This is a genomic window from Streptomyces sp. NPDC046881 (assembly GCF_040645015.1).
In the GTDB taxonomy this organism is placed as follows: Bacteria; Actinomycetota; Actinomycetes; order Streptomycetales; family Streptomycetaceae; genus Streptomyces.
Genome location: NZ_JBEYXJ010000013.1, coordinates 1 through 56,233 on the forward strand (window position 1 = coordinate 1; position 56,233 = coordinate 56,233).

A 56,233-nucleotide genomic window follows, 5' to 3' on the forward strand; every position below is an offset into this window, starting at 1 on the left:
ACGAGGGCTGGCCGACGGTGGAGAAGCTGCTCGGGGAGGACACCGCGGCCGCCACGCGCGCGTGGCGGGACACCACCGCCCGCACCCTCCAGGAGGAGGCCGTCGCCGCCGTACGCGCCGCCGCCCCGGACGGCTTCCAGGTCCTGCTGCACGCCGACCCCGTCTCCTACCACTGCGGCGCCAACGCGGGCGTCGACCCCGCCCACGTCCTGTCCGTGGCCGACGGCGTGGTCGTGCCCTGCACCGGCGGTACGGACCTGCTGGCGCCCTTCGCCGGATGGGCCCGGCAGGGGACGGTGCTCGCCGCCAACCTCACGGTCGTCTCCGGCATGGGCGGCAGCCCCGGCACGCTCGCCGCGGACGCGGCACGCGCGCGTGCCGACGGCGCGACAGAACTGCGGTTGTATCACGCCGGGTTGGCGTCCGACGGGGACGTCGCGGCGGTCCGGGAGGTGCTCGCCGGGCGCTGAAGCAACAACAGCGCCGTCAACAGCAGCGCCACGCCGTAGAGCGGCAGCAGCAGGCCGGGGCCGGCCAGTTCGACCAGGCTGGCCCCGGCGGCGAGGCCGAGCACGGTCGGGGTGAAGACCAGCGTGTTCGCGGTGGCCGTCACCCGGCCGAGCAGCGGGCCGGGGGTCTCCTGCTGCACCGCGGTGAGCGCGGCGATCAGCACACAGGGCAGGCCGAGGCCGCACGCCACGCCGGTGGCCAGCGCCACCGGGTCCCACGGCACCGCCCGCGCCACCACCGCGACCCCCGTCAGCGCGATCCCGGCCGCCGCGAACCGCCGGGCGCCCAGCCGCCGCAGCGCCGGCCCGGCGAGCAGCCCGGCGGCCACCGAGCCGGCGCCCTGGGCGGCGTACAGCACGCCGGCGTAGGCGGGGGAGTGGCCGAGGCGGTCGGCCACCGCGTACACCGTCGTACCGGCCAGCGCGGTCAGCAGCATGGTCGTACCGCCCGCCCCGACCAGCGGGCGCAGCACGGGGTGGCCCCACAGGTGCCGGACGCCCTCCGCGGTCTGCCGCCGCAGGCTGCCGCCCGGCCGGGCGGGCCGCTCCTCGCGGACCCGCAGCAGGCCGCACAGCCCGGCCGCGAGCAGGAAGGTGACGGCGTCCAGGCAGGCCACGGCCGGACCGCCGCAGAGCGTGTAGAGGCCCGCGCCGGTCAGCGGGGCGACGAGCTTCATGCCCTCCGTCAGGGCCATCCGCAGCCCGTTGACGTCACCGAGGAGGTCCGGGTCGACCACGGCGGTGACCAGCGCCGACTCGGCGGCGTCGGACACGGCACCGGCGGCGCCGTACAGGAACAGCACGGCGAACAGCAGCCCGAGGCGGCCGGGGGAGTCGACGGTGAGGAGGGTGGGGAGCAGGGCGGCGAGACCCAGGTTGAGGGCGATGAGCAGCGGCTTGCGGCGGTACCGGTCGGCGAGTGTGCCCAGGAGGGGGCCGGCCGGGGTGGGCGCCCACATCGCGAGCATGGACAGGGCGGCCAGGCCGTCGGACCCCGTGAGGTCCTTGACCCACACGCCCGACGCCAGCCACAGCGAGGAGGTGCCGAAGCCGGACACGACCAGGGCGGTGAGGTACAGCCCCGCGTTGCGGTCCCGCAGCACGCGGAACACGGTCAGGGAAGTCGTCATGCCCGGTCATCGTGGGCCTGAGGCAGGGGTCCCCGGATCGGGAGGATGCCCAGGTTCTCGGCGCGGCACCGATGAGTTCGCGGGCGCCGGACCGTCACCCCTTCGAACGGGAAGCACGACCGTGAAGGAGTAGGTCATGACCATGGTGGACCTCGGCCCCCAGACCCGGATCGTGGCGCGGCTCGCCGCGTCCGTGACCGACGAGCAGCTGACCGCCCCCACACCGTGCCCGGACCTCGCGGTGCGCCACCTGCTGGGCCATCTGCTGATGCTGTCCGTGGCCTTCCGGGACGCCGCCCGCAAGGACCTCGGCACGACGACCGACACCAGCCCGGCCGCCGTCCTGCCGGACATCGGCCCCGGCTGGCGCGCACGGCTGCCCGAGGCGCTGGAGGAGCTGGCCGAGGCCTGGCGCGACCCGGCCGCCTGGACCGGTGACACCCGCGCCGGCGGGGTGGACCTGCCGGGTGCGGTCGCCGGTGCCGTCGTCGCCGACGAGCTGGTGATCCACGCCTGGGACCTGGCCCGCGCCACCGGCCAGGCCTACACCCCCGACCCGGCCGCCCTCGACTCGGCCTTCGCCTTCCTGCGGGCCGCGGCCGACGACCCCACCCGCGGCGGCGGCATCTTCGGCCCCGCCGTCCCGGTCCCCGCGGACGCGCCGCTGCTGGACCGCGCGGTGGGGCTGAGCGGCCGGGACCCGGCGTGGTCGCCGCGGGCCCCGCACCCGGTGGCCGGAGCCTGAGCCGACCGGCGGCCGCCGGGCGGCGGAAGCGGCGCATCGGGCCTACGGTGACCCTGAGAGGGGGCACGCCGAACGGGTACGGAGGAAGCCGCCATGCAGGAGCACTACGTGTGGGTGACGACGCGCCGCCTGCAGCCGGGCACGCTGGAGGACTTCGAGCGGGCCTGGCGCCCGGAGCCCGCACCGCAGGGCCTGCACCGCGCCTACGCGTACTGGTCCGAGGACGGACAGGAGATCACCGGGGTGTCGTTCTGGGACTCCCGGGAGTCGTGCGACGCCTGGCGGGACTCCGAGTCGGAGGCACAGCGGCGGGAGGCCATGGCCCCGTACGTCGCCGAGGAACGCGAGGGCTTCTACCGCGGCCGCGAACTCACCCTGCCCAGCACCACCCGCGGCTGACCGCGGCTGCCACGGACCGCGGTGCGCACGACACGGACGGCGCGGACGGCGCGGACGGTGGAGGCGGTGGAGACGGTGGAGACATGAGCGGGATCGTCGTCGTGTACGAGCTGGAGCAGCCGGCGGCCGCACGCACCCCCGCGGCCGGGCCGCCCGACGCCGGACGGCTCCCCCGCAGGGTGCACGCGGCGCCCGCCGCCCCGGGCTGGCCCGACGCGGCCGGCCCGCGGACCCTGTGCGGCAAGGACACCTTCGCCATGGCCACAGAGCGCCGGACGCCGTCCGGGAGCCCGGAGGAGCCCTGGTACCCCGGCGAGTACGCCTCCGTGGTGTGCCCGGACTGCGACGCGGTGATGGAGATCTGAACCCCCGCCGTTGCCGGGCGGCCGAGCGGAGCGGCGTACCCTCTGGCCCATGCCGCTCACCGTCACCGTCCTCGGCACCGCCTCGCCCCACCCGGGACCCGACCGGCCCTGCTCCGGGTACCTGCTGTCCGGCGCGGGCGCCGAGGTGTGGGTGGACGCGGGGCCCGGCACGTTCGCCGCGTTGCAGCGGCACACGGATCCGGCGCGACTCGCCGCTATCTGGATCTCCCATCTGCACGCCGACCACAGCGCCGACCTGCTCGCCGCCGCCTACGCCTTCGCCTTCGGCGGGATGACCCCGCCCGCACCGGTCCCGGTGTACGCGCCGCCGGGCTGCGCCCGCCGGCTGGCCGGCTTCCTCGGACGGCCGGACGTCGACTTCCTGAAGAGCGTCTTCGACTTCCGCGACCTGTACGACGGCCATGACGTCCGGCACTGGAACCTCCGCCTGAGCGCCCGCGCCGTCGCCCACGGCACCGAGGCGTACGGGCTGCGCGCGGAGTGCCAGGGCAGTGTGGTCGCGTACTCGGGGGACAGCGGACCCTGCCCCGCCCTGACCGAACTCGCCGCCCTCGCCGACCTGTTCCTGTGCGAGGCCGACATCGACGTCCATCGCGATGGCGAACAGGTCCACCTGACACCGGAGGACGCCGGCCGCATCGCCCGGGAGGCGCGGGTGCGGCAGCTGCTCGTCACCCATGTCGGCCCCACGCTCACCCGCGAGTCGGCCACCGCCCGGGCCGCCGCCGCCTCCGGCCGGCCCACGTTCACCGCCGTCGAGGGCGACATCCACGGCGTCTGAGGGCATTCAACTTCCCTGTAGGGAGCATTGACGAAACGCGGGCCCCCTCCTACCGTCAACGCGCCGTACTTCGTACGTCATATATGAGACGCGATATGTGAGATCCGAGAGGGCCGCATGACCTCTGTGCCCACCCCGATCCCGTCCCGCACCCAGTACGTGCTCGACGCGATCAAACACCGCATCCTCACCGGGCAGCTGACGCCCGGTCAGTCCCTGGTCGAGACGGAACTGGCCGCGCAGTTCGGGGTGTCCAAGACCCCGGTGCGCGAGGCGCTGAAGACGCTCGCCGGGACCGGGCTGGTCGTGATGAGCCAGTACAAGGGCGTCACGGTGCGCATGGCGGACGCGGACATGGCGCGCGAGGTCTACGACGTGCGGCTGCTGCTCGAACCCGAAGCGCTGCGCCGGACCGTCGCCCGGGGCGCCTCCCTCGACGCCGCCCGGGACGCGCTCGCCCGCGCCGGCACCGCCACCGACACCGCCGAACGCTCCCTCGCCAACCGGGAGTTCCACCGCGCCCTCTACCTGCCGTGCGGCAACCCGCTGCTCGGCCGGATGCTGGACGAGGTCCGCGACCAGGCCGCCCTCGTCTCCGCCGTCGCCTGGTCCGCCGACCCCTCCTGGGACCGGGAGGCCGCCGAGCACCGGGAGATCCTGCGGCTCGCGCTGGACGGCGACGCGGACGGCGCCGCGAACGCCCTGCGCGCCCACATCGCGTCCTTCGTGCGCCGTGCGTTCCCCGAGCCCCTCCCCGAGGAAGGTCCCGCCAACCGCCCTCAACTCACCCCGGCCGAGGGCGCGCTGCACACACCGGCGGCGTACCTGGGCCACTGGACGCCTCGCTGACCCTCCTTCCCGATCCGACGAAGGGGCGTTCCTGACGACGGGGAGCACGACGATCGGGGCGACGATGAACCGACGGCCGGACGACGGCGGCCGCACGGTGCCTCACTGCACCGACACGGTGACACGGTCCGGATCCGGGAGTTCGGTCGGAGCGGTGTCGCCGTACCAGGCGAACTCGAGGGCGGAAAGCCTTCCGCCGCTCACCCAGACGAGCAGTTCGCCGACGAGTTCCCCGGCGTCGTCCGTGACCGTGCCGGTGGCCGGAACGAGGCCGTCCGCGACCGGGGCGCCCGGGGTGCCGGACGGCACCTCCAGGTCGGCACTCGGCGACTCGGCCCCCCAGCGGCGCGTCACGCGCACCTCCGCGACCTGGCTTCCGAGCTCCCGGGCGCCGGGGAAGTCCGCCGAGAGGAGTTTGCTCAGGACGCGCTGTTCAGGGGAGACCACCGACGTCACCGCGTGCTGCCCCACACCGCTTCCAGATCCTGGCAGTGGACCGTGATGCTCGCGTCGGTGAGTGCGATCTCGTGGACGCAGCCGCCGTCCTCGTCCGGGAGGATCTCGTCGAGCAGCACCGTGTCGACCCGCATCCAGTCGATCGCGTGGTGGTACTCGATCGAGAAGCGTCGCACCCCCGAGTAGCTGATACGCAGCCCCGACTCGTGCTTGAACCGGTTCGGCGCGAACTCCAGCACCAGCCCTCCGCTCTTGTCGGTCGCCGGATGGACCCCGGCCAGCTCCAGGTCCTTGACGCACCGGTCGGCGCGGGGGATGTCGTAGTGCCCCGGCTCGGAGACGAAGGCCCAGGCGCCCGGCGGGAGTTGGCCGCGCAGCCGAGGAAGCTCGGCCAGATAGGCGGAGGGGTCGAGGAAGAATCCGGAGTCGTGCCAGTAGGCCTCGACGAATCTCATGGTCGTGATCCTCCGGCGGTGACGACCGCCCTCCTTTTCCGTTGGCGGGCCTTGTCCTCAACGCTCACCGGCACCGTCGATGGAAGGCTGTCCAGGACCTTGCCGGGCACCCTGCCGTCGCCCACCGATGAACCCCCGTTCGCTGTCGCGGTATCCGACCATAGGGGCACCGCGTCAAGGGAGTGTCAGGCGGAGGTAATCGGACGGCAATGCTCCGGGCGGGCGTGCGGCACGGGGTGCGTATCGATCGGGTAACAGGGCTCGCCGTGCGGGTGTGATGCGCGTAGACAGTCGGTGACCTGGTACATCACTCTCATCCACCAGATCCGGAGAATCCATGCGGAAGTCCCTCAAGGCGGTCGCGGCCGGTGCCGCCTGTGTCGTCGCCGGTGCGGCGCTGTACGGCGCGGGCGCGGCCACCGCCGGCCAGTCGACGGCCAACTCCACCCACGAGCCGTACAACATCGGGCTCCTGGTGAAGGACATCGACACTTACTACGGCACCGCGGCCGACGGCAACGGCGTCTACCAGGCGTCCCCTGACAGCCCGTACGCCAAGGACCTGGCGCGCATCGACGCCGACGCCAGGCACTACATAGACAAGGCGGCCCGCAAGGCGCGGCACAAGGGCGAGAAGGCGGCCGTCGTCTTCGACATCGACGACACGCTGCTGCTCAGCCTCGACTACGAGAAGCGCTACAACTACACGTACAACTCCACGACGTGGGCGGACTACGTGAACCGTGCCGACCGCCCGGCCGTCTTCGGCAGCCCCGAGCTGGTGCGCTACGCCGAGTCCAAGGGCGTCGAGGTCTTCTACAACTCCGGTCTGAGTGAGGCCCAGCGCACCGCCGCCGTGGAGAACCTGAAGAAGGTCGGCGCCGATGTGAACCTCGACGCCGGCCACATGTTCCTCAAGGACAAGGCCAACCCGCCGGCCTACCTGAAGGACTGCGCCGTCCCCGGCACCTGGAACTGCACGACCGTGCAGTACAAGTCCGGGACACGCAAGCACATCGAGGACGACCTGGGCTACGAGATCATCGCCAACTTCGGCGACCAGTACTCGGACCTGGACGGCGGCTACGCGAACCGCACGTACAAGCTGCCGAACCCGACGTACTTCGTCTCCTGATCGTCCCGACGCCCCTTCGGGGGATCAGCCGTACGTCCTGAGCAGCCGGTCGTACTCGGCCCCCGTCACCGGCAGCACCGTGCCGTGGCGGGGGCTGGCGGGCAGCGCGTAGCCGGTGGACTGCGTCCACGTGCCGGAGGCGAGGTCGGTGGTCTCGAACGGCACGTACCCGCGCAGGCCGTACTCGTCGATGAACAGGTACCACTTCTCCTCGGTGTTCGACTTGAAGACGGTCGGCCCCTCACCCCGCGCGAGGGCACCGCTGCCGACGCAGTCGGCGATGAAGTCGTACGACGTGGCGGTCAGGTCCCGCGACTTCTCCGCGGTGATGAACTTCGAGCAGGGCGAGCTGGAGGACGGGCCCCGCTCGTCCTTGGTGAAGCGGTAGTACGTCCCCTTGTCCTCGACGACCGTCGAGTCGATGACCGAGTAGCCGGGGTCGTCCCAGACCCTGGGCGCGCTGAAGGTGCGGAAGTCCCTGGTCGTCGCGTAGAGCATGCGGTTGTAGGTGGAGCCGGTGTGGTCCGGGTCGTCGGCGGCGTACAGCTTCGACGCCCAGAACACCACGTACGCGTGCAGCCGGCTGTCCCAGTAGGCCTCCGGCGCCCAGGTGTTGCCCGCGTTGTCGGGCGCCACCTTCACCAGCCGCTGGTCGGTCCAGTGGACCAGGTCGGTGGACTCCCACACCATGACCGACTTGCTGCCGTGCCGCTGGACCTGGTCCCAGCTGCCGCTGCTGTTGCGGTACATCCGCAGGTCGGTGGCGATGAGGTAGAACTTGTCGCCCTTGGGGGAGCGGATCACGAACGGGTCGCGCAGGCCCTTCTCCCCGATGGTCGAGGTCAGCACCGGCTGCCCGCCGTTCAGCTCCCGCCAGTGCAGCGGGTCGTTGCCCTGGCTGAGCGCGTAGCGGATCTGCTCGCCGTCGGCCGTGCCCTCGCCGGTGAAGTAGACGAACAGATAGCCCGCGTACTTCGACCGCGCGGTGTCCGCGGAGCCGGGCGGGGCGGCCACCAGGGTGAGGAGCAGGGCGAGGAGCGGGAGCAGCGGTGTTCTGAGACGCATGACCGTCCTGTGTGGGCGTGAGGGTTTCTGTTGGCTGCTGTGCGTTCTGGGAGTGTCACCAGTGGGGCCCACGACGTCAATCGGTGTGCGACCGCCCGGGGCGGCCGAAAGTTTCGGTCGGACCGAGGCTGCGGGCCCGCGCCCGACGGGGCGCGGGGAACTGCGCGAACGGCCCACCACCGGGCCGCACTCGCACGGTTACGAGTCACCGCCCGAGCCGTTCCGCGCATGCGCGGCGAAGTCACCGGTCACCGCGCAGGTGCGCCCCCCGGCCACACCGGTCATGACATACCTGTCGGCGCCCGCGTCGCGCCCCCCGCGCGCATGGTCGTACTGCCCCGCGAACACCCACTCACCCGCCGGCACCGTACGCCCCTGCCTGAGCGTCCACGTGTAGACGACGAACCCGTCCTTCTCCGTGACGCTCTGGCTGAAGTCGCCCTCCGGCAGCGAACGCCAGGCACCCGTCGACGTGACGCCACCGGTCTGGGCGATCCTCAACTCGACGGTGAGGGAGGTCAGTTCCGTGGAGGTCTTCAGGGTCAGGTTGCTCTGCGCCCAGAACTCGTTGCTGTGCGGGTCCACCGAGCCGTCCGACCACAGGGGACCGTCCCGCTCGGCGCGCGCCACCGGCGGCTCGGCCGTGGCGGTGGCCTCCGGGGTGCGGGACGGGGAGGAGCCGGGCGTGCGGGACGGCTGGGCGGCACCGCCCTTGCTGGGCACCGGGTCCGCCGGGGGAACGGGGGCACGGGTCGTCGGCGCGGGTGACGCGGAGGGCGTCGGCGACACCGCCACCGTCTGCCGGGCCGGCGGGTCGTCCTTCACCGCGGACGCCACCGCGTAGCCCCCGACCGCGAGCACACCGGCGACCGCGGCCGTCGCGGTGACCACCCGGAACCAGCCGAACACCGGCGGGCGTGCGGCCCGGTGGTCGGGGCGGGACCCCGCGGCCATGCCGCGCTCCACCCGGGCCAGGATGCGCGCGCGGTCGGGTGCGTGGGCCTCGGCCGCCTCGTGCAGCCGGGCGCGCACCGTACCCACCGAGATCCCGAGCGCCAGCGCGGTGTCCTTCTCCGACAGGTCGAACGCGTGCCGGAGCACCACGCAGGCCCGCTTCCGGAACGGCAGCCGGCGCAGCGCCCCCTGGACGTCCACCACCCCGGCGACGTCCGGGTTCTCGGTCCGCTCCTCGCCGCGCGGCCAGAACAGGGCGATCCGCCGCCGCTGGCGCACCGCGCCGCGGATCCGGGTGCGGGCCAGGTTGGCGACCACGCCCCGGGAGTACGCCACCGGATGGTCGGCGGCGCGCACCCGGTCCCAGCGGTGCCACAGCGCCAGCAGCGCGTCCGCCGCGAGGTCGTCGACGGCGTCCGCCTCACCGGTCAGCAGATGGGCGAGGCGGGCGAGTTCGGCGTAATGCCGTTCGAAGAAGGCATGGAACTCCGCGGAGGCTGCGTCGTCGACGACCGTGCCCACGGGTGACCTCTTCTCGATCGTGCTCGTACGAGGGGTCGGGCGTCGTACGGAGGACCGAACTCGACTGCGTAGCACGGGTCGTCGGGCGGAGGGGGCCGGCCGCGGAGTGCTGAACGGCCCCCTCGGGAAACCTACTTGAGTGCGGCCCGCATCATCGCCCTGGCGACCGGTGCCGCCAGCCCGTTGCCGCTGACCTCGGACCGCGCCGCGTCCGACTGCTCCACCATCACGGCGACGGCGACCTCCTTGCCGTTGCCGTCGGACTTGCCGTAGGAGGTGAACCAGGCGTACGGCGTCTTGCTGTTGTTCTCGCCGTGCTGTGCGGTGCCGGTCTTGCCGCCGACGGTCACCCCGTCGATCAGCGCGTTCGTGCCGGTGCCCTCCTTGACCACCGTCTCCATGGCCGACTGCAGCTGTTCGGCGGTGGTGGAGCTGACGATCTCCGTCGTGTCCGCGCCGTCGTCGTAGTCCTTCAGCACATCACCGCCGCTGTCGGTGATCTGCGAGACCATGTGGGGCGATACCAGCTTGCCGCCGTTGGCGATGGCCGCGGAGACCATGGCCATCTGCAGGGGGGTGGCCGTGACGTCGAACTGGCCGATGCCGGACAGGGCCGTCTGGGCCTTGTCCATGCCGGAGGGGTAGACGCTCGGGTAGGCCCGCACCGGCACGTCCCGCTCGTCGTCGTTGAAGCCGAACTTCTCGGCCATGGCCCGGACCTTGTCCTGCCCCAGCTCGACGGCCATGTGACCGAAGACGTTGTTGCACGAGTACCGCAGGGCGACCCGGATCGAGGCGTTCTTGCACGGCGCCGACTTGCTCTCGTTCGGCAGCTCGCGCACGGTGCCCGGCATGATGTACGGATCGGGGCTGTCGGTGGGCTCGTCCACGTTCTTGTACAGCCCGTCCTCCAGCGCGGCGGCCGCGACGACCAGCTTGAACGTCGAGCCCGGCGGCAGCGGCTGGCGCAGCGCGCGGTTGGTGAGCGGCTTGTCCTCGTCGGCGTTGAGCGTCTTCCAGGCCGTGCCGGCCGTGTTCGCGTCGGTGAGCGAGGAGGGGTCGTACGACGGCGTCGACACCACCGCGAGAATCCTGCCGGTCTTCGGGTCGATCGCGACGGCCGCGCCCTTGTTGCCGCCGAGCGCGCGGTAGGCCGCCTTCTGCACGGCCGGGTCGATCGTCGTGAGCACGTCGCCCGGCTCGGCCCGCTCCCCGGTGACGGTGTCCATCACCGTCCTGAGCCGGTTGTCCGTGCCGTTGAGCAGGTCCTTGTGGACGCCCTCCAGCTGGGTGGGGGCGTAGGCCTGCGAGGCGAAGCCCGTCACCGCCGCGTACAGCTTGCCGTCCTTGTACGTCCGCTTGTACGCGAGGTCGCTTCCCTTCGTCCGCGCCGAGCCGGTGATCGCATCCCCGGCCACGATGATGTTCCCGAGGGGCCGCGAGTAGGTCGCGATCGCGTTCCGCCGGTTGTCGTTGTCGTCCGCGAGGGCCTTGCCGTCGTAGTACTGCAGCCATGTCGCCCTGACCAGCAGGGCGAGCACGAGCAGCAGCGTGAAGACGGACGCCCGCCTGATCGTCTTGTTCATCCCGCTGGAAAGACGATCGGAACCGGGGGGATCGTTCCCGTACGCCCGGATTTCTCATCCGGCGTTCAGGAAGCGCGCAGCACCAGCACGACCTCCTCGATGTCCCGGCCCCGCGCGTTCGCGTACCCCCGGGCCCGGGCCGCCTCGCGGAAGCCGCACTTCTCCAGCACGCGCAGCGAGGCGCCGTTGTCGGCCGCCGCCCGGGCGTACAGCGGCCGTTCCGGGACCTCGGCGAGCAGGGCCCGCAGCGCGGCCGTCGCCACGCCCCGGCCCCAGTACGCACGGTCGATCCAGTACGTCACCTCGCGCTCGCCGGCCACCCCGTAGACGGCCGCGCTGCCGGCCACCTCCCCGTCGGCCAGGACCGTGCGCAGCACGTCGGAGGAGTTCCGCAGACGCTGCCAGTAGGCCGCGAAGGCCGCCCGGTCGTGCGGGTCCTCCGGGCCGAAGGCGGCCATCCGGGCGGCCTCCGGGTCGGTCATCTGCCGGTGGAACACGGCCAGATCGTCGTCCTCCACGGCCCGCAGCGTGATCTTCATGCCGCCGAGCCTACGGTCCCGGACTCAGAGCCTGCGGGTCGCCAGCGTCAGCCGGTCCCGTGCGTCGAACAGCGCGTCCTTGATCATCTGCTCGTGGGCGGGGGTGAGCCGGGCCACCGGCACCGAGCAGCTGATGGCGTCGCGCGCGGGCGTGCGGTACGGGATCGCCACGCCGAAGCAGCGCAGGCCCAGGGTGTTCTCCTCGCGGTCGACCGCGAAGCCCTGGTCCCGGATCTGGTGCAGCTCCTCGATGAGCCGCTCCCGGTCGGTGAGGGTGTTCTCGGTGAGCGCGGGCAGCGTCTCCGGCAGGAGCTTGCGGACCTGCTCGTCGGTGTAGGTGGCGAGGATCGCCTTGCCGAGCGAGGTGGAGTGGGCCGGGAGCCGGCGGCCGACGCGGGTGAAGGGGCGCAGATAGTGCTGGGACTGGCGGGTGGCCAGGTACACCACGTTCGTCCCGTCGAGCCGGGCCAGGTGGATGGTCTCCGTGGTGTCGTCGGAGAGCCGGTCCAGGGTCGGGCGGGCGGCGGCCACCACCTCGTCGCCGTCGATGTACGACGTGCCGACCAGCAGCGCCCGCACCCCGATGCCGTACCGCGTGCCCGTCGCGTCCGTCTCCACCCAGCCCAGCTCCACGAGGGTGCGCAGCAGCATGTAGAGGCTGGACTTGGGGTATCCCACGGCCTCCTGGACGGCCGCGAGGGAGTGCATGCCGGGCTTGCCCGCGAAGAACTCGAGCAGTTCCACGGTCCGTACCGCGGACTTGACCTGCGCCCCGCCGCCTGTGTCGCCTGCCGTCATCGCCTTTGGCCCCTTCGTTCGACGAGGACTGAGTTATATAGTCTCCGAGCAGCATATTCACGATCAGAGACGGTGTTCAGTATATCGAACGCCCGGGAGGGATCCGCGGTGGCAGCAGCACCAGTCTGGAGTGTCGACCCGCGCACCGGGAAGCAGCGTGAACAGGTTGCGGTGGAGGCCACAGCCCAGGAGGTGGACGCCGCGGTCCGCGCGGCCCACGCCGCGCGCGGTGCCCTGGCCGACCGCACGGTCCGCGCCGCCTTCCTGCGCTCCGCCGCCGCGGGCCTGGACGCGGCCCGGGACGGCCTGGTCGGGACCGCCGACGCCGAGACCGCGCTCGGCCCGGCCCGGCTGACCGGCGAACTCGCCCGGACCACGTACCAGTTGCGGGCCTTCGCCGACATCGTCGACGAGGGCGCCTTCCTCGACGTCATCATCGACCACCCCGACGACACGGCCACCCCGCCCATCCCGGACCTGCGCCGTTACAAGGTGCCGCTCGGCGTCGTCGCCGTCTACTCCGCCTCCAACTTCCCCTTCGCCTTCTCCGTGGCCGGCGGCGACACCGCGAGCGCGCTGGCCGCGGGCTGCCCGGTCGTGGTCAAGGCCCACCCCGACCACCCGGGCCTGTCCGAGCTGGTCGCCAAGGTGCTGCGCCGGGCCGCCGCCGAACACGGCATCCCCGAGGGCGTGCTCGGCCTCGTGCACGGCTTCGAGGCGGGCATCGAGCTGATCAGGCACCCGCTGGTCGCCGCGGCCGGCTTCACCGGCTCGGTGCGGGGCGGCCGGGCCCTCTTCGACGCCGCCGCCGCGCGTCCGGTGCCGATCCCGTTCCACGGCGAGCTGGGTTCGCTGAACCCGGTGCTGGTCACCGAGGCCGCCGCGGCCGAGCGGGCCGAGGAGATCGGCGGCGGGCTCGCCGGGTCGATGACCCTCGGCGTGGGCCAGTTCTGCGTCAAGCCCGGCCTGGTGCTGGTGCCGTCCGGCGCGGCGGGCGACCGGCTGGTGAAGTCCCTGACCGACGCCGTCAGCGACACCGACGCCGGGGTGCTGCTCGACCACCGCATGCGGGACAACTTCATCGCCGGCGTGGCCGAGCGGGCGCAGTTGCCGGAGGTGGACGCGCCGGTCACCCCGGGCGCGGGGGGCGAACACTCGGTCAGCGCCGGGTTCCTCACGGTGCCGGCGGAGAAGCTGTGCGCGGAGGGGGCGTACGACCTGCTGCTGGAGGAGTGCTTCGGGCCGGTCACCGTGGTGGCCCGCTACGCGTCCGAGGACGAGGCGACGACCGTGCTGTCGCGGCTGCCGGGCAACCTCACGGCGACCGTCCAGCTGTCCTCCGAGGAGGCCGCGGGGCAGGGGCGGGGACCGGAACTGCTGGCCGAGTTGACGCCGTTGGCCGGGCGGGTGCTGGTCAACGGCTGGCCGACGGGTGTCGCGGTGGCGCCGGCCCAGCATCACGGCGGGCCGTACCCCGCGACCACCTCCACGTCCACCTCGGTGGGGGGTACGGCCGTCGAGCGCTGGCTCCGGCCCGTCGCGTACCAGAACGCGCCCGAGGCCCTGCTGCCGGCCGAGCTGAAGGACGACAACCCCCTCGGGCTTCCCCGGCGGTTCAACGGGGTTCTGCAGCGGTGACGCAGTGGGAGCTTCCCGAACTGCCCTTCCCGCTCGCGCCTCACGGGCCGGACGGCTCCTGGTCCTATGCGGACGGCGTGCTCACCGGGTCGGCCGGGGCCCGGCAGGACCGGTTCGTGCCGCCCACCGGGGAAGACCTCGAACCCGCTGCGGACGCGCCCCGGCTGCTCGGGGCACCCGAGGGGGACTTCCGGCTGGCCGCGCGGGTCACCGTGGGGTTCCGTGCCGCCTTCGACGCCGGGGTGCTGTACGTCCATGCCGGTGAGCGGGCCTGGGCCAAGCTGTGTCTGGAGTACTCCCCGGACGTGCCGACCGTCTGCACGGTGGTCACCCGGGGGCACTCCGACGACGCCAACTCCTTCACGGTGGACGGGGACTCGGTGTGGCTGCGGGTCAGCCGCACCGGGCGGGCCCTCGCCTTCCACGCCTCCCCGGACGGCGAGCGCTGGACCTTCGTCCGGCTCTTCACCCTCGGTGAGGAGACCGGCACGGCGCTCGTCGGGTTCATGACCCAGTCGCCGGTGGGGGAGGGCTGCGCGGTGACGTTCGACCACATCACGTTCGGCACCGGCGCACCGGACGACCTGCGCGACGGCAGCTGAGGAACGACTCCGGGACGAACCGGCCGACCTCGCCCCGCCGCACCGACGCCGGCCCGCTCGGCCGGTACCGCATCCACGGCACGGCCGGCGCGCAGCCGGCCGCCTCCGGCAACGGGAGGACCGGCCGCGGGCGGCGCCCCATCTGATCCATGGGCGGCCGGGTGGTTGCCGGCGGTGGCCCGGCGCGCTGGGTGCGTGCACCCGGTCCGCCGTGCCGGTCGGGCTCGTCGGGAGCGCCTGCCGGGTGCGGTGCAGCCGGTACCTGGTCCATGGCGGCCGGGCGGGTCTGCGGCGGTGCTCCGGCGCGCTGGATGCGTGCACCCGGTCCGCCGCGCCGGTCGGGCTCGTCCGGAGCGCCCGGCGGGTGTGGTTCAGCCGGTGCCTGGTCCGCGGGCGGCCGGGCGGTCTCCGGCGGTGCTCCGGCGCGCTCGGGGCGCGTGTCCGGTTCGTCGTGTCGGGCGGGCTTCTCCCGCGTGCTGAGCTGGGCTGGTTCCGGTGGGCGGAACCGGGTGGCGGGTGGTCGCGTCCTTCGGGGCATGATCAATGACCGTGTCAGGGGCACCAGGGTGATCCGCACCGCCCTGCCCGCCGAGGCGGAGCGGATCGCCGCACTGCACCGCAGGGCCCGCTCGACGTACTACCCCGACGGCCTGCCGGACGACGGCATCGACTGGACCGCCGCCTGGCGCGGCGCCGTCGAGCGGCCCGACGGGCAGGTGCTGTGCGTCGTGGAGGAGGGCGCGATCACCGGCATCGCCTCCTTCCGGCCCCCGGAGGACGGCCCCGCCGGCACGGTCAAGCTGTACCAGTTCCACGTCGACCCCGACCGCTGGCGCCGCGGCATCGGTGCGGCCCTGCACGCGGCCTGCGTCGAGCAGTGGCGAGCCGAGGGCCGGAGCCGGGCCGTCCTCGACGTGCACGTGGACAACCGGCGCGCCCACGCCTTCTACGCCCGCCAGGGCTGGCTCCCGGACCCCGCGAACCCGCCCGCCGACGGCGACCACCACCTCTTCCTGCACTTCTCCGTGCCGCCCCGGGAATGAAACGGCCTGCTTGAACGTTCACGTACCGGTCGGGGAGAGCCCCCGCACCCGTACGACCCGAAGAGAGCCGAAGACATGCGCGTCGAGATCTGGAGCGACATCGCCTGCCCCTGGTGCTACGTGGGCAAGGCCCGCTTCGAGAAGGCGCTGGCTGCCTTCCCGCACCGCGACCAGGTCGAGGTCGTGCACCGCTCCTTCGAGCTGGACCCGGACCGCGCCAAGGGCGACGTCCAGCCGGTCATCACCATGCTGACCAGGAAGTACGGCATGAGCGAGGCGCAGGCCCAGGCCGGCGAGGACAACCTGGGCGCGCAGGCCGGCGCCGAGGGCCTGGACTACCGCACCCGGGGCCGCGACCACGGCAACACCTTCGACATGCACCGCCTGCTGCACTTCGCCAAGGAACACGGCCGGCAGGACGAGCTGATCCAGATCCTCTACCGGGCGAACTTCGCCGAGGAGCGGTCCCTCTTCACCGAGGGCGACGCACGCCTGGTGGAGCTGGCCGCCGAGGCCGGCCTGGACGCCGAGGCCGCCCGCGCGGTGCTCGCCGACCCGGACGCGTACGCCGACGAGGTCCGCGCCGACGAGCGCGAGGCCGCCCGACTCGGCGCCACCGGTGTGCCGTTCTTCGTCCTCGACCGCACCTACGGCGTCTCCGGCGCCCAGCCCGCCGAGGTCTTCACCCAGGCGCTGACCCAGGCCTGGGGCGAGCGCTCTCCGCTGAAGCTGGTCGACCAGGGCGACGCCGCGGCCTGCGGCCCGGATGGGTGCGCGGTGCCGCAGCACGGCTGAAACCGCAGGTCGCGGCGGTCGTATAAGCGACGCTAAGGGGAACCACGTAAAAGTTCGCAATGGACGGGTGGTTCCCCGGGCCGCAGAGTGGACCCATGGAGACCACGGAGACGTTCGAGAGCCTCGTCCGCGCCGAGTTCAGTCCGAAGAGCAGCTACCTCAACACCGCGAGCAACGGCCTGCTGCCCGCCCGCACCGTCGCCGCCCTCCAGGAGGCCGCGCTGCTGCGGGCCGAGGGCCGGCCGCTGACCTCCCTGTACGAGGACGTGGAGGCGAGCCGGGCCGCGTTCGCCCGGCTCGCCGGCGTCCCGGCCGACCGGGTCGCGGCGGGCGCCTCGGTCGCCGCGCACACCGGCGTGATCGCCGCCTCGCTGCCCGCGGGCGCCGAAGTCCTCACCGCCGAGGACGACTTCACCTCCGTGCTCAACCCCTTCCACGTCCGCGGCGACCTCAAGGTCCGCACGGTCCCGCTGGAGCGGATCGCCGAGTCCGTCCGCCCGGGCACCGCGCTGGTCGCGGTCAGTGCCGCCCAGTCCGCCGACGGGCGGATCGCCGACCTGCCCGCCCTACGCGAGGCCGCCCGCGCCCACGGCGCCCGCACCTACGTCGACTTCTCCCAGGCCGCCGGCTGGCTGCCGATGGACGCGGACGCCTACGACTTCACCGCCGCCGTCACCTTCAAGTGGCTGCTCGGCCCGCACGGCGCGGCCTTCCTCACCGTCCCCGAGGACTTCGGCGGACTGACCCCGCTGCTCGCGGGCTGGGTCGCGGCGGAGCGGCCGTGGGACAGCTGCTACGGCCCGGTCGCCGAACTGGCCCACTCCGCCCGGCGGTTCGACCTCACCCACGCCCTGTTCACCTACGCGGGGCTGCGGCGCTCGCTGGAACTGATCGAGGAACTCGGCGTGGACGCCGTGCACGCCCATGACGTCGCCCTCGCCGACCGGTTCCGGGCGGGACTCGCCGACCTCGGCCACGAACCGGTGCCCGCCCCCGGCTCGGCGATCGTCTCCGTCCCCGGACTCGGCTTCCGCCAGCCGGAGTTGAGCGAGGCCGGCATCGAGGTCTCCGACCGCGCCGGCAACCTGCGCGCGGCCTTCCACCTCTACACCACGGCCGCGGACGTGGACCGGCTGCTGGACGCGCTGTCCCGCTGACACGACCGGGCCGGGGCCTCCCGTCCCACACGAGGAGGCCCCGGTCCGGTGGTCGGAGGCCGGCTAGCGCACCGGGGTGAAGTCCCTCGCCCCGATGAACTCCGGCCGGCGCACCGGCGCCGCGAACGGCTCCACCGCCGTGTTCTCCACGCTGTTGAACACGATGAAGACGTTGCTGCGCGGGAACGGCGTGATGTTGTCGCCGGAGCCGTGCATGGCGTTGCAGTCGAACCAGGTCGCCGAACCGGCCTTGCCGGTGAACAGCCGGATGCCGTACTCGCTCGCCAGCGCGGTCAGCGCCTCGTCCGACGGCGTGCCCGCGTCCTGCATCTGGAGGGACTTCTTGTAGTTGTCCTTCGGCGTGGCGCCGGCGCAGCCCAGGAACGTCCTGTGCGAACCCGGCATGATCATCAGGCCGCCGTTGGTGTCGTAGTTCTCGGTCAGCGCGATCGAGACGGACACCGTGCGCATGTGGGGCAGGCCGTCCTCGGCGTGCCAGGTCTCGAAGTCCGAGTGCCAGTAGAAGCCGCTCGCGCCGAAGCCCGGCTTGACGTTGATCCGGGACTGGTGGACGTACACGTCCGAACCGAGGATCTGCCGGGCCCGGCCGACCACACGCGGATCGCGGACGAGCTTCGCGAACACCTCGCTGATCCGGTGCACCTCGAAGACCGAGCGGATCTCCTGGGACTTCGGCTCCACGATGGAGCGCTCGTCGGCCCGGATCGCCGGGTCGGCGACCAGCCGGTCCAGCTCACGCCGGTACACCTCGACCTCGTCCGGGGTGATCAGCTGGTCGACGGCGAGGAAGCCGTCCCGCTCGTACGCCTGGAGGTCGGTGGCCGGGATCGGGCCGGGGGTGTCCGGGGAGCCCCAGACGACCGGGTCCTGGCGGGGGACGGTCACCTCGCCGGTGCCGCGGGTGGGGTACAGATCGGTGACGATGGCAGTGGTCATCGTGTGTCACACCTCCTCGGGCTCGGTGAGCAGCGGGTAGACGCCGTTCTCGTCGTGGTCCTCCCAGCCGGTGACCGGCGGGTTGAACACGCAGAGGCAGTGGAAGTCCTCCTTGACGCGCAGCGTGTGCCGCTCGTGCCCGTCGAGGAGGTACATGGTGCCGGGGGTGATGGTGTACGTCTTCCCGGCCTCGTGGTCGGTGAGTTCGGCCTCGCCCTGGGTGCAGACGACCGCCTCGATGTGGTTGGCGTACCACATCGACGTCTCGGTCCCGGCGTAGAGAATCGTTTCGTGCAGGGAGAAGCCGACCCGCTCCTTGGCGAGGACGATCCGCTTGCTCTCCCAGGTGCCGGACTTCGCTCTGACGTGCCGGTCGGTGCCTTCGATGTCCTTGAAGGATCGGACGATCATGGGGGTGCGTTTCCTCCTTGCTGTCAGGCGGTTTCCCGGACGGCGCGGGCGAGGACGCTCAGGCCCTCGTCCAGCTCGTCGGGGGTGATGGTGAGGGCGGGCAGCAGCTTGACGACCTCGCCCTCGGGGCCGGACGTCTCGATGAGCAGCCCGAGGTCGAAGGCGCGCCGCGCGATCCGCGAGGCCCGCTCCTTGTCGCGGAACTCCAGGCCCCACACGAGCCCGCGCCCGCGGTACTCCTTCACGTCGGCGAGGTTCTCCTCGGTGATCGAGATGAGGGCCTGCTCGACCTGTTCGCCCCGGGCGCGGGTCTGCTTCTCCATGGCGGAGCCGTCGGCCCAGTAGGTCTCCAGGGCCGCGGTGGCGGTGACGAAGGCGGGGTTGTTGCCGCGGAAGGTGCCGTTGTGCTCGCCCGGCTCCCACACGTCCAGCTCGGGCTTGAACAGGCACAGCGACATCGGCAGCCCGTAACCGCTGATCGACTTCGACACGGTGACGATGTCCGGGGTGATCCCGGCCTCCTCGAAGGAGAAGAAGGCGCCGGTGCGGCCGCAGCCCATCTGGATGTCGTCGACGATCAGCAGCATGTCCTGCCGCTCGCACAGCTCCTTCAGCGCGCGCAGCCACTCCAGGCGGGCGACGTTGATGCCGCCCTCGCCCTGCACCGTCTCCACGATCACCGCGGCCGGCCGGTTCAGGCCCGAGCCCTGGTCCTCCAGCAACCGCTCGAACCACAGGAAGTCCGGGACCGTGCCGTCGAAGTAGTTGTCGAACGGCATGGGCGTGCCGTGCACCAGCGGGATGCCGGCACCGGCCCGCTTGAACGCGTTGCCGGTCACCGCCAGCGACCCCAGCGACATGCCGTGGAAGGCGTTGGTGAACGACACGATCGCCTCGCGCCCCTTCACCTTCCGCGCCAGCTTCAGCGCCGACTCCACGGCGTTGGTGCCCGTCGGGCCCGGGAACATGACCTTGTACGGCAGGTCACGCGGGCGCAGCACCAGGTCCTGGAAGGTCCGCAGGAACGACCGCTTCGCCGTGGTCGACATGTCCAGACCGTGCGTGACACCGTCACGCTCCAGGTAGTCGATCAACGCCCGTTTGAGCACGGGGTTGTTGTGACCGTAGTTGAGTGATCCGGCACCGGCGAAGAAGTCGAGGTACGCATGACCGTCCTCGTCGTACATCCGGCTGCCCTGCGCACGGTCGAAGACGGTGGGCCAGCCGCGGCAGTAGCTGCGCACCTCGGACTCGAGGGTCTCGAAGACGCTGAGGTCGGGCTGGGTGATGGTCACGGTGAATCGCTCCTCAGTGGGCGGTGAAGTCGGTCAGCGGGCCGATGCGGTAGAGGACTTCGGGGTCGTGCGGGCCGTCCGGGAACAGGTCGGAGGGGAACAGCACCTCGCGGGTGACCCCGGCGCCGTGCCGCTCGGCGAACGAGGTGAACAGCCGCTCGGAGGCGGTGTTGCCGGGCGTGATGGTGGTCTCCAGCTCGGTGATGCCGCGTTCGGCGGTGAGCCGGGCGGTCAGCCCGTCCAGCAGTCGGGCGGCGATGCCGAGGCCCCGGTGCCCGGGGTCCACGGCCACCTGCCAGACGAGCAGGGTGCGGGGGCGGTCCGGGCGCAGGTATCCGGTGACGAAGCCGACCGGCTCCCCGTCCGCACCGCGCGCCACCGCCGAGGTGCCGGCGAAGTCCCGGCACCACAGCACATAGCTGTAGGAGGAGTTCAGATCGAGGGTTTTCGAGTCCTTGGCGAGACGCCAGAGCGCGGCTCCGTCGGTCGTCGCCGGCCGTTCGATGAGCAGGTCTGCTGGTGCGGCAGTCATGCGGCACGAATTTAGCGAGGCGAATTCGAAAATGCACGGGAGTGGTCGACGGGGTCGTGCGCCGGTTCGGCGGTATGTCCGGAATGCCCCTGGGAAAACCGGTGCAAATCACCCCTGCTGTGGACTGTGTCACAGGCCGGAAACCGTCGGAAATCGGTCGGCAAACTTCCCTGTTTAGCTCTGCAAAAAGCGGGCAGAAGAAGACGGGAAGCTATCGCCCGCAGAATTGGCGGAGATTGTGAAAGTAATTGGAATTCAAGATGAGAAAACGGCCCGCGCGGTGTGCGCGAGCCGTTTTCGGTGCGTTCCGGAGTGATGACGGAACGCCGGTCACCGCCATGCGTTCTCCACGGCCCGCCGGGCGGCTGCCGGGTCCACCGGCAGACCCTGCCCGGCGAGCGCCGCGCCCAGTGCCGCCAGGGAGTCCTGGACCGCGTCCCGCGTCGCGTCGGGGCCGTAGTGGTTGACGCGGATCATCTCCTTCGCCAGGGCGCCGCCCCCGGCCGCCAGCGGCAGCGCCGGCTCGGACGCCAGGGCCCGGGCCACCAGCTCCGAGGCCACCACCCCGGACGGCACCCGCAGGGTCGTGGCGACCGGCGCCGCGTCCCGCTCCTCGTACACGTACGGCTCCAGGCCCCCGCCGAGCGCCACCGCACCCGCCCGCGAGGCCAGCGCGGCGCGCCGGTGCCGGGTCATCACCGTCTCCAGGCCGGCCGACTCGATCCGCTCCAGACACGCCTCCAGCGCCAGCATCTCCAGCTGGGCCGGAGCGTGCGGCAGCGCCTTGCGGCCGGCGTCGATCCAGCGCTCCTTCCAGTCCAGCAGGGACAGGTAGGAGCGGCGCGGGGCGTTCGGGTTGGCGGCCATCCGGGCCCACGCCCGCTCGCTCACCGAGATCGCCGACACCCCCGCCGGCCCGCCCATCGCCTTCTGCGCACCGATCACGCACAGGTCCACGCCCCACGCGTCCGGCAGCACCGGCTCGGCGCCCACGGAGGCCACCGCGTCCAGGTAGAAGAGGGCGCCCTGCGCCCGTACCACCTCGCCGATCTCCGCGACCGGGTTGGTGTTGCCGGTCGCCGCCTCGGCGTGCACCAGCGACACGAAGTCGATCTCCGGGTGCTCGGCGAACGCCTCCCGGACCTGCTCGGCGCTCACCGCCGTGTGGAAGGGGACGGAGAGGTCGTACACCGTGGCGCCGGCGTCGCGCAGCCAGGAGCCGAAGGTCTGGCCGTACGGGCCCGTGATCACGTTCAGGGCCACCGTGCCCGGACCGGCCGCCGCCCGGATCGCGCCCTCCAGTGGCAGCAGCGCCTCGCCCTGCGTGATCAGGACGTCCTGCCGGGTGTCCAGCAGCCGGGCGACCCCGTCCTCGATGGCGGCGAAACGCTCGGCGGTGAGCGGGGGCAGATCGAGGAAGGGGTGGGTCACGGCGGTGCTCTCTTCGCTCTCGGGAGGTCGACTCCACCGATCTTAGGTCGAAAGGCCTCGTGGCCATCGGTTTGATTTGAGAGACTCAAACCCTTCCTTATAATCGGAAGCCACAGTTCCCCCACAGGAGATCTCCCCATGAAAACGCTCGCAGGGCGCCGGACCCGCCTTCTGGCCGCCACCACCGCGACCGCCGCACTCGTGCTCGTCGCGGCCGGCTGCTCCTCCAGCGACTCGGGGAGCGGCAAGACCACCGTCAAGGGCGTCCACCTCGCCAAGGCCGGTCAGCTGACCACCTGCACCCACCTGCCCTACCCGCCGTTCCAGTCGGAGGTGAACGGCAAGGTGCAGGGCTTCGACGTCTCCCTCATCGACCTCGTCGCCAAGGACCTCGGCGTCAAGCAGCAGATCCTCGACACGCCCTTCGAGAACTTCAAGACCGGCGCCTTCCTGAACTCCGGGGAGTGCGACCTGGCCGCCGCCGGCATGACCATCACCGACGAGCGCAAGAAGAACGTCGACTTCTCCGACCCGTACTTCGAGGCCACCCAGGCCGTCCTGGTCGACAAGAGCAGCGGGATCAACTCGCTCGCCGACGTCAAGGCCAAGGGCAAGAAGCTCGGCGCCCAGGCGCAGACCACCGGCGAGGACTACGTCAAGGGCAAGGGCTACGACCCGATCTCCTTCGAGTCCTCCGACGCCGTCCTCAACGGCCTGCGCACCGGCCAGGTCCAGGCCGTCGTCATCGACTACCCGGTCGTCCAGGGCTGGCTGAAGGACAAGGCCAACGCGGACAAGTTCAAGGTCGTCGACAACCTCAAGACCGGTGAGCAGTACGGCTTCACCGTCAAGAAGGGCAACAAGGCGCTGCTCGACGCCATCAACAAGGCCCTCAAGGACGCCAAGGCCGACGGCACGTACAAGAAGATCTACGAGAAGTGGATCGGCCCGTACAACCCGTCCGCGGCCTCCCCCGCCGCCTCATGACCGACACGGACGTACGACTGCAACCGCGGAAAAAGGGACTGACCCGGCGCCAGAAGCGCAGCGTCTCGCGGGGCGTGCAGTACGCCGTCTTCGCCGCCGCCGTGATCGCCTTCGCGGTCACGGCGGACTGGGGCCGGCTGCAGAACCAGTTCGCGCAGGCCGACATCGCCCGGCAGATGTTCCCGGACGTCGTCACGCTGGCGCTGAAGAACACCGTGCTCTACACGCTGTCCGGCTTCGTCGTCGGCCTCGTCCTCGGCATGGTGATCGCGCTGATGCGGCTGTCGTCCGTGGGCCCGTACCGCTGGCTGGCGGGCGTCTACATCGAGATCTTCCGCGGCCTGCCCGCCCTGCTGATCTTCATCTTCGTCGGCGTGGCCGTCCCGCTGGCCTTCCCCGGCACGGAGATCCCGGGCGGCACCTACGGCAAGGTCGCCATCGCGCTCGGCCTGGTCTCGGCCGCCTACATGGCCGAGACCATCCGCGCCGGCATCCAGGCCGTGCCCAGGGGACAGATGGAGGCGGCCCGGTCGCTCGGCTTCTCGCCCGCCAAGGCGATGGTCTCCATCATCATCCCGCAGGCCTTCCGGATCATCCTGCCGCCGCTCACCAACGAACTCGTCCTGCTCTTCAAGGACTCCTCGCTGGTGCTGTTCCTCGGCGTCACCCTGGAGGAGCGGGAACTGTCCAAGTTCGGCCGCGACCTCGCCAGTACGACCGCCAACTCCACGCCGATCCTGGTCGCGGGCCTGTGCTACCTGCTGGTCACCATCCCGATCAGCTTCGTCGTCCGCCGTATGGAAGCCAAGGCCCAGGAGGCGATCCGGTGAGCCGCCCGGAGATCGAGGTCCGCGGACTGCACAAGTCCTTCGGCGACAACGAGGTGCTGCGCGGCATCGACCTGGAGATCGGCCAGGGCGAGGTCGTCTGCGTCATCGGCCCCTCCGGCTCCGGCAAGTCGACGCTGCTGCGCTGCGTGAACCTGCTGGAGGAGCCCACCAAGGGCCAGGTCTTCGTCGGCGGCACCGAGGTGACCGACCCCGACGTCGACATCGACGCCGTACGCCGCCGCATCGGCATGGTCTTCCAGCAGTTCAACCTCTTCCCGCACCTGAGCGTCACCGAGAACCTCACGCTGCCCCAGCGCCGGGTCCTCGGGCGGGACAAGGCGACGGCCGCGCGCGTCGCCGCCGAGAACCTCGCCCGCGTCGGCCTCTCGGAGAAGGCGGACGCCTACCCGTCCTCCCTCTCCGGCGGCCAGCAGCAGCGCGTCGCCATCGCCCGCGCGCTCGCCATGGGCCCCGAGGTGATGCTCTTCGACGAGCCGACCTCCGCACTCGACCCGGAGCTGGTCGGCGACGTCCTCGCCGTCATGCGCCGGCTCGCGCAGGAGGGCATGACGATGATGGTCGTCACCCACGAGATGACCTTCGCCCGCGAGGTCGCCGACCGGGTCGTCTTCATGGACGGCGGCGTGATCGTCGAGGACGGCAGCCCGGACCGGGTGATCGGCGACCCGCAGCACGAGCGCACCCGGCACTTCCTCTCCCGGCTGCTCGACCCGGCGATGGCCGAGGTCGAGGAGGAGACCTCCGACCAGGTGGGGAAGTCCGAGCCGTAGGTCGTTAAGGTGCGGTGCATGAGCGATGGCGCGGTGCTGCACCTGAGGGGCAGGATTCTGGCGGGGCCCGAGGACGTCCGGGACGAACTGTGGGTGGTCGGCGGGCGGATCTCCTACGACCGCCCGGCCGGCGCCCGCGACGTCACCACGGTCGAGGGCTGGGCGCTGCCCGGCCTGGTCGACGCGCACTGCCACGTGGGCCTGGGCGCCGAGGGCCCGGTCGACGCGGACACCGCCGAGAAGCAGGCGCTCACCGACCGCGGGACGGGCACCCTGCTGATCCGGGACGCGGGCTCGCCCTCCGACACCCGCTGGATCGACGACCGGGACGACCTGCCGAAGATCATCCGGGCGGGCCGGCACATCGCCCGCACCCGCCGCTACATCCGCAACTACGCCTGGGAGGTCGAGCCGGACGACCTCGTGGCCTACGTCGGCCAGGAGGCCCGGCGCGGCGACGGCTGGGTCAAGCTGGTCGGCGACTGGATCGACCGCGACCTCGGCGACCTCGCCCCCTGCTGGCCGCGCGAGGCGGTGGAGGCGGCGATCGCCGAGGCCCACCGGTTCGGCGCCCGCGTCACCGCCCACTGCTTCGCCGAGAACTCCCTGCGCGACCTGGTCGAGGCGGGCATCGACTGCATCGAGCACGCGACCGGCCTCACCGAGGACCTGATCCCGCTGTTCGCCGAGCGGGGCGTCGCGATCGTCCCCACCCTCGTCAACATCGCCACCTTCCCGCGGCTCGCCGACGGCGGCGACAAGAAGTTCCCGCGCTGGTCCGCGCACATGCGCCGGCTGTACGAGCGGCGCTACGACACCGTCCGCGCCGCCTACGACGCCGGCATCCCGGTCTTCGTCGGCACGGACGCCGGCGGCTCACTGGCCCACGGCCTGGTCGCCGAGGAGGTCGCCGAACTGGTCGCCGCCGGCATCCCGCCGGTCGACGCCCTCGCCGCCACCAGCTGGGCCGCCCGCAGCTGGCTCGGCCGGCCCGGACTGGAGGAGGGCGCCCCGGCCGACCTCGTGGTGTACGAGGCCGACCCCCGGGCCGACGTACGGGTGCTGGCGGCGCCGCGACGGGTGGTGCTGAACGGGCGTGTCGTCGAGTAGACGTGCCCGTGACGCCGCTCTTTCGCATGGCCGTGCGGGAAATCCACGTTCGGGTGAAGTAGCCCTGGAACGCTGACCGTTCACCCACACCGGGGACAAGGTTGACGGGTCCCAAGCATGTTCCGTCTGGGGGTCCCACCGCCTTGAACAGCAACAACTTCCGCATGCCCGCACGCCGTCTCGCCGCGCTCGCGACGGTCACCGCCCTCACCGCGGCGCCCGCGGTCCTGGGCGCGGGCGCCGCGCACGCGACCGACGCCCACGGTCGCGCCTCCGCCGTCGTCCTGCGCACCGGGCTCGACGTGTCCCTGCTCGACAAGACCGAGAACGTCCCGCTCGCGGTCTCCCTCGACGAGGTCCAGGCACCGCGCAGCGCCGACCGGACCGCGCTGTCCGCCCGGCTCGACGGCGTGGACGGCGGCAAGCCGTTCACCGTCCTCGACGCGGACGTCGCCGAGGCCCGGGCCACGGTGGACAAGCGGCGGGCCGAGGGCTCGGTCCGGATCGCCCACGCCCGGCTGCACCTGCCCGGCCTGCCCCTGCTGTCCCTGATCGAGGCCGACACCGTCACCGCCGAGGCGACCTGTGCGGTCGGCAGGGCACCCACCGCCGCCGCGAACGTCCTCGGCGCCGTCACCGTCCTCGGCAAGCGCGTCACCCTCACCGCCGGCGGCCCGGCCGAGGTGAAGGTGCCCGGCGTCGGCGAGGTCCGCCTCGACCTCTCCCAGCGGCGCACCACGACCCGTACGGCCGCCGCGACCGCCCTCGAACTGAAGGTCTCCGTCAACCCCCTGAAGCTCGGCGTGGCCGAGGTGGAGGGCACGGTCACCCTGGCCAAGGCCACCTGCGAGTCCCCGATGGCCGCGCCCACCGGCACGCCGGTGCCGAGCCACGACCCGGCCGCCGGCCCCCGCCCCCAGGGCGGCGCCGCCGAGGCCGGCCTCGCGGAGACCGGCGGCGACCGGGCGACCCCCTACATCGCCGGCGGCGCGCTGGCCCTGCTGCTGGCGGGCGGCGGAGCGGTGACGCTGGCCCGCCGCAAGAGGAACTGACACCCCACCGCTGCCCGCGCCTCCGGCCGGGGAGCGGGCAGGCAGAGACCCCGGTACGGCACCAGGCGCCTCTCGGGTGGGCGGCTGCTTCTCGGACAGGTTGCGAGGTCGGCCGGCAGCCCCGCTTCGGCGCGTCGGTCGAGAGTTCTGGGGGCCTGGGGCGGGAGCGTCGAGGCCTGGGGCCTGGGGCCTGGGGCGGGAGCGTGGAGGCCTGGGGCCTGGGGCGGGAGCGTGGAGGCCTGGGGCCTGGGGCGGGAGCGTGGAGGCCTGGGGGCTTGGGGGCTTGGGGGCCTGGAGCGTGGGGCCTGGGCCTGGGCCCTCGCAGTCGACAGCCTCCCCGCCTCGGCCTCCCGGGCCGACACCCTCAGTGCTTCGGCCGCTCGGTCGACACCCCTGGTGCCTAGGCCTCTCAGCCGGCAGCCCTGGTGCCTCGGCCGACAGCCCTGGTGCGTCGGCCCTGTCGTCCGGCAGCCCCGGTGCCCTGGTGCCTCGGCCGACGCTCCCGATGCCTCGGCCCCTCGTCCGGCAGCCCCGGTGTCCTGGCGCCTCGGCCGATACCCCCGACACCTCGGCCCCTCGTCCGGCAGCCCCGGTGCCTGGGCCCACGCTCCCGGTGCCTCGGCCCCTCGTCCAACAGCCCCGAGGCCCCGGCGCCTCGGCCGATACCCCCGACACCTCGGCCCCTCGTCCGACCACCCCCGACGCCCCGGCCCTCAGCCGGCACCCCGAGGGCCTTCGTCTCTTAGGTGGGCGGGGCCGGTGGGTGAGTGGGGGAAGGGAGCGTGGTCGACAGGGCTTTCAGGAAGGCGTTGGTCGTTGCGCGGTCCCGGACGGCCAGCCGTATCCAGTCCGGGCCGAGCCCCGGGAACGTGTCGCCCCGCCGCACCGCGTAACCCAGCTCCCGCAGCCGTCGCCGTACCTCCGACGCGCCCGGCATGCGGACCAGCACGAACGGCCCCTCCGCCGGCTCCACGACCCGCACCCCGTGAGGGGCGAACGCGGCCAGCCCGGTCACCAGATGCGCCCGGTCCACGGCGATGCGGTGCGCCGCATGCCCCGCCTCGGCCAGCGCCCGCGGCGCCACGCAGGCCCGCGCCGCGGCCAGCGCCGGCGTGGACACCGGCCACAGCGGCTGCGCCCGTTCCAGCTTGGCGATGATCTCGGGCGCGGCCAGCACGTAGCCGATGCGCAGCCCGGCCAGCCCCCAGGTCTTGGTGAGGCTGCGCAGCACGACGAGCCCCGGCACCCCGGTTTGCCCGGCCAGCGCCTCCCGCTCACCCGGCACCGCGTCCATGAACGCCTCGTCCACCACCAGCGTCCGCCCCGGCCGGGCGAGCCGGACGACCGTCTCCGCCGGGTGCAGCACGGAGGTCGGATTGGTGGGATTGCCGATCACCACCAGGTCGGCGTCCTCCGGCACCGCCGCCGGATCCAGCCGGAACCCGTCCTCCTCCCGCAGCAGCACCCGGTCCACGGTGTGCCCGGCGTCCCGCAGCGCGGCCTCCGGCTCCGTGAACTGCGGGTGCACCACGACCGGCCGACGCACCTTCAGCGCGCGGGCGAGCAGCACGAACGCCTCCGCCGCACCCGCCGTCAGCAGCACCCGCTCCACCGGCAGACCGTGCCGCGCCGCCACCGCCGCCCGCGCGGCCCGCCCGTCCGGGTAGGCCGCGAGGGACGACAGCGAGCCGGCGATCTCCTCCCGCAGCCACGCCGGGGGCGTGTCCGCGCGGACGTTGACGGCGAGGTCGACCAACGCGGCCCCGTCGTCCCGTACTTCGGCGTCCCCGTGGTGGCGCAGATCGTGCCCGGACCCGCCGGTCGCTTCAGTGCGCATGGCTGTGCGAGTGCCCCCCGTGATGGTGGTGCCCGTGCCCGTGGTGGTGGTCGTCGTCGTCCGGGTGGAAGTGCGGCTGCTGCGGCAGCCCGACCTTGTCCTCGAAGCCCGGCAGCGCGATCCGGTACACGCACGAGTCGCAGTTCATGCGCAGATCACCCTTGACGGCCTCCTCGTACCGCTCCATCACCAGGTCCAGCAGCTCCGGCTCGGGCCCGATGACGTCGGCCGACCGCACGTCGATCCCCGGGTGCGCGGCGGCCCAGTCCTCGGTCTGCTGCCGCACCCGGTCCGGCAGGATGCCGGTGAACAGGAAGTACGGCAGCACGACGACCCGCTTCGCGCCCAGCGCCGCACACCGGTCCAGGCCGCTCGGCACGTCCGGCGCCGCCAGCGACACGAACGCCGTCTCCACCCCGGCGTACCCGCGGCCCTCCCACAGCAGCCGGGCCGCCTTGAACACCTCGGCGTTGGCGTCCGGGTCGGTCGAGCCGCGCCCGACCAGCAGCACGGTCGCCTCCGAGCGGTCGGTGCCGCCCAGCGCCTCGTCCAGCCGCCGCTCCAGCACGCTCAGCAGCGCCGGGTGCGGGCCCAGCGGACGGCCGTAGGTGTACGAGATCCCCGGGTGCCGCTCCTTCTCCCGGGCCAGCGCGGCCGGGATGTCACCCTTGGCGTGCCCGGCGGACACCAGCATCAGCGGCACGGCGGCGAACCGGCGTACGCCCTGCTCGACCAGCTCGGTGACGGCCTCGCCCAGCGGCGGCGGGGACAGTTCGATGAAGCCGCCGGCGACGGGCAGCCCGGGGTGGCGGCGCCCCAGCTCCCGGACGAAGTCGCGGAACGCCTCGGCTCCGGCGTCGTCACGGGTGCCGTGGCCGGCGATGAGCAGGGCGGGCGGGGTGGTCACGAGGTCTCCTCAGACGAAACGGACGGGTACGGCAGGGGCAGTGGGGAGGGGACGGGACGGTTCACCGGGCCCCCTCCCGGGTGCTCTCCTGCCAGCGGTAGCCGCGCGGGGTCACCATGCGCCCCGCCACGGTGCGGGTCGCGGTGTTGCCCACGGTGACGACCGTCATCATGTCGACGGTCGCCGGGTCGAGTCCGGCGAGCGTGGTGACCCGGCTGGACTCGTCCGGCCGGGAGGCGTTGCGGACGACGCCGACGGGTGTGGCCGGAGCGCGGTGCCCGGCGAGGATCGCGAGGGCCTTGGGCAGCTGCCAGTCGCGGCCCCGGGAGCGCGGGTTGTAGAAGGTGACGACGAGGTCCGCCTCGGCCGCCGCGCGCACCCGGCGCTCGATGACCTCCCACGGCGTGTGCAGGTCGGACAGGCTGATGGACACGTGGTCGTGGCCCAGCGGCGCGCCGAGGATCGCCCCGGCGGCCAGCGCGGCCGTCACCCCGGGCACCCCGATCACGTCGATGTCGTCGGACGCCTCGGCGAGCGCCGGGGAGGCCATGGCGTACACGCCCGCGTCCCCGCTGCCGATCAGCGCCACCGCCTGCCCCTTGCGGGCCTCCGCGACCGCCGTGCGGGCCCGCTCCTCCTCCGCGCCGAGCCCCGACTCCAGCACCCGGGTGCCGGGCCGCAGCAGATCGCGGATCTGGTCCACGTACTGGTCGAGCCCGACCAGCACCGAGGCCCGCCGCAGCTCGTCCGCCGCACGCGGGGTGAGCAGGTCCCGGGCGCCCGGCCCGAGCCCGACCACCGCGAGCCGCCCGCGCGCCGGCCGCCGTACCACGGCACAGGTCGCCATCGCCGGCTGCCCGTCGGCACGCTCGGACTTCCGCTTGGGCACGAGCAGTTCACCGCCGCGCACCAGGGCGGCGGCCTCGGCGACCGACGGGGTGCCGACGGCCGCGAGCGGCGCCGCCGACGGATTCGGCACCGCCACGCCCGCCAGTTCCTCGGCCGAGTACGTCACCAGGGGCACCCCGAGCCGCTCGGCGGCGGCCACGACACTGGGCTCCTCCGCCTTGGCGTCCACGGTGGCCAGCTCGCCGACCGACCGCGGCGACAGCCCCGCCTCCCGCAGCGCCTCCTCGACCAGGGCGAGGATCTCCTCGGCCGGCGCGCCCTTCGACGCGCCGACCCCGACCACCAGCGACGGCGGCCTGAGCAGCACCTCCCGCTCGCCGGCCGGCACGGCACGGTCGGTGAGCCGGATCGTGTACGACCCCTGCGGCGCGACCGGCAGCGGCGGCAGCGGCCACGCCACCTCCGCCTCCAGCGCGACCGGCTCGCCGTCCAGCAGCGCCCGGGAGACCGCGGCGACCGCACCCTCGTACGGCAGCCCGAGCGTGTCCAGGCCCGGCATCCCGGCGGAGTCCGTCGCGGTCGTCACCACCGGCTCGGCGCCCAGCAACCCCCCGACCTCGCGGGCGAGTTCGTTGGCGCCGCCGCCGTGCCCGCCGATCAGCGACACCGCGAACCGGCCGCCCTCGTCCACGCAGACGACACCCGGGTCGGCCGCCTTGTCACCGAGCAGCGGCGCGAGCAGCCGTACCACCGCGCCGGTGGCCAGGAAGCACACCAGCTGCTCGCACTCGGCGAACGCGGCCCGTACGGCCTCCCCGACGGGACCCTCGTACACACGCGTCCGGTCCGGCCAGGCCGCGGCCAGCCGGTCCCGCGCCGCCGCTCCCGCCGCCGTGGCGGAAATGAGGCCGATCACTGGGCAACTCCTTCACTAGACGCCGGGGTGCGCACGCCCCACAGCAGGAACACAGGATTGGTGGCCGCCAGCCGGGTCACGTCCCCGGGCAGCGGCGCCAGCCGCGACGACTGCAACAGCACCCCGTCACAGGTGAAGCCGGCCTCCGTCAGCGCCGCGCGCGCCGCCGGCACCCGGTCCAGGGCGGCCATGGCGACGACCACGGTGCGCCGGGCCCGCCGCGCGCACGCGTCGACGACCGCGGGCAGCTCGCGCCCGCCGCCGCCGACGAAGACGGCGTCCGGATCGTCCAGCCCCGCCAGGGCGGAGGGTGCCGAGCCGTGCACCACCCGCACGTCCACGCCGTGGGCGTCCGCGTTGGCGCGGATCCGCGCGACCCCGTCCGGGGCCTTCTCGACGGCGACGACGGCCGCGCCGAGCCGCGCGCACTCCACCGCGACCGAGCCCGAGCCGGCGCCCACGTCCCACACCAGGTCGCCCAGGCGCGGTCCCAGCCGGGCCAGGGCCAGCGCCCGCACCTCGAACTTGGTGATCATCGAGTCCCGGTGCGCGAACCGGTCCTCGTCCAGGGCCCAGCCGTCGGGTCCGGCCGGCGCCCCCGCGACCGTACGGACCCCGCCGAGGGCCCGGCCCTCGTCCAGGCACAGCACCACGCTGACGTCCGCGCCCCAGTCCCGGGCGGCGGCCTCGGCGGGCGTGACCCGCTCGACCCGCTCCTGCGCGGACCCGAGGGCGGAGGCGACGACGAGCACCCGCCCGCCCGGGTCGTGCGTCAGTGCCGCCCCCAGTTCCGCCGGACCGGCACCCGGTCCCGTCAGCACCGCCACCTTCGGCCGCGCCCGGCACACGTGGACCGCCGTCCGCAGCTCCCGGCCGTGCGCGCTGACCACGACGGCGTCGTCCCACGGCAGCCCGATCCGTGCGAACGCGGCCGCCACCGAGGACACCCCCGGCCGCACGTCCAGCAGCCCCGGCCCGAACCGCTCGGCCAGCACCCGCACGATCCCGAAGAACCCCGGGTCGCCGGAGGCCAGCACCACGACCCGGCCCGCCTTCTCCAGGTGCCGCCCGACGACGTCCAGCGCCGGCGCCAGCGGCCCGAGCACCACCCGCTCGGCGTCCTCCGGCAGCCGTACCGCGTCCAGGTGCCGGCGGCCGCCGACGACCAGCGCGGCACCCGCGAGGACGTCCTCGGGGACGGGCGACCCCGTCCCCGTGCCGACGACCGTGATCAACTCTTCGCCCTCTGCTCGCGCAGCGCCCGCCGCGCCTCCGGGTCGGCCTTCCGGTAGCCGTGGAAGTGACCCGGGTGGTACAGGTGCGACCGCGTCCCGCGGGCGTCCAGCGCCGGGCCGACCAGGAACAGCGTGTGCTTCCAGAGCTTGTGCTCCTTGACCGTCTCCTCCAGGGTGCCGATCGTGCACTTCACGACCAGCTCCTCCGGCCAGGTCGCCTGGTAGGCGATGACCACCGGGGTGTCCGTCGGATAGCCGCCCTCCAGCAGCTCGCGCACCAGTTGCCCGCTGCGCGCCGCCGACAGGAAGACCGCCATCGTGGTGCCGTGCCGGGCGAACTCGCGCACCTCCTCGCCGGGCGGCATCGGCGTCTTGCCGCCGCCCAGCCGGGTCAGCACCACGGACTGCGCGACCTCGGGGATCGTCAGCTCGCGCTGCGCGAGTGCGGCCACCGCGGAGAAGGACGACACACCCGGCACGACCTCGGTCGCGATGCCGATCTCGTGGCAGCGGTCCAGCTGCTCCTGCGTGCCGCCCCACAGGGCCGGGTCGCCGGAGTGGATCCGGGCGACCTTCAGCCCTACCTCGAACGCACGTCGGTACACGGCGACGACGTCCTCCAGGGACATGGTCGCCGAGTCCAGGATCTCGGCGTCCTCGCGAGCGTGTTCGAGGACCTCCGCCTGGACCAGGCTCGCGGCCCAGATCACCACGTCGGCCTCGGCGATGGCCCGCGCGGCGCGGAACGTCAGCAGGTCGGCGGCGCCGGGGCCGGCACCGACGAAGGTCACCTTGCCGGTGGGGGCTTCGGCCATGGGAATCGGTCCTCTCCTACGAGTACTGCGGTTGTTGCTGTCGGACATGCGGGAACGCGGGTCGATCCGATAGCAAGGGCCTATGGCGGTCTTCGTCGCGCTCGGCGCGTTCCTGATGACGCTGGCCGGCGGCTGGACGGCACAGCGCGTGACCGACCGCCGCCACCTGGTCCTGGGTCTGGCCGGCGGGCTGATGCTGGGCGTGGTCGGCCTGGACCTGCTGCCGGAGGCGCTGCGCGCGGCCGACGGCGAGGTCTTCGGCGTGCCCGCCGCCCTGCTGCTGTTCGTGGCCGGGTTCCTCCTCGCCCATCTGGTGGAACGCACCCTGGCCGCCCGTCAGGCGGCCCACGGCGGAGCCGAGGGGCAGGGCCGTCAACGGGCGCCCGAGGTGGGGCTGGCCGCGGCCGGCGCGATGGTGGGGCACAGCGCCATGGACGGCGTGGCGATCGGCGCGGCCTTCCAGGTGGGCGGCGGCATGGGCACGGCCGTCGCGCTCGCCGTGATCGCCCACGACTTCGCCGACGGCTTCAACACCTTCACCATCACCAGCCTGTACGGCAACGCGCGCCGCCGGGCCGTCGCCATGCTGGTCGCGGACGCCTGCGCACCCGTGCTGGGCGCGCTGTCCACGGCCTTCTTCCACATCCCCGAACCGGTGCTGGGCGGCTATCTGGGCCTCTTCGGCGGCGTACTGCTCTACCTCGCCGCCGCCGAGATCCTGCCCGAGGCCCACCACGAGCACCCGGCCCGCTCCACCCTGCTGTGCACGGTGACCGGCGTCGCGTTCATCTGGCTGGTGGTCGGCATCTCCGGCTGAACCGGCATCTCCCGCTGAACCGGCGGGACCGGCGGGGCCTGCTGACCGCGCGCCCGGAACGGCGGCGCCGGGTGTCACAGCTTCCCGCCCCGCCCGCCGTCCCGCCGCGGGGGCGCGATCAGCGTCGACAGGTACGGCAGCGGCGTCCCGTCCAGCTCGGCGGCCGGCCGCACGGACTCCTCGGGCAGCCCCAGCGCCGACCCCCACACGGCGTCCTGGAGCCGCCCGTTCTCCGCCAGCGCCTCGGCCACCTCGGCGGCCTGCCGCCCGAACTTGTACGCCACCACGGTCCCCGGCCCGGCCAGCGCCTCCTTCAGCACGGCCGACCCGGCCGTCACCGGTACGAGGGTGAGCGGCTCGGTGCCCTCGGTCAGCACGGCCCCCGACCGGGCCGCGAGATCCTGCATGGCGGTGATCCCGGGGACGGTCTCCACGACGACACCCGGCACCAGCTCCGCGATGGTCTGCGCCAGGTAGGTGAACGTCGAGTACACGTTCGGGTCGCCGATGGTGGCGAACGCGACGGACCTGTGCCCGGCCAGCAGCTCGGCCACCCGCGCACCGGCCGCGTCCCAGGCCGCCTCCCGCCGCGCCCGGTCGGTCCGCTCGTTCAGCGCGAACACCACCCGGACGACCTTCTCCGCGGGCACGTAGTGCAGCACCGTCGCCTCGGCCCGCCCCCGCTCTCCCGTGTCCATGACGGGTACGACGACGACATCGGCGGCCCGCAGCGCGTTGACCCCCTTGACGGTCACCAGCTCCGGATCACCGGGACCGACCCCGACCCCGACCAGCCTGCTGCTCATGACGTCCGGCACCTCTCCACGAACCGACGGGCGACACCGGGCTCGGACGCCCAGTGCGTGTGCAGATAACTCGCGTGCACGCCCTGCTGTACGAAACCTTCGACCCGCCGCGCCGGGGCGCGCACACCCCAGGCGGGAGCGGCACCGGCGCCGGGCTCGACGACCGTGCGGTGGAACTCGTGCCCCCGCATCCGCGTCCCCGCGACGGCCAGCACACTGTCCCCGACGGCCACCGCGTCCCGGTAGCCCAGGGTGAGCCGTTCGGTCATCCGCGCGGTGGCGTCGAGCACCCCGCACATGGGCCGGCCGTCCAGCTCCCGGCAGAGGTAGAGCAGCCCGGCGCACTCGGCGGCCACGGGGGCGCCGGACAGCGCGAGGTCCGCGACGGCCTTGCGCAGCGGCTCGTTGGCGGACAGCTCGGCGGCGTACACCTCCGGGAAGCCGCCGCCGATCACCAGCCCGGCGGTTCCGTCGGGCAGTCGCTCGTCCCGCAACGGGTCGAAGACGGCGACCTCGGCACCGGCGGCGGCGAGCAGCTCGGTGTGCTCGGCGTACGAGAAGGTGAACGCCGGCCCCCCGGCCACGGCGACAACGACCTCACGCTCCTCAGCCGCCCGCTCGCCCCGCTCCTCGGCCGACGGAGTCGGGTGGTGGGTGGGCGAGGCGGGGGTCCAGGGGGCGGAGCCCGCTGGGAGGGCACCGGCGGAACGGGCCAGCGCTTCGAGGGCGGCCAGGTCACACCCTCGTACCACCTGCGCAGCCATCGCCGCGACGGCGTCGACCGCGGCGGCGCGCCTCTCGGCGACCGGAACCAGCCCCAGATGCCGAGAGGGCACGTCCACCTGCTCGGCTCGCCGCAAGGCGCCCAGCACCGGCACGCCGGAGGAGTCCAGCGCCTCCCGCAGCAGCGCCTCGTGCCGGTCGGACCCCACCTTGTTCAGGATCACGCCTCCGATCCGCACCCCGGGATCCCAGGACGCGAACCCGTGCACCAGCGCCGCCACCGACCGCGACTGCGACGACGCGTCCACGACGAGCACCACCGGCGCCCGCAGCAGCTTGGCGACCTGCGCGGTGGACGCCAGCTCACCCTCCCCGGCGGCCCCGTCGTACAACCCCATCACCCCCTCGACCACGGCCAGGTCGCACCCCCGCGCCCCGTGCAGGAACAGCGGAGCGACCAGCTCCGGCCCGCACAGGTACGCGTCCAGATTGCGGCCCACCCGCCCGGTCGCGAGGGCGTGGTACCCCGGGTCGATGTAGTCCGGCCCGACCTTGTGCGGGGACACGGCGAGCCCCCGCGCGGCGAACGCGGCCATCAGCCCCGTGGCGACGGTGGTCTTGCCGCTGCCCGAGGAGGGCGCGGCGATGACCAGCCGGGGAACGGCACTCACCACTCGATGCCCTTCTGGCCCTTCTGTCCCACGTCCATGGGGTGCTTGACCTTGGACATGTCGGTGACGAGGTCGGCGAAGTCCACCAGCTTCTCCGGCGCGTTCCGCCCGGTGATCACCACATGCTGGGTGCCCGGCCGGTTCCGCAGCACCTCCACGACCTCGTCGGTGTCGACCCAGCCCCAGTGCATCGGGTACGCGAACTCGTCCAGCACGTACAGCCGGTACGTTTCGGCGGCCAGGTCACGCTTGACCTGCTCCCAGCCCTCGCGGGCCTTCTCCTCGTTGTCCAGCTGCGCGTCCCGCTGGACCCAGGACCAGCCCTCGCCCATCTTGTGCCAGTCGACGGTCCCGCCCTGCCCGGAGGCACCGAGCACCTTGAGCGCGTTCTCCTCGCCGACCTTCCACTTCGCCGACTTGACGAACTGGAACACCCCGATGGGCCACCCCTGGTTCCAGGCGCGCAGCGCGAGCCCGAACGCGGCGGTGGACTTGCCCTTGCCGACGCCCGTGTGCACGACGACCAGCGGCCGGTTCCGGCGCTGGCGGGTCGTCAGACCGTCGTCCGGTACGACACTCGGCTGTCCCTGCGGCATTACGCGGCCCTCCCGCTCTGCATTCCCTTCACCAGCCCGGCGATCGAGTCCGCCCGCAGCTCGTCCAGCGTCACGGCCGTACCGCCCAGCTCCCCGGCCAGCTGCCCGGCGAGCCCGAGCCGCACCGGCCCCGACTCGCAGTCCACGACCACCGAGGCGACCTGCCCGGCCGCGAACAGCCGCGCCGCCCGCCCCGCGAGGGCGACCGGCTCCGGGCCGCCGGTGGCCCGGCCGTCGGTCACCACGACCACCAGCGCCCGCCGCGCCGGATCCCGCAGCCGCTCCACGCGCAGCACCTCGTGCGCCTTGAGCAGCCCCGCCGCGAGCGGCGTACGCCCCCCGGTCGGCAGCGACTCCAGCCGCGCGGCGGCGGCGTCGACGGACGACGTCGGCGGCAGCGCGACATCGGCGGCCGAGCCACGGAAGGTCACCAGCCCCACCTTGTCGCGCCGCTGGTACGCGTCGAGCAGCAGCGACAGCACGGCGCCCTTCACGGCGCTCATCCGCTGCCGTGCGGCCATCGACCCGGAGGCGTCCACCACGAACAGCACGAGGTTGCCCTCACGCCCCTCCCGGGTCGCCTGCCGCAGATCGTCCCGCCGGACCACCAGCCCCGGCCCGGACCGGCCCCGCGCCCGCTGGTGCGGCGCCGCGGCCTGCACGGTCGCGGCCAGGTGCAGCTTGGTCAGCACCCCCTGGGGCCGCCGGGCCCCCGTGGTCCGCCCGTGCTCGGTCCGGGCCCGCGAGCGCCGCCCGGCGGCACCCTCGCCGATCCCGGGCACGCTCAGCGCCTTCGTCCGGAACGGCTCGGCGGCCCGTACGGCCGACTGCTCCTGCGCGCCGGACGCCTGCGGCTGCCCGCCCTCACCGGCCTCGGGCCGCGCGTCGCCGGCGCCGTCGCCCTGCGGACCGCTGTCGGGCGCGGGCTGCCCGCCGCCCCCACCGGGGCCGTCGGGGTCCGGATCGTCGTCGGGGGACTCGCCGGAGGACTGCTCCAGCGTCTCGTCCAGCTTGTCCTCGTCCAGGCCCGGCGCGTCGAACGGGTTGCGCCGGCGCCGGTGCGGCAGCGCCAGCAGGGCGGCCTGACGTACGTCCTCGGCGAGCACGTCGGTGCGCCCGGCCCACGCGGCCAGTGCGGTCGCGGTCCGTGCCATCACGATGTCGGCGCGCATGCCGTCGACCTCGAAGGCGGCACAGGTCGCCGCGATCTGCCGCAGCGCCCCGTCGCCCAGCCGCACCTGCGGCAGCAACTCCCGCGCCGCCACGATCCGCTGCCGTACGGCGGCCTCCTCCTCGGCCCAGCGCGCGGCGAAGGCGGCGGGGTCGTCGTCGTACGCCAGCCGGCGCCGGACGACCTCCACGCGCTGGTCGGGCTCCCGCGAGGCCGCGACCTCCACGGTCAGCCCGAACCGGTCCAGCAACTGCGGCCGCAGCTCGCCCTCTTCGGGGTTCATGGTGCCGACGAGCAGGAACCTCGCGGCATGCCGGACGGACACACCCTCGCGCTCCACGTACGAGGCACCCATCGCCGCCGCGTCCAGCAGCAGGTCCACCAGGTGGTCGTGGAGGAGGTTGACCTCGTCGACGTACAGGATCCCGCGGTGCGCGTCGGCCAGCAGGCCCGGCTCGAAGGCCTTCACGCCCTCCGCGAGCGCCCGCTCGATGTCCAGCGCGCCGACCAGCCGGTCCTCGGAGGCGCCGACAGGCAGCTCGACCATCCGGGCGGGGCGCGCGGTGCCGGGGCCGGGCTCGTGCGGCCCGTCCGGGCACCCCGGGTCCGGGGCGGCCGGGTCGCACGAGAAACGGCAGCCGGGCACCACGGCGACCGCCGGCAGGAGCGCCGACAGCGCCCGTACCGCCGTCGACTTCGCGGTGCCCTTCTCGCCGCGCACCAGCACACCGCCGACCGCCGGCGACACGGCGTTCAGCAGCAGCGCGAGCCGCAGATCGTCCTGGCCGACGACGGCCGTAAAGGGGAACGGGGTGGTCACTGGTCGCCCTCCAAGTCGCCTTCAAGCTCCAGGTAGGTGGCGCGCAGCCGCTCCAGCGTGTCCGCGTCCGGCTCCGCCCACAGACCGCGGTCCGCCGCCTCCAGCAGGCGCTCGGTGATGCCGCGCAGCGCCCACGGGTTGGACTTCTTCATGAAGTCCCGGTTCTCCGGGTCGAAGACGTACTCCGCGCTCAGCTTCTCGTACATCCAGTCGTCGACCACGCCCGCCGTCGCGTCGTAGCCGAACAGGTAGTCCACGGTCGCCGCCATCTCGAAGGCGCCCTTGTAGCCGTGCCGGCGCATGGCCGCCATCCAGCGCGGGTTGACCACGCGCGCGCGGAAGACGCGGTGCGTCTCCTCGCCGAGCGTGCGGGTCTTCACCTGGTCCGGTACGGCGCTGTCGCCCACGTACGCCTCGGGGTTGGCGCCGGTCAGATGGCGGACCATGGCCACCATGCCGCCGTGGTACTGGAAGTAGTCGTCGGCGTCGACCAGGTCGTGCTCGCGGGTGTCGACGTTCTTCGCCGCCACGGCGATCCGCTTGAACGCGGTCTCCATGTCCCCGCGCGCGGCCCGCCCGTCGAGCCCCCGCCCGTACGCGTAGCCGCCCCACACCGCGTACACCTCGGCGAGGTCGGCGTCCGAGCGCCAGTTGCGGGCGTCGATCAGCGGCAGCAGACCCGCGCCGTACGCGCCCGGCTTGGAGCCGAAGATGCGGGCCGTGGCCCGGCGCCGGTCACCGTGTTCGGCGGTGTCCGCGTCGGCGTGCGCCTTGACGTAGTTGCGCTCGGCGGGCTCGTCCAGCTCGGCCACCGTGCGGACCGCGTCGTCGATCAGTCCGACGACGTGCGGGAACGCGTCCCGGAAGAAGCCGGAGATGCGGACCGTGACGTCGATGCGCGGCCGGCCCAGCTCCGCCAGGGGCACCACCTCGAAGCCGGTCACGCGGCGCGAGGCGTCGTCCCAGACGGGACGGCAGCCCAGCAGCGCCAGGATCTCGGCGATGTCGTCGCCCTGCGTGCGCATCGCGGACGTGCCCCACACCGTGAGGCCCACGGACTTCGGGTACGCACCCGTGTCCTGGAGGTAGCGGGCCACGAGCGAGTCGGCGAGCGACTGCCCGACCTCCCAGCTCAGCCGGGACGGGATCGCCTTGGGGTCGACCGAGTAGAAGTTCCGGCCGGTCGGCAGGACGTTGACCAGACCGCGGGTGGGCGAGCCGGACGGTCCGGCCGGGACGTACCCGCCGTCGAGCGCCTTCAGGATGTGCCCGATCTCGTCGGTCGTCCGGGCGAGGCGCGGCACGACCTCGGTGCACGCGAACTCCAGCACGGCGACGGCGTCGGGCAGTTCGGTGCCGAGAACGTCCCTGAGCAGACCACGGCTCTGCGCGGCGTCCCAGCCGCGCTCCTCCATGCCCTCCGCGATTCGCCGGCACAGCTGCTCCAGCAGGTCGATCGCGTCGGAGGCCGTGCGGGCCGGACCCTCCACCAGGTCCGTCAGCTCCACCGGCACCTTCACCGGGGCGCCCGGCTCGCCCAGCAGCTCCTTCTCCACCAGCCCGAAGTGCGCCGCCAGCGAGGCGCGCAGACCCGGCAGGGCGTTCGCCCGGCCGCCCCACACCTGCGAGGCGCGCAGCACGGCCAGCACCAGGTTGACGCGCGGCTCGGCGACCGGCCCGCCGCCCAGGATGTGCAGGCCGTCGCGGATCTGCACGTCCTTGATCTCGCACAGGTAGCCGTCGATGTGCATGACGAACTCGTCGAACGCGTCGTCGTCCGGCTGCTCGTCCACATGCAGGTCGTGGTGCAGCTCGGCCGCCTTCACCAGCGTCCAGATCTGCGCCCGCACGGCCGGCGCCTTCACCGGGTCCAGGTCGGAGACCAGCGCGTACTCGTCGAGCAGCTGCTCCAGCTTCGCCAGGTCGCCGTAGGTGTCGGCGCGCGCCATCGGCGGCACGAGGTGGTCGACGACCGTGGCGTGGCCGCGCCGCTTGGCCTGGGTGCCCTCGCCGGGGTCGTTGACGATGAACGGGTAGACCAGCGGCAGGTCGCCGAGGACGGCGTCGGGCGCGCAGCCGCCGCTGAGGCCGAGGCCCTTGCCCGGCAGCCACTCCATCGTGCCGTGCTTGCCCATGTGCACGATCGCGTCCGCGCCGAAGCTGTTGTCCAGCCAGCGGTAGGCCGCCATGTAGTGGTGGGACGGCGGCATGTCCGGGTCGTGGTAGATCGCGATCGGGTTCTCGCCGAAGCCGCGCGGCGGCTGGATCATCACCACGACGTTCCCGAACTGCAGGGACGCCAGCACGATGTCGCCGCCGTCGACGTACAGGCTGCCCGGCGGCTCGCCCCACGCCTCCCGCATGGCGTCCCGGAGCTCCGGGTCCAGCTTCTCGAACCACGCCCGGTAGTCCGCCAGCGGCACCCGCGCGGGCGCGGCGGCCAGCTGCTCCTCGGTCAGCCACTCGACGTCGTGGCCGCCGGCGTCGATGAGCCGGTGGATCAGCTCGTCGCCGTTGTCGGGGTGCCCCTCGACCGCGTACCCGGCGTCCCGCAGCGCGTCCAGCACCCGCACCGCCGACGCGGGCGTGTCCAGGCCGACCGCGTTGCCGACCCGGGAGTGCTTGGTCGGGTAGGCGGTGAAGACCAGCGCGATCTTCTTCTCGGCGTTCGGCTTGTGCTTCAGCCGGGCGTGCCGCACGGCGATCCCGGCCACCCGCGCGGCCCGCTCCGGGTCGGCGACGTACACCGGGACCTCGTCCGGTCCCTGCTCCTTGAAGGAGAACGGCACGGTGATCAGCCGGCCGTCGAACTCCGGGATCGCGACCTGCATCGCCGCGTCCATGGGGGACAGGGCCGCGTCGGACTCCTCCCAGGCGCTCTTCGACGAGGTCAGGCAGAGACCCTGCAGCACGGGGACGTTCAGGTCGGCGAGCGCGCCGACGTCCCAGGACTCCTCGTCGCCGCCCGCCGACGCCTGCGAGGCGTGCGTGCCGCCCGCCGCGAGCACCGTGGCGACCAGCGCGTCGGCCCGCCCGAGCAGTTCGTACAGCCCGGGGTCGGCACCGCGCAGCGAACCGCAGAACACCGGCAGCGCGTTGGCGCCCTGCGCCTCGACCGCCTCGCACAGGGTGTCCACGAAGGCGGTGTTCCCGCTCAGTTCGTGCGCCCGGTAGAACAGCACGCCCACGGTCGGACGGTCGTCCCGGATCCCGTACGCGCCGTGCACGCCGAACTCCGGCATCCTGCACGGCTCCTCGAAGCCCTCGCCGGTCAGCAGCACGGTGTCCGACAGGAACCGCGACAGCTCCAGCAGGTTCGCGGGCCCGCCCTCGACCAGGTACCGCAGCGCCTCGGCGACCACGCCGGCCGGCACGCTCGACTCGGCCATCAACTCCGCGTCCGGCACGGCCTCGCCGCCCAGCAGCACGGTCGGGATGCCGGCCGCCTTCAGCGCGGCCAGCCCGTCCTCCCAGGCCCGCTTGCCGCCCAGCAGCCGTACGACGGCGAGGTCCGCGCCCTCGACCAGGCCGGGCAGCTCCCCGGCGACGTCGACCCGGGTGGGGTTGCCGATCCGGTAGTCCGCGCCGGAGGCCCGGGCCGCCAGCAGATCCGTGTCGGCGGTCGACAACAACAACACTGTGCTCATGCGGGCGCTCCCGGTGGAATGAAAGGCAGTCCTTGCGGCGCGCCCGACTCGATGAGCCGCCAGAGCGCGTCCGTGTCCGCGTGCTGTTCGATCAGGTCGCCGAGCCGGTCCAGCTGCTCCTCGCGCAGCGCGGCGAAGGAGGTGTCCGGCGCGGGCACGAAGCGGCGGCCCGCGGCGGCGGCCACCTCGCGCAGGAAGGCCCGCCGGAAGCCGTCGGACTCCAGCGAGCCGTGCCAGTGGGTGCCCCAGGTCTGGCCTACCCGGCAGCCGTCCAGGAAGGGTTCACCGCCCTCGACGGTGGCCACGCCGTGGTGGATCTCGTAGCCGTCGACGCGCTCGCCGAGGGCTTCGCCGCTGGGCCGGGTCAGGGTCTTCTCGCGGGCGAAGCGCACCCGGACGGGCAGGATGCCGAGCCCGTCGACCTGGCCGATCCGGCTCTCGACGTCGTCCTCGATGTGCTCGCCGAGGATCTGGAAGCCGCCGCAGACACCGAGGACGGGACGTCCCTCGGCGGCCCGGCGGACGAGCGCGTCCGCCAGCCCGCGTTCCCGCAGCCACTCCAGCGCCCGTACGGTCCCGCGCGTGCCCGGGACGACGACGAGGTCGGCGTCCGCGAGCTCCTCCGGTCGGTCCACGAACCGCACGACCACGCCCGGTTCGGCGGCCAGCGCGTCCACGTCGGTGAAGTTGGACATCAGCGGGATCGCGCACACGGCGACCCGCAGCACGTCCTCGCCGACCGGGGGAGTGACCGCGGACTCCCGTACGGTGCCCCGCAGCGACACGCGGAGTCCGTCCTCCTCGTCGATGCCGAGCCCGTGCCGGAAGGGCAGCACGCCGTACGTCCGCCGCCCGGTGAGGTTCCGCAGCATGTCCAGCCCCGGCTCCAGCAGGGAGACGTCGCCGCGGAACTTGTTCACCAGGAAGCCGGCGACCAGCTCCTGGTCCTCCGGCGAGAGCAGGGCCACCGTGCCGAAGAAGGACGCGAAGACACCCCCGCGGTCGATGTCGCCGACGACGAGCACGGGCAGCCGCGCGTTGCGCGCGATCCCCATGTTGACGATGTCGGTCCGGCGCAGGTTGATCTCGGCCGGACTGCCCGCCCCCTCACAGATCACCGCGTCATACGTGCCCCGCAACTCGGCCAGGCAGTCCAGCACCGTGCCCAGCAGCCGCTGCTGGCGCCCGCCGTGGTACCCGCGCGCGCTCAGCTCGCCCACCGGCCTGCCCAGCAGCACCACCTGGCTGCTCTGCTCGCCGCCGGGCTTGAGCAGCACCGGGTTCATCAGCGCGGTCGGCTCGATCCGGCAGGCCTGGGCCTGCATCGCCTGCGCCCGGCCGATCTCGGCGCCCTCGCGCGTCACGAACGAGTTGAGGGACATGTTCTGCGCCTTGAACGGCGCGACCTTCACGCCCTGGCGGACCAGCCAGCGGCAGATACCGGCCGTCACGACGCTCTTGCCGGCGTCGGAGGTCGTGCCGGCGACGAGGAGACCACCGTTCACTTCCCGCGTCCTTTCAGCAGTCGGCGCGCGGCGAGCGTGCTGCCGAGGGCGAGCAGGCCGACGCGGCGGGAGAGCCGTACGGCCCGGTCGATGTCGGTGACCCGGACCGGCCGTCCGGTGGCACCGTTGAGCACCGGGCGGTGCTCGACCCGGCCGCCGTAGGAGAGCGTCCCGCCCAGGCGGACGCCGAGGGCACCGGCGAAGGAGGCCTCCACAGGCCCGGCGTTGGGGCTCGGGTGCCGGTGCGCGTCGGCCTTCCAGGCGCGCAGGGCACCGCGCGGATCCGGTCCGGCCGCGGCGGCGAGCACGGCGGTCAGCCGGGCCCCCGGCCAGCCGGCGACGTCGTCGAGGCGGGCGGCGGCCCAGCCGAAGCGCCGGAAGCGGGGCGACCGGTGACCCACCATCGCGTCCAGGGTGTTGACCGCCCGGAACCCGAGCAGCCCCGGAACCCCGGCCACCGCACCCCACACGAGGGCGCCGACGACCGCGTCGGAGGTGTTCTCGGCGACCGACTCGACCACGGCCCGGGCGATGCCGTCGGCGTCCAGCGCCTGCGGGTCCCGGCCGCACAGGTGGGGCAGCCGCGCCCGGGCCGCCTCGACGTCCCCCGACTCCAGGGCGCGCCCGATCGTGCGGGCCTCCCGGGCGAGCGAGGTGCCGCCCACGACGGCCCAGGTGGCGGCGGCGGTCAGCGCGACGGAGGCGGTACGGGAGGGGCGTACGGTACGCGCGGCCAGTGCGCCGAGTGCGACGGCGCCGCCGGCGCACACGGCGGTGTGCAGGGCGCCCCAGCCGCGGTGGTCGTGCCACAACGCGCCTTCCGCGGCGCCCGCCGCCCGGCCGAACACGGCGACGGGATGTCCGCGGCGCGGATCGCCGAGAAGCAGGTCCCCGAGGACGCCGGCGGCGGCGCCGTACGCGTATGTGCGATCGGCACCCATCGGCTCAGCCGGCCGTGGGAACAGGAACGGGCCTGGTACGGGTCCTCGATCGGCAGCCGAGCATGGCGATATGTGTCCTCACTCAGGGTGTCCGCGCCCTGGTTCGACGTGAATCGGCGGTGAGAGTTCCTGGCTCCCGGGGTTCATTCCCCGGTGACAGTGGCGGGACCGCGCCGGATTCGCACCGGCTTCCTCTCCTGCCGCCGTACATGGCCTGGGCAGTCCACCACGTGCCCGGAACGGCCGTCAACCTGCCTTTGACCTGCGAGGGGAGAGTGTGCCGATCCCCACACCGCGGGGCGTGCGGGCCTGATGGGACAACGGCAGAGGCTCCCCTGCCCGACACGGGAAGGGGAGCCTCTCGGATGATCGGTCAGGCCTTGGCCACGATCAGGTTGATGCCGTACGCCACCGCCGCCGCGCACGCCGCGAAGCAGAGGTAGGCGCCGGTGACGGCGAGGCCGGCGGAACCGCCCTGCGCCACGGCCTTCTCACGGCGGTTCAGGCCCGCGATGCCGAGGGTGAACAGGGCCACCAGGCCCACCGTGACCACGAGGCTGACGCCGAACACGGAGCCCAGGGCTGCCCAGTCGATCTTCATAGTGCTTCCTTCGGTAACCGGGTGCTCGGGGTCAGACCGCGGCGGCCGGCGGGCTGGCCGGTTCGGCGGGGGCGGTGTTCTGCTGCGGGAACGCGAGGTCCAGCTCGGCGGCGACCGCGGCGGTGGGCGGCGGGATCACGGCGGCGATGGCGGTGGTGACCACACCGGCCGGCTCGTCGCTCTCCTCGACCACGTTGGTGTGGTCGACGACCTCGCGGCGGGAGATCTTCCAGATCGCGGCGCTCGCGGCGACGAGGAAGACGGCGACGACGGCGGTGCCCCAGTCACCCAGGCCGGTGACGGCCTCGGCACCCGCGCCGACCAGCGCGGCGGCCGGCAGGGTCAGCGCCCAGGCGACGAACATGCGGGTCGCGGTGGACCAGCGGACCACGCCGCCCTTGCGGCCCAGACCCGCGCCCATCACCGAGCCGGAGACGACGTGCGTGGTGGAGAGGGAGAAGCCGAGGTGCGAGGAGGCCAGGATGGCGGTCGCGGCGCTGGTCTGCGCGGCGAAGCCCTGGCGCGGCTCCAGGTCGGTCAGGCCCTTGCCCATGGTGCGGATGATGCGCCAGCCGCCGATGTAGGTGCCGAGCGCGATGGCCAGGCCGGCGGAGAGGATCACCCAGGTGGGAGGGTTGGAGCCGGGGGCGAGCGAGCCGCCGGCCACCAGGGCGAGGGTGATGATGCCCATCGTCTTCTGGGCGTCGTTGGTGCCGTGGGCCAGGGAGACCAGGCCGGCGGAGGCGATCTGGCCGACGCGGTAGCCCTTGCGGGTCGCCTCGCCGTCCGCGGTGCCGCCGATGCCGTAGGAGAACCGGGTGGCCAGCAGCGAGGCCAGGCCCGCGACGATCGGCGCGGCGACGGCCGGCAGCAGCACCTTGGTGACCAGGACGTCACCGTGGACGGCGCCGAAGCCGGCGGAGGCGACGGTGGCGCCGACCAGGCCGCCCATCAGGGCGTGCGAGGAGCTGGAGGGCAGGCCCACCAGCCAGGTCAGCAGGTTCCAGAGGATCGCGCCGACCAGGGCGGCGAAGATGACCTCGGGACGGATGCCGGTCTCGTCGACGAGACCCTTGGAGATCGTGTTGGCGACCTCCACGGAGAGGAAGGCGCCCACGAGGTTGAGGGCGGCGGACATGGTCACCGCGATCTTCGGCTTCAGGGCGCCTGTCGAGATGGTGGTGGCCATCGCGTTCGCGGTGTCGTGGAAACCGTTCGTGAAATCGAACGCGAGAGCGGTCACGACCACTATCGCGAGGATCAGCGAGAAGCTTTCCATTTACCCAGGCAATCGTTCGAGGTCATTGGCTGGTCGAACGTAGGCAACCTGGGTGAACGGAAGATGAACTGAGGCGGGCGCGAGGGTGTCAGTAACGCGCGCGAGAGATTCCGCTTGTGCTCCTCGCCCCAGGCGCCCCTTGGCTACCGGCCCCGGGCCAGGATCCGCAGCCGGCTCAGCGGGCCGTTGAAGAGATTCTGGTCACCCGGCAGCCGGCCCTTGGTGGCGTACTGCCAGAACGTCCAGTAGCGCCAGCCGCCCGGCAGCGTCCCCGGCCGCGAGGTGCCGTGCCGGGCGATCCACAGGGGGTTCGAGGAGGAGAAGGCGCGGCTGTTCCCGGTGCACAGCTTCCACCACTGGGTCGTGGTGTAGATCACCGGACGGCGGCCGGTCTGCCGCCGGACCTCGTCGCTGAAGGACCGGATCCAGCGGACCATCCGGGCCTTGCCCAGCCCGTAGCACTTGTGCCGCGCGCTGTACGGGTTGTACTCGATGTCCAGCGCGGGCGGCAGCGTCCAGCCGTCCGCCCGCCAGCCGCCGCCGTGCCGCACGAAGTACGCGGCCTGCCGGGCTCCGGAGGACCGGTCGGGCAGGGCGAAGTGGTACGCGCCGTGCAGCAGGCCGGCCTTGCGGGCGCCGGAGTACTGCCCGGAGAAGTACGGGTTGCGGTAGGTCGTGGACTCGGTCGCCTTGACGTACACGAACGTGGCGCCCTTCGCCGCGGCGGCGGCCCAGTCGACGCCCCTCTGGTGGGACGAGACGTCGTGCCCCCGGGGCGTCCCGGCGGCGAGCGCCGACAGGCCGGCGGGCTCGGAGGCGTCGGCGGGCTGTGACGTTTCGGCTGCCTGCGAGGCTCCGGCCGGCTGCGAGGCGCCGGCTGCCTCGGCCCCTCGTGCCGGATCGCCGGGGGCGGCCGGCCCGGCCGACGCGGGTGCGGTGCCCGCGAGGGCGAGGGCCGCCGTGGCCGCCGCGAGAACACCGGCGCGGCGGCGGACAAGGGTGCGTTCACGGGCCATGCGTTTCCCCGGGGTGGCGGACGACCGCGGGCGGCGGCGATCGTCCCGTGGGCAAGAGAGGCCATTGAAGGCTCGATGATCACCGCATTCAGGCCGATTCCGAGCGTTTCGCCGCCAGGTCCGCCCGTTCGGCCGTACGGTTTCCGGGCGGAAGCGACCGACCCTGCCCGCTCGGCACCGGTCCGGCTGGCAGGATCACCGCATGGCTGAACCGCTGCGGAACACGGACGACGGACACCAGGCCGGGCACCAGGCGGGAGACCGGGCCGGAGACCGGGCCGGGGATCAGGACGTGGCACGGCTGTGGGCGGACGTGGTCGCGACGGCGCGCCGGACCGTCGCCGACGGGCTGGTCGTCGGCACCTCCGGCAACGTCTCCGCACGCATCGGCGACCTCGTGCTGGTCACCCCGTCGGGCGTCCCCTACGACCGGCTCACCCCCGACGACCTCACCGGCGTCGACCTCACCGGACGCCAGGTGCTCGGCACCCTCGTGCCGACCAGCGAGCTGCCCATGCACCTCGCCGTCTACCGCACCACCGACGCCCGCGCCGTCGTCCACACCCACGCCGTGCACGCGACCGCGGTCTCCACGCTCGTGACCGAGCTGCCGCCGGTGCACTACATGGCCGGCGCCCTCGGCGGCCTGGTCCGGGTCGCCCCCTACGCCACCTACGGCTCCGGCGAACTGGCCGAGAACATGCTCCGCGCCCTCGCCGGCCGCTCCGGCTGCCTGCTGCGCAACCACGGCACGATCACCTACGGCGCCACCCTCGACCAGGCCTACGACCGCACCGCCCAGCTGGAGTGGATGTGCCGCCTGTGGCTGACGGCGTCCTCGGTGCCGGGCCTGACGCCCTCCCTGCTGACGGAGGCACAAGTCGCCGAGGCCGGGGAACGCTTGAAGGGATACGGCCAACGGAGGTGACCCCTTGCCGAGCAGCGACCCGTTCCGCCCCCTGCCGACTCCGCTCGCCCTGCTCCGCGTCGGCGGTGCGAGCCGGCTCGGCGCCATCCGCCGCGCCGGCGCCCGGTGGCGGCGCAGCCACCCGGCGCTGACGAAACCACCCGCGCCCGCACGGTCCGCGCTTCCGCTGGCCGCCCGGCACGTCCCCGCCGACACTGGACCCGTGCGCACCGTGAAGGCGACCGCCACCGCACTCACCGCGGTCCTGGCCGCCGGCACCGCTTCCGTGGTCGCCGGCCGTCGCGCCAGCGACGCCGCACTGAAGGCACCGCCCGGCCGGCCCCTGCCCACCGAGCCCCGCCTCACCGTGCACCGCGCGGCCGCCGGCCAGATCACGCTCACCCGCGACCTGGCCGCACTGCGCCCCGGCACCTACGGCCTCGCCGGCGACGGCTCCCACGCGGTCGTCGGCCCCGTCCTGGAGGCGGCCGCGCACACCGCCGACACCGTCGTACGCCGTCTGGAACGCGTCACGCACGGCACGCTCGCCCCCGGCGACGCGGTGTGGCTCACCCCGAACCTGTACGTCGGCGACCCGCGGACGGCCCTCGGGCTGGACCACGACGACGTCGGCATCCCCGGGGACCTCGGCACGCTGCCCGCCTGGTTCGTGCCGGGCCACCGGGACACCTGGGTGATCGCGGTGCACGGCCTCGGCGCCACCCGGGAGCACGCCATGAACGTCATGGGCTTCCTGCACCGCCGCCGGCTGCCGGTCCTCGTCCTCGCCTACCGCGGCGACCCCGGCGCCCCGCGGTCGCCGGACGGGCTGAACCACCTCGGCGAGACCGAGTGGCGGGACCTCGAGGCGGCGATCCGCTACGCCGTCGGGCGCGGCGCCCGCCGGGTCGTCCTGCTCGGCTGGTCCACCGGTGCCACCATGGCCCTGCGCGCCGCCGAGCACTCCACGGTCCGCGACCGCATCGCCGGGCTCGTCCTGGACTCGCCGGTGCTCAGCTGGGAGGCCACCCTGCGGGCCCTGGCCAGGGCCCGGCACACCCCGCAGCCGCTGCTGCCGCTCGCCGTGCGGGCCGCGCAGGGCCGGGCCGGGCTGCACGCCGACCGGGTCGCCGAGATCGTCGACCCCCACCGGCTGCGGGTGCCCACCCTGATCGTGCACGGCCCCCAGGACGAGGTCGCCCCCTGGGAGCTCTCCCGCCGGCTCGCCCGGCGCCGCGCCGACGTCGTCGCCCTGTACACCGTCGCGCACGCCCCGCACGCGGCGATGTGGAACGCGGATCCGGCCGAGTACGAGGAACGCCTGCGCCGGTTCCTGACCCCGCTGATGTGACCGGCATGTGACCGGCTGATATGACCGGCTGACGCGACCCGGGCACCGGGGCCGCCGGTACCGGCGCGGAGCATTCCGTTTAAAGCCGTACGGCTGGCTCGATCACGTCGCCGTGGCCCGTCCCGGACGCCGTGCCTTGGCCAGCCCCGTCGCCCGCCGTGACATTCCGTTTGGGTTTTCGGACCGTCAACCGGAAGACTGCACCCGTGACGTCCCGTATCCCGCGCGACTCCAGGCTCCGACTCGTCCGACCGCGACCCCTGGCCGCCGCCCCCAGAGCTGTGAACCAGCGGCGCCCACGGCGCCCCGCACCCCGGCCGCCGGAGGGCACACCCGCCCCCGCCGAACTGGCCGGAATGGCCCGCACCGGTCTGGCCGGCGCGGCCCGCGTCGCCCGCTGGGCCGACGCCGCACTCGGCCCCGGCCGCGCCGGCGCCACCGCCGACGGCAAGGCCACCCTGTCCGACGCCACCGCGGAACGCGCCGCCGCCGAGCTGGGCCTGAGTGCCGCTCAGGTCCGCGCCGACTGGGACACCGCCCGCCTCGCCGGCCTCGTCGAGGTGCACGGCGACAGCGCGCGCCCCGGCTGGCGGCTGCGCGCCTGGGACCGTGACGACAGCGCCGTACTGCGCGGCTGGGTCGCCCTCTTCGACGCCTGGTCGCTCGCCTGTCCCGAACCCGACGGGCACGAGCCGGCCGCCGTCGCCGAGGTCGTCTCGGCCATGCCCCAGGTGCTCTCCTTCCTCCAGCTCTCCGCCGGGCCCGTCCCGGTCGAGCAGCTGCTCGACCTGCTCCAGCAGCGGGTCACCGAACTGCGCACCGAACGCTGCGAGGTCGCCTACGAGCCCGGCACCGGGCAGCCCGCCGGCGCCCCGCGCCCCGCGGACCCCGCGCCGGCCGAGGACGCCCCGCTCGCCCCGCTGCTCGACTGGGCGCTGCGCGCCCTCGCCTCCGTCGGCGCCCTCACCTACGGCGCCGGCCAGGCCACCCTCACCCCGCTGGGCAGTTGGGCGGTGTGGGTCAAGCTGGAGCAGATCTGCGTGGCCGCGCAGAGCCCCGCCGGCAACATCGAGCAGTCCGCCGAGGACATGCTCCGCGGCTGCGCCCAGCTGCGCCCCAACGCGGCCCGCGCCGAGTACCGCGCCTGGCTCGCCGCCCGGCCCGTCGGCAGCGCCGTCACCGAGCTGATCGGCGCCGCCCGCGGCGACGACGCCCTGCTGCGCGGCCTGGCCTTCGAGGCGCTGCGCGTCGTCGGCGCCCCCGCCGAGCCCGACGTACGGGCCGTGGTCGACGAGCCGGCCCTGCGGCCGTACGCGCTGCTGTGGCTGGCCGAGCACGACGGGATCGACCCGGAGGACGCCCACGAGGTGCTCACCCGGGAGGAGGCCACCTGGCTGTGGGTGGACACCGCCGCCGCCGTCGCCGACCACGGCGAGGCGCCGATGCTGGTCCGGCACCTGGAGTCCGCGGTGCAGCCCACCGTGCCCCAGCTGCTCGACGAGGTCCGCGCCGTCGGCCACCCGCGCACCGTGCAGGTCCTGGTCGCGCTCGCCGCCGCGCACCCCGACCCGGCCCTGGCCAAGGCCGTCCGCCGGGCCGCGTTCCAGGTGCACACCGGGGGATGAGCGGCCGGGCAGCGGCTCAGCCGCCGATGTCCGGGGCGTAGGTCCCGAAGCTCCAGACGTTCCCCTCGGCGTCCCGGGCCATGTAGTCCCGCGAGCCGTAGTCCTGGTCCGTCGGGGGCATCAGGATCTCCACCCCGTGTTCCACGGCCCGCTGGTGGTGCGCGTCCACGTCGTCCACCACGACGTACACCCCGGCGGGTCCGGCGTCCTTCATCACCGTGTCGAAGAGGCCGCCGCGGCCCTTGGAGCCGATCATCACCGCGCCGCCGCCCTGGACCAGCTCGGCGTGCATCACCTTGCCGTCCTGCGTCTCGTACACCGACAGCTCGGTGAAGCCGAGGGCCTCCGTGAGCTGCCTGATCGCCGCCCTGGCGTCCGCGTACAGCAGCGTGGGACAGATGCCCGGCCGTGTGCCGCCACCCGTGCCTGCCATGCCGATCACTCCTTCGTGCATCGGTTGCGCCGTGCTTCCCGAGTCTCGCAGGCACCACCGACAGCGCCCCGGCCCGGCGGGCCGGCGGGCCGCGCCGCCCGCCGCCGAACGGGGGACTTCCGGTTCCCGCCCGCCCGGCGGCCCCGCCCGCCCGGCCGCCGGTGACTACGCTCTGCGCCTGATCCGGGACGGTGGATTCCAGTCGGCACCAAGGGGGCAAGGTGGCCTTTCCACCACACCGTCTCGTCGCCGTCCTCCTCACGGCCGTCGTCTCCCTCGGCCTGCTCGGCCTGGCCCGGCACGCGCGGCCCGCCCCCTACGGCGACCGGCTCCTGCCCGGCCGGTCCGGCGAGCCGCACCCGGACCCCCGGGCCTGGGCGGTGCGGGCGCACGACGGCGCCGTGGCCGGCTACGACAGCCGTACCGGAGCGCTGCGGTGGCGCTACGCGCGCGCGGGGCACCGCCCCGTCTCCGTGCTCCCCACGCGCGGGGAGGTGATCGCGCTCTGGGACGACGGACTGGTCACGGACACCGACGGCCGCTCCGTGCGCTGGCACCGGGCCCTGCCCGACGCGGCCGAGTGGCTCCCGGCCCAGGGCGGCACCGGCGTCCTGCGCCCCCTCGGCCGGGGCATCCTCGCGGTCGTCACCCCGCGCCGGGTCACCGCGTACCGCACCGCCGACGGCGACCTGCGCTGGGTGCTGCCCGCCCGGCAGGGCTGCGCGTTCCGGCCCGAGAGCGCCGTCCGGCGGGGCGCGGCCCTGCTCCTCGCCCAGCCGTGCGCGGACAGCGCCTGGACCGGGCAGCTCGTGGCCCTGGACGACCTGGGCCGGATCGCGCCAGGCCGCACCCCGCTGGGCAACGACCTGCCCGGCCCGCGCCCCGGCCCGCACCCCGGACACCTGGACGCAGAAAAACCGCTTGCCCGGCCCCGTTAGACTTGTTCCCATGGCCATTCTCCTCGCGCATTAGACGGCGGGAACGTCCTCAGCCGCCCACCCGCCAATCCCTGTACGCCCTGGAGTCTGTCCTTGATCTCCGCCTCCGGTATCGAGCTGCGCGCCGGTGCGCGCGTCCTCATCGAGAACGCCAGTTTCCGTGTCGCCAAGGGCGACCGCATCGGCCTCGTCGGCCGCAACGGCGCGGGCAAGACCACGCTGACGAAGTGCCTGGCCGGCGAGGGCATCCCGGCCGCCGGCCAGATCACCCGCTCCGGCGAGGTCGGCTACCTGCCGCAGGACCCCCGCACCGGTGACCTCGACGTCCTCGCCCGCGACCGCATCCTCTCCGCGCGCGGCCTCGACGTGCTGATCCGCAAGATGCGCGAGAACGAGGAGCGCATCGCCACCGGCAAGGGGTCCACCCGCGAGAAGGCCCTGAAGCAGTACGAGCGCCAGGAGACGGAGTTCCTCACCAAGGGCGGGTACGCCGCCGAGGCCGAGGCCGCCACCATCGCCGCCGCGCTGAACCTGCCCGACCGGGTGCTCGGCCAGCCGCTGCACACGCTCTCCGGTGGTCAGCGCCGCCGTATCGAGCTGGCCCGCATCCTGTTCTCGGACGCCGACACCCTGCTGCTCGACGAGCCGACCAACCACCTCGACGCGGACTCGATCATCTGGCTGCGGGACTACCTGAAGACCTACCGCGGCGGCTTCATCGTGATCTCCCATGACGTCGACCTCGTGGAGACCGTCGTCAACAAGGTGTTCTACCTGGACGCGAACCGGTCCGCGATCGACATCTACAACATGGGCTGGAAGCTGTACCAGCAGCAGCGCGAGGCCGACGAGAAGCGCCGCAAGCGCGAGCGCGCCAACGCCGAGAAGAAGGCCGCGGCCCTGCACTCGCAGGCCGACAAGATGCGGGCCAAGGCGACCAAGACCGTCGCCGCGCAGAACATGGCGCGCCGGGCCGACAAGCTGCTCGCGGGCCTGGAGGCGGTCCGGATGTCCGACAAGGTCGCCAAGCTCCGCTTCCCGGAGCCCGCGCCCTGCGGCAAGACCCCGCTGACGGCCGAGGGCCTGTCGAAGTCGTACGGCTCGCTGGAGATCTTCACCGACGTCGACCTCGCCATCGACAAGGGCTCCCGGGTGGTCATCCTGGGCCTCAACGGCGCCGGAAAGACCACGCTGCTGCGGCTGCTCGCGGGCGTGGAGCAGCCGGACACCGGCCAGGTCGTCCCCGGTCACGGCCTCAAGCTCGGCTACTACGCGCAGGAGCACGAGACGCTGGACGCCGACCGCACGGTCCTGGAGAACATGCGCTCGGCCGCCCCCGACATGGACCTGGTCGAGGTCCGCAAGGTGCTGGGCTCGTTCCTGTTCTCCGGCGACGACGTCGACAAGCCGGCCGGGGTCCTCTCCGGCGGTGAGAAGACCCGTCTCGCCCTCGCGACCCTGGTGGTCTCCTCGGCGAACGTGCTGCTCCTGGACGAGCCGACCAACAACCTGGACCCGGCCAGCCGCGAGGAGATCCTCGGAGCCCTGCGCACCTACAAGGGCGCGGTCGTCCTCGTCACCCACGACGAGGGCGCGGTCGAGGCGCTCCAGCCGGAGCGGATCATCCTGCTGCCGGACGGCGTGGAGGACCTGTGGGGCTCCGACTACGCGGATCTCGTCGCCCTGGCGTGATCGAAAGACTGATCCACAAAGACTGATCCACTGAGTATGGATCATTCGGCCCATCCGTGATCCATCATCTGTGTGAGATCTCCTCGTATCGAGGTGTGTCGTACACGGATTTTCCGGCCGATCCCCCGACAGTCGGGGGATCGGCCGCTTTGCCTTCCTGACCTGGTACTTCTCGAATCCGCTCGCTCGGAACCGTGGACCGCACCCCGTGGAATTTTCTATTCCGCTTGTGGGGATCGGCTCCTGTCGTCACAACGATGTCTCACGGACCTTGCCGAATGGGTGGCCATCACGCCCGGGAGGGGTGATCATGAGGAGACCAGAGCGCACTTCCCATGAGGAGGCACGGGTGGCCGAGACTCTGAAGAAGGGCAGCCGGGTGACCGGCGCCGCGCGCGACAAGCTCGCGGCAGACCTGAAGAAGAAGTACGACTCCGGTGCGAGCATCCGGGCGCTGGCCGAGGAGACCGGCCGCTCGTATGGCTTCGTACACCGGATGCTGAGCGAGTCGGGCGTCACGCTGCGTGGGCGTGGCGGAGCGACCCGCGGTAAGAAGGCCGCTTCGTCCTGACCCCGGGCGGCCCATCGGCTTCGATGGTGGCCACCCGGTCGGGAGACCGACCGGCCGGGTGGTTACTGTGCAGTCACTTAGCTTTGCTCTGCTGACCGCACCCATCGGAGGCGCCCCATGGCTTCGCCCGAGCAGGACCTCGCTCCCGCACTCGACAAGGACGGCGTACGGCTCACCGTCGACGACACGCTCGCCACGGTGACGCTGACCAACCCGGCCAAGCGCAACGCGCAGAGCCCCGCCCTGTGGCGGGCGCTCGCCGAGGCCGGGCGGCTGCTGCCGGGCTCCGTTCGCGTCGTCGTGCTGCGTGGCGAGGGCAAGTCCTTCTCCGCCGGGCTGGACCGTCAGATGTTCACCCCGGAGGGGATCCCGGGCGAGCCGTCCTTCATCGAACTCGCGCGCCGTGACGACGCCGGGCTCGACGCGACCATCGCCGAATACCAGGAGGCGTTCACCTGGTGGCGGCGGACCGACATCGTGTCCATCGCCGCTGTCCAGGGACACGCCGTCGGGGCCGGCTTCCAGCTCGCCCTCGGCTGCGACCTGCGGGTCGTCGCCGACGACGTTCAGTTCGCCATGCGCGAGACCAGCCTGGGCCTCGTACCCGACCTGACCGGCACGCAC

General features: G+C 73.3%; 52 protein-coding genes, 3 pseudogenes and 1 riboswitch (1 of these 56 cut by a window edge). Of the genes and pseudogenes, 25 read left to right on the forward strand and 30 right to left on the reverse strand.

Annotated elements, in window-relative coordinates; translation table 11 throughout:
• Positions 1 to 470, forward strand: a pseudogene (locus ABZ923_RS09205) (hypothetical protein); the annotation flags it as partial.
• Here the strand turns inward: ABZ923_RS09205 and ABZ923_RS09210 are convergent.
• Complete coding sequence (locus tag ABZ923_RS09210) at positions 407 to 1,639, reverse strand: MFS transporter (protein ID WP_361468792.1); 1,233 nt, start codon at positions 1,637 to 1,639, stop codon at positions 407 to 409. The pseudogene ABZ923_RS09205 and the gene ABZ923_RS09210 overlap by 64 nt on opposite strands.
• Before the next feature lie 136 nt (positions 1,640 to 1,775).
• On the opposite strand from ABZ923_RS09210, the gene ABZ923_RS09215 reads away from it, so the two are divergent.
• The 5 genes from ABZ923_RS09215 to ABZ923_RS09235 all read left to right on the forward strand — a co-directional run bounded on the left by ABZ923_RS09215 (position 1,776) and on the right by ABZ923_RS09235 (position 4,799).
• Entirely contained in the window at positions 1,776 to 2,384 is a 609-nt protein-coding gene (locus ABZ923_RS09215) for a TIGR03086 family metal-binding protein (protein WP_361468795.1), read from the forward strand.
• A gap of 93 nt (positions 2,385 to 2,477) precedes the next feature.
• A complete protein-coding gene (locus ABZ923_RS09220; protein WP_361468797.1) occupies positions 2,478 to 2,783 on the forward strand; it encodes a hypothetical protein in 306 nt (101 codons plus the stop codon).
• An 83-nt stretch (positions 2,784 to 2,866) separates the two neighbouring features.
• Entirely contained in the window at positions 2,867 to 3,148 is a 282-nt protein-coding gene (locus tag ABZ923_RS09225; RefSeq protein WP_361468800.1) for a hypothetical protein, read from the forward strand.
• Between the two features lie 49 nt (positions 3,149 to 3,197).
• Positions 3,198 to 3,950: an MBL fold metallo-hydrolase gene (locus ABZ923_RS09230; RefSeq protein WP_361468803.1), complete on the forward strand. Its 753-nt coding sequence runs from the start codon at positions 3,198 to 3,200 to the stop codon at positions 3,948 to 3,950.
• Positions 3,951 to 4,067: 117 nt separating this feature from the next.
• On the forward strand, positions 4,068 to 4,799 hold the full coding sequence (locus tag ABZ923_RS09235) for a GntR family transcriptional regulator (RefSeq protein ID WP_361468806.1): 732 nt from the start codon (positions 4,068 to 4,070) through the stop codon (positions 4,797 to 4,799).
• Positions 4,800 to 4,901: 102 nt separating this feature from the next.
• Here ABZ923_RS09235 and ABZ923_RS09240 read toward each other — a convergent pair whose 3' ends face one another.
• Positions 4,902 to 5,270, reverse strand: coding sequence for a hypothetical protein (locus ABZ923_RS09240; RefSeq protein ID WP_361468809.1), 369 nt, complete (start codon positions 5,268 to 5,270; stop codon positions 4,902 to 4,904).
• Entirely contained in the window at positions 5,252 to 5,710 is a 459-nt protein-coding gene (locus ABZ923_RS09245) for a hypothetical protein (protein WP_361468811.1), read from the reverse strand. The genes ABZ923_RS09240 and ABZ923_RS09245 overlap by 19 nt, the downstream gene beginning before the upstream one ends.
• 337 nt (positions 5,711 to 6,047) lie before the next feature.
• On the opposite strand from ABZ923_RS09245, the gene ABZ923_RS09250 reads away from it, so the two are divergent.
• A complete protein-coding gene (locus ABZ923_RS09250) occupies positions 6,048 to 6,845 on the forward strand; it encodes an HAD family acid phosphatase (RefSeq protein WP_361468814.1) in 798 nt (265 codons plus the stop codon).
• Between the two features lie 39 nt (positions 6,846 to 6,884).
• Here the strand turns inward: ABZ923_RS09250 and ABZ923_RS09255 are convergent.
• From ABZ923_RS09255 to ABZ923_RS09280, 6 genes and pseudogenes are all read right to left on the reverse strand, one after another.
• Positions 6,885 to 7,910: pseudogene (locus ABZ923_RS09255) on the reverse strand (glycoside hydrolase family 43 protein); the annotation flags it as partial.
• 198 nt (positions 7,911 to 8,108) lie between these two features.
• Positions 8,109 to 8,957 carry a hypothetical protein gene (locus ABZ923_RS09260; protein WP_361469060.1) on the reverse strand — a complete coding sequence of 283 codons (849 nt, stop codon included), beginning with the start codon at positions 8,955 to 8,957 and terminating at the stop codon, positions 8,109 to 8,111.
• Positions 8,931 to 9,386: pseudogene (locus ABZ923_RS09265) on the reverse strand (SigE family RNA polymerase sigma factor); the annotation flags it as partial. The pseudogene ABZ923_RS09265 and the gene ABZ923_RS09260, both read right to left, overlap by 27 nt.
• A 131-nt stretch (positions 9,387 to 9,517) precedes the next feature.
• Positions 9,518 to 10,972, reverse strand: a complete 1,455-nt coding sequence (locus ABZ923_RS09270) for a penicillin-binding transpeptidase domain-containing protein (protein WP_361468817.1) — start codon at positions 10,970 to 10,972, stop codon at positions 9,518 to 9,520.
• A gap of 65 nt (positions 10,973 to 11,037) precedes the next feature.
• A complete protein-coding gene (locus ABZ923_RS09275) occupies positions 11,038 to 11,511 on the reverse strand; it encodes a GNAT family N-acetyltransferase (protein ID WP_361468820.1) in 474 nt (157 codons plus the stop codon).
• A 24-nt stretch (positions 11,512 to 11,535) separates the two neighbouring features.
• Entirely contained in the window at positions 11,536 to 12,309 is a 774-nt protein-coding gene (locus ABZ923_RS09280; RefSeq protein WP_361468823.1) for an IclR family transcriptional regulator, read from the reverse strand.
• 108 nt (positions 12,310 to 12,417) lie between these two features.
• Between ABZ923_RS09280 and ABZ923_RS09285 the strand changes: the two genes are divergently transcribed.
• The 5 genes from ABZ923_RS09285 (at position 12,418) to ABZ923_RS09305 (ending at position 17,544) form a co-directional block, all read left to right on the forward strand.
• Positions 12,418 to 13,947 (forward strand): aldehyde dehydrogenase (NADP(+)), encoded by a 1,530-nt coding sequence (locus ABZ923_RS09285; protein WP_361468825.1) that lies wholly within the window; start codon positions 12,418 to 12,420, stop codon positions 13,945 to 13,947.
• Positions 13,944 to 14,549: a DUF1349 domain-containing protein gene (locus tag ABZ923_RS09290; RefSeq protein WP_361468828.1), complete on the forward strand. Its 606-nt coding sequence runs from the start codon at positions 13,944 to 13,946 to the stop codon at positions 14,547 to 14,549. Before ABZ923_RS09285 ends, ABZ923_RS09290 begins: the two co-directional genes overlap by 4 nt.
• 536 nt (positions 14,550 to 15,085) lie before the next feature.
• A complete protein-coding gene (locus tag ABZ923_RS09295) occupies positions 15,086 to 15,592 on the forward strand; it encodes a GNAT family N-acetyltransferase (RefSeq protein ID WP_361468831.1) in 507 nt (168 codons plus the stop codon).
• A 75-nt stretch (positions 15,593 to 15,667) separates the two neighbouring features.
• The gene (locus tag ABZ923_RS09300; RefSeq protein WP_361468834.1) at positions 15,668 to 16,387 is read left to right on the forward strand and encodes a DsbA family oxidoreductase; all 720 of its coding nucleotides are present in this window, start codon (positions 15,668 to 15,670) and stop codon (positions 16,385 to 16,387) included.
• A gap of 95 nt (positions 16,388 to 16,482) precedes the next feature.
• On the forward strand, positions 16,483 to 17,544 hold the full coding sequence (locus tag ABZ923_RS09305) for an aminotransferase class V-fold PLP-dependent enzyme (RefSeq protein ID WP_361468837.1): 1,062 nt from the start codon (positions 16,483 to 16,485) through the stop codon (positions 17,542 to 17,544).
• Between the two features lie 63 nt (positions 17,545 to 17,607).
• Here ABZ923_RS09305 and thpD read toward each other — a convergent pair whose 3' ends face one another.
• From thpD to ABZ923_RS09330, 5 genes are all read right to left on the reverse strand, one after another.
• A complete protein-coding gene (gene thpD, locus ABZ923_RS09310; RefSeq protein WP_361468840.1) occupies positions 17,608 to 18,501 on the reverse strand; it encodes an ectoine hydroxylase in 894 nt (297 codons plus the stop codon).
• A 6-nt stretch (positions 18,502 to 18,507) separates the two neighbouring features.
• Positions 18,508 to 18,912 carry an ectoine synthase gene (locus tag ABZ923_RS09315; protein ID WP_361468843.1) on the reverse strand — a complete coding sequence of 135 codons (405 nt, stop codon included), beginning with the start codon at positions 18,910 to 18,912 and terminating at the stop codon, positions 18,508 to 18,510.
• Between the two features lie 23 nt (positions 18,913 to 18,935).
• Positions 18,936 to 20,207 (reverse strand): diaminobutyrate--2-oxoglutarate transaminase, encoded by a 1,272-nt coding sequence (gene ectB, locus ABZ923_RS09320; protein ID WP_361468846.1) that lies wholly within the window; start codon positions 20,205 to 20,207, stop codon positions 18,936 to 18,938.
• 13 nt (positions 20,208 to 20,220) lie between these two features.
• Positions 20,221 to 20,739, reverse strand: a complete 519-nt coding sequence (ectA, locus tag ABZ923_RS09325; protein WP_361468847.1) for a diaminobutyrate acetyltransferase — start codon at positions 20,737 to 20,739, stop codon at positions 20,221 to 20,223.
• Positions 20,740 to 21,069: 330 nt separating this feature from the next.
• Positions 21,070 to 22,170, reverse strand: a complete 1,101-nt coding sequence (locus tag ABZ923_RS09330; protein ID WP_361468850.1) for an aminotransferase class V-fold PLP-dependent enzyme — start codon at positions 22,168 to 22,170, stop codon at positions 21,070 to 21,072.
• Between the two features lie 138 nt (positions 22,171 to 22,308).
• Between ABZ923_RS09330 and ABZ923_RS09335 the strand changes: the two genes are divergently transcribed.
• The 5 genes from ABZ923_RS09335 (at position 22,309) to ABZ923_RS09355 (ending at position 26,940) form a co-directional block, all read left to right on the forward strand.
• Positions 22,309 to 23,157, forward strand: a complete 849-nt coding sequence (locus ABZ923_RS09335) for a transporter substrate-binding domain-containing protein (RefSeq protein WP_361468852.1) — start codon at positions 22,309 to 22,311, stop codon at positions 23,155 to 23,157.
• A complete protein-coding gene (locus tag ABZ923_RS09340; RefSeq protein WP_361468855.1) occupies positions 23,154 to 23,987 on the forward strand; it encodes an amino acid ABC transporter permease in 834 nt (277 codons plus the stop codon). The genes ABZ923_RS09335 and ABZ923_RS09340 overlap by 4 nt, the downstream gene beginning before the upstream one ends.
• Positions 23,984 to 24,778 (forward strand): amino acid ABC transporter ATP-binding protein, encoded by a 795-nt coding sequence (locus tag ABZ923_RS09345; protein ID WP_361468857.1) that lies wholly within the window; start codon positions 23,984 to 23,986, stop codon positions 24,776 to 24,778. Before ABZ923_RS09340 ends, ABZ923_RS09345 begins: the two co-directional genes overlap by 4 nt.
• A gap of 18 nt (positions 24,779 to 24,796) precedes the next feature.
• A complete protein-coding gene (locus ABZ923_RS09350) occupies positions 24,797 to 25,888 on the forward strand; it encodes an amidohydrolase family protein (protein ID WP_361468860.1) in 1,092 nt (363 codons plus the stop codon).
• Positions 25,889 to 26,031: 143 nt separating this feature from the next.
• Positions 26,032 to 26,940, forward strand: coding sequence for an SCO1860 family LAETG-anchored protein (locus ABZ923_RS09355; RefSeq protein ID WP_361468862.1), 909 nt, complete (start codon positions 26,032 to 26,034; stop codon positions 26,938 to 26,940).
• A 742-nt stretch (positions 26,941 to 27,682) separates the two neighbouring features.
• Here ABZ923_RS09355 and cobC read toward each other — a convergent pair.
• The 5 genes from cobC to cobM all read right to left on the reverse strand — a co-directional run bounded on the left by cobC (position 27,683) and on the right by cobM (position 33,499).
• Entirely contained in the window at positions 27,683 to 28,777 is a 1,095-nt protein-coding gene (cobC, locus tag ABZ923_RS09360; protein WP_361468865.1) for an Rv2231c family pyridoxal phosphate-dependent protein CobC, read from the reverse strand.
• Entirely contained in the window at positions 28,767 to 29,684 is a 918-nt protein-coding gene (locus tag ABZ923_RS09365) for a sirohydrochlorin chelatase (RefSeq protein WP_361468867.1), read from the reverse strand. Before ABZ923_RS09365 ends, cobC begins: the two co-directional genes overlap by 11 nt.
• 61 nt (positions 29,685 to 29,745) lie before the next feature.
• Complete coding sequence (gene cobJ, locus ABZ923_RS09370; RefSeq protein ID WP_361468870.1) at positions 29,746 to 31,449, reverse strand: precorrin-3B C(17)-methyltransferase; 1,704 nt, start codon at positions 31,447 to 31,449, stop codon at positions 29,746 to 29,748.
• Positions 31,446 to 32,684 carry a precorrin-6y C5,15-methyltransferase (decarboxylating) subunit CbiE gene (cbiE, locus tag ABZ923_RS09375; protein ID WP_361468873.1) on the reverse strand — a complete coding sequence of 413 codons (1,239 nt, stop codon included), beginning with the start codon at positions 32,682 to 32,684 and terminating at the stop codon, positions 31,446 to 31,448. Before cbiE ends, cobJ begins: the two co-directional genes overlap by 4 nt.
• Positions 32,681 to 33,499 carry a precorrin-4 C(11)-methyltransferase gene (cobM, locus tag ABZ923_RS09380; RefSeq protein WP_361468876.1) on the reverse strand — a complete coding sequence of 273 codons (819 nt, stop codon included), beginning with the start codon at positions 33,497 to 33,499 and terminating at the stop codon, positions 32,681 to 32,683. Before cobM ends, cbiE begins: the two co-directional genes overlap by 4 nt.
• An 82-nt stretch (positions 33,500 to 33,581) precedes the next feature.
• Here cobM and ABZ923_RS09385 point away from each other — a divergent pair, with 82 nt between their 5' ends.
• Positions 33,582 to 34,316, forward strand: a complete 735-nt coding sequence (locus ABZ923_RS09385) for a ZIP family metal transporter (RefSeq protein WP_361468879.1) — start codon at positions 33,582 to 33,584, stop codon at positions 34,314 to 34,316.
• A 74-nt stretch (positions 34,317 to 34,390) separates the two neighbouring features.
• Here ABZ923_RS09385 and cobI read toward each other — a convergent pair whose 3' ends face one another.
• The 10 genes from cobI to ABZ923_RS09435 all read right to left on the reverse strand — a co-directional run bounded on the left by cobI (position 34,391) and on the right by ABZ923_RS09435 (position 48,092).
• Positions 34,391 to 35,122 (reverse strand): precorrin-2 C(20)-methyltransferase, encoded by a 732-nt coding sequence (cobI, locus tag ABZ923_RS09390; protein ID WP_361468882.1) that lies wholly within the window; start codon positions 35,120 to 35,122, stop codon positions 34,391 to 34,393.
• Positions 35,119 to 36,519 (reverse strand): cobyrinate a,c-diamide synthase, encoded by a 1,401-nt coding sequence (locus ABZ923_RS09395; protein ID WP_361468885.1) that lies wholly within the window; start codon positions 36,517 to 36,519, stop codon positions 35,119 to 35,121. Before ABZ923_RS09395 ends, cobI begins: the two co-directional genes overlap by 4 nt.
• Positions 36,513 to 37,112, reverse strand: a complete 600-nt coding sequence (cobO, locus tag ABZ923_RS09400) for a cob(I)yrinic acid a,c-diamide adenosyltransferase (RefSeq protein WP_361468888.1) — start codon at positions 37,110 to 37,112, stop codon at positions 36,513 to 36,515. Before cobO ends, ABZ923_RS09395 begins: the two co-directional genes overlap by 7 nt.
• Positions 37,112 to 39,103, reverse strand: a complete 1,992-nt coding sequence (locus ABZ923_RS09405; protein ID WP_361468894.1) for a putative cobaltochelatase — start codon at positions 39,101 to 39,103, stop codon at positions 37,112 to 37,114. Before ABZ923_RS09405 ends, cobO begins: the two co-directional genes overlap by 1 nt.
• Positions 39,100 to 42,750, reverse strand: a complete 3,651-nt coding sequence (gene cobN, locus ABZ923_RS09410; protein ID WP_361468897.1) for a cobaltochelatase subunit CobN — start codon at positions 42,748 to 42,750, stop codon at positions 39,100 to 39,102. The genes ABZ923_RS09405 and cobN overlap by 4 nt, the downstream gene beginning before the upstream one ends.
• The gene (locus ABZ923_RS09415) at positions 42,747 to 44,255 is read right to left on the reverse strand and encodes a cobyric acid synthase (RefSeq protein WP_361468899.1); all 1,509 of its coding nucleotides are present in this window, start codon (positions 44,253 to 44,255) and stop codon (positions 42,747 to 42,749) included. Before ABZ923_RS09415 ends, cobN begins: the two co-directional genes overlap by 4 nt.
• Entirely contained in the window at positions 44,252 to 45,196 is a 945-nt protein-coding gene (locus tag ABZ923_RS09420; protein WP_361468902.1) for a cobalamin biosynthesis protein, read from the reverse strand. Before ABZ923_RS09420 ends, ABZ923_RS09415 begins: the two co-directional genes overlap by 4 nt.
• A 100-nt stretch (positions 45,197 to 45,296) precedes the next feature.
• Positions 45,297 to 45,439: riboswitch (cobalamin riboswitch) on the reverse strand.
• A 130-nt stretch (positions 45,440 to 45,569) separates the two neighbouring features.
• Positions 45,570 to 45,797: a hypothetical protein gene (locus ABZ923_RS09425; protein WP_358644273.1), complete on the reverse strand. Its 228-nt coding sequence runs from the start codon at positions 45,795 to 45,797 to the stop codon at positions 45,570 to 45,572.
• Between the two features lie 31 nt (positions 45,798 to 45,828).
• Entirely contained in the window at positions 45,829 to 47,076 is a 1,248-nt protein-coding gene (locus ABZ923_RS09430; RefSeq protein ID WP_361468906.1) for an inorganic phosphate transporter, read from the reverse strand.
• A gap of 143 nt (positions 47,077 to 47,219) precedes the next feature.
• Positions 47,220 to 48,092, reverse strand: a complete 873-nt coding sequence (locus tag ABZ923_RS09435) for a lysozyme (protein ID WP_361468909.1) — start codon at positions 48,090 to 48,092, stop codon at positions 47,220 to 47,222.
• A gap of 202 nt (positions 48,093 to 48,294) precedes the next feature.
• On the opposite strand from ABZ923_RS09435, the gene ABZ923_RS09440 reads away from it, so the two are divergent.
• From ABZ923_RS09440 to ABZ923_RS09450, 3 genes are all read left to right on the forward strand, one after another.
• Positions 48,295 to 49,020, forward strand: a complete 726-nt coding sequence (locus tag ABZ923_RS09440; RefSeq protein ID WP_361468912.1) for a class II aldolase/adducin family protein — start codon at positions 48,295 to 48,297, stop codon at positions 49,018 to 49,020.
• Between the two features lie 202 nt (positions 49,021 to 49,222).
• On the forward strand, positions 49,223 to 50,350 hold the full coding sequence (locus tag ABZ923_RS09445) for a prolyl oligopeptidase family serine peptidase (protein WP_361469063.1): 1,128 nt from the start codon (positions 49,223 to 49,225) through the stop codon (positions 50,348 to 50,350).
• Positions 50,351 to 50,556: 206 nt separating this feature from the next.
• Complete coding sequence (locus ABZ923_RS09450; protein ID WP_361468915.1) at positions 50,557 to 51,975, forward strand: hypothetical protein; 1,419 nt, start codon at positions 50,557 to 50,559, stop codon at positions 51,973 to 51,975.
• A gap of 16 nt (positions 51,976 to 51,991) precedes the next feature.
• Here the strand turns inward: ABZ923_RS09450 and ABZ923_RS09455 are convergent, their stop codons facing one another.
• The gene (locus tag ABZ923_RS09455) at positions 51,992 to 52,408 is read right to left on the reverse strand and encodes a VOC family protein (protein WP_361468918.1); all 417 of its coding nucleotides are present in this window, start codon (positions 52,406 to 52,408) and stop codon (positions 51,992 to 51,994) included.
• Positions 52,409 to 52,629: 221 nt separating this feature from the next.
• On the opposite strand from ABZ923_RS09455, the gene ABZ923_RS09460 reads away from it, so the two are divergent.
• From ABZ923_RS09460 to ABZ923_RS09475, 4 genes are all read left to right on the forward strand, one after another.
• Positions 52,630 to 53,346, forward strand: a complete 717-nt coding sequence (locus ABZ923_RS09460) for a hypothetical protein (protein WP_361468921.1) — start codon at positions 52,630 to 52,632, stop codon at positions 53,344 to 53,346.
• Positions 53,347 to 53,439: 93 nt separating this feature from the next.
• Complete coding sequence (locus tag ABZ923_RS09465; protein ID WP_361468924.1) at positions 53,440 to 55,038, forward strand: ABC-F family ATP-binding cassette domain-containing protein; 1,599 nt, start codon at positions 53,440 to 53,442, stop codon at positions 55,036 to 55,038.
• Between the two features lie 349 nt (positions 55,039 to 55,387).
• Complete coding sequence (locus tag ABZ923_RS09470; RefSeq protein WP_004002281.1) at positions 55,388 to 55,609, forward strand: helix-turn-helix domain-containing protein; 222 nt, start codon at positions 55,388 to 55,390, stop codon at positions 55,607 to 55,609.
• A gap of 117 nt (positions 55,610 to 55,726) precedes the next feature.
• Positions 55,727 to 56,233 carry the 5' portion of an enoyl-CoA hydratase/isomerase family protein gene (locus ABZ923_RS09475; RefSeq protein ID WP_361468927.1) on the forward strand. 297 nt of this gene lie beyond the right edge of the window, so only the first 507 of its 804 coding nucleotides appear in the window; it begins with the start codon at positions 55,727 to 55,729; its stop codon lies off the right edge, out of view.

Excerpts from the sequence above, each read along its gene's own strand:
- ABZ923_RS09300 (WP_361468834.1), top strand. The coding sequence starts at position 15,668 with ATGCGCGTCGAGATCTGGAGCGACATCGCCTGCCCCTGGTGCTACGTG.
- ABZ923_RS09235 (WP_361468806.1), top strand. The coding sequence starts at position 4,068 with ATGACCTCTGTGCCCACCCCGATCCCGTCCCGCACCCAGTACGTGCTC.
- ABZ923_RS09420 (WP_361468902.1), bottom strand. The coding sequence starts at position 45,196 with ATGGGTGCCGATCGCACATACGCGTACGGCGCCGCCGCCGGCGTCCTC.
- ABZ923_RS09270 (WP_361468817.1), bottom strand. The coding sequence starts at position 10,972 with ATGAACAAGACGATCAGGCGGGCGTCCGTCTTCACGCTGCTGCTCGTG.
- ABZ923_RS09350 (WP_361468860.1), top strand. The coding sequence starts at position 24,797 with ATGAGCGATGGCGCGGTGCTGCACCTGAGGGGCAGGATTCTGGCGGGG.
- ABZ923_RS09425 (WP_358644273.1), bottom strand. The coding sequence starts at position 45,797 with ATGAAGATCGACTGGGCAGCCCTGGGCTCCGTGTTCGGCGTCAGCCTC.
- ABZ923_RS09430 (WP_361468906.1), bottom strand. The coding sequence starts at position 47,076 with ATGGAAAGCTTCTCGCTGATCCTCGCGATAGTGGTCGTGACCGCTCTC.
- ABZ923_RS09335 (WP_361468852.1), top strand. The coding sequence starts at position 22,309 with ATGAAAACGCTCGCAGGGCGCCGGACCCGCCTTCTGGCCGCCACCACC.
- ABZ923_RS09220 (WP_361468797.1), top strand. The coding sequence starts at position 2,478 with ATGCAGGAGCACTACGTGTGGGTGACGACGCGCCGCCTGCAGCCGGGC.
- ABZ923_RS09295 (WP_361468831.1), top strand. The coding sequence starts at position 15,086 with ATGATCAATGACCGTGTCAGGGGCACCAGGGTGATCCGCACCGCCCTG.
- ABZ923_RS09455 (WP_361468918.1), bottom strand. The coding sequence starts at position 52,408 with ATGGCAGGCACGGGTGGCGGCACACGGCCGGGCATCTGTCCCACGCTG.
- ABZ923_RS09230 (WP_361468803.1), top strand. The coding sequence starts at position 3,198 with ATGCCGCTCACCGTCACCGTCCTCGGCACCGCCTCGCCCCACCCGGGA.
- cobM (WP_361468876.1), bottom strand. The coding sequence starts at position 33,499 with ATGGCCGAAGCCCCCACCGGCAAGGTGACCTTCGTCGGTGCCGGCCCC.
- cobI (WP_361468882.1), bottom strand. The coding sequence starts at position 35,122 with ATGAGCAGCAGGCTGGTCGGGGTCGGGGTCGGTCCCGGTGATCCGGAG.
- thpD (WP_361468840.1), bottom strand. The coding sequence starts at position 18,501 with ATGACCACTGCCATCGTCACCGATCTGTACCCCACCCGCGGCACCGGC.
- ABZ923_RS09225 (WP_361468800.1), top strand. The coding sequence starts at position 2,867 with ATGAGCGGGATCGTCGTCGTGTACGAGCTGGAGCAGCCGGCGGCCGCA.
- ABZ923_RS09245 (WP_361468811.1), bottom strand. The coding sequence starts at position 5,710 with ATGAGATTCGTCGAGGCCTACTGGCACGACTCCGGATTCTTCCTCGAC.
- ABZ923_RS09215 (WP_361468795.1), top strand. The coding sequence starts at position 1,776 with ATGACCATGGTGGACCTCGGCCCCCAGACCCGGATCGTGGCGCGGCTC.
- cobO (WP_361468888.1), bottom strand. The coding sequence starts at position 37,112 with ATGCCGCAGGGACAGCCGAGTGTCGTACCGGACGACGGTCTGACGACC.
- ABZ923_RS09340 (WP_361468855.1), top strand. The coding sequence starts at position 23,154 with ATGACCGACACGGACGTACGACTGCAACCGCGGAAAAAGGGACTGACC.
- ABZ923_RS09440 (WP_361468912.1), top strand. The coding sequence starts at position 48,295 with ATGGCTGAACCGCTGCGGAACACGGACGACGGACACCAGGCCGGGCAC.
- ABZ923_RS09305 (WP_361468837.1), top strand. The coding sequence starts at position 16,483 with ATGGAGACCACGGAGACGTTCGAGAGCCTCGTCCGCGCCGAGTTCAGT.
- ABZ923_RS09435 (WP_361468909.1), bottom strand. The coding sequence starts at position 48,092 with ATGGCCCGTGAACGCACCCTTGTCCGCCGCCGCGCCGGTGTTCTCGCG.
- cobC (WP_361468865.1), bottom strand. The coding sequence starts at position 28,777 with ATGCGCACTGAAGCGACCGGCGGGTCCGGGCACGATCTGCGCCACCAC.
- ABZ923_RS09250 (WP_361468814.1), top strand. The coding sequence starts at position 6,048 with ATGCGGAAGTCCCTCAAGGCGGTCGCGGCCGGTGCCGCCTGTGTCGTC.
- ABZ923_RS09280 (WP_361468823.1), bottom strand. The coding sequence starts at position 12,309 with ATGACGGCAGGCGACACAGGCGGCGGGGCGCAGGTCAAGTCCGCGGTA.
- cobN (WP_361468897.1), bottom strand. The coding sequence starts at position 42,750 with ATGAGCACAGTGTTGTTGTTGTCGACCGCCGACACGGATCTGCTGGCG.
- ABZ923_RS09315 (WP_361468843.1), bottom strand. The coding sequence starts at position 18,912 with ATGATCGTCCGATCCTTCAAGGACATCGAAGGCACCGACCGGCACGTC.
- ABZ923_RS09385 (WP_361468879.1), top strand. The coding sequence starts at position 33,582 with ATGGCGGTCTTCGTCGCGCTCGGCGCGTTCCTGATGACGCTGGCCGGC.
- ABZ923_RS09210 (WP_361468792.1), bottom strand. The coding sequence starts at position 1,639 with ATGACGACTTCCCTGACCGTGTTCCGCGTGCTGCGGGACCGCAACGCG.
- ectA (WP_361468847.1), bottom strand. The coding sequence starts at position 20,739 with ATGACTGCCGCACCAGCAGACCTGCTCATCGAACGGCCGGCGACGACC.
- ABZ923_RS09275 (WP_361468820.1), bottom strand. The coding sequence starts at position 11,511 with ATGAAGATCACGCTGCGGGCCGTGGAGGACGACGATCTGGCCGTGTTC.